At 48.9% G+C, this 57,671-nt stretch carries 57 protein-coding genes (1 of these 57 running past the window's edge); all 57 read left to right on the forward strand.

Annotated elements, in window-relative coordinates; translation table 11 throughout:
- On the forward strand, positions 1-231 hold a 231-nt coding region (locus tag FYJ34_RS12845; RefSeq protein WP_206671414.1), incomplete at its 5' end, for a hypothetical protein.
- Positions 206-961, forward strand: a complete 756-nt coding sequence (locus FYJ34_RS00740) for a glucosaminidase domain-containing protein (protein WP_235899441.1) — start codon at positions 206-208, stop codon at positions 959-961. The genes FYJ34_RS12845 and FYJ34_RS00740, both read left to right, overlap by 26 nt.
- A gap of 117 nt (positions 962-1,078) precedes the next feature.
- Positions 1,079-1,324, forward strand: coding sequence for a hypothetical protein (locus FYJ34_RS00745; RefSeq protein WP_154475353.1), 246 nt, complete (start codon positions 1,079-1,081; stop codon positions 1,322-1,324).
- A 31-nt stretch (positions 1,325-1,355) separates the two neighbouring features.
- The gene (locus FYJ34_RS00750) at positions 1,356-1,916 is read left to right on the forward strand and encodes a hypothetical protein (protein WP_154475355.1); all 561 of its coding nucleotides are present in this window, start codon (positions 1,356-1,358) and stop codon (positions 1,914-1,916) included.
- 38 nt (positions 1,917-1,954) lie between these two features.
- Positions 1,955-2,296, forward strand: a complete 342-nt coding sequence (locus FYJ34_RS12670) for a hypothetical protein (protein WP_173017037.1) — start codon at positions 1,955-1,957, stop codon at positions 2,294-2,296.
- A gap of 134 nt (positions 2,297-2,430) precedes the next feature.
- The gene (locus tag FYJ34_RS00755; RefSeq protein WP_173017038.1) at positions 2,431-2,988 is read left to right on the forward strand and encodes a conjugal transfer protein; all 558 of its coding nucleotides are present in this window, start codon (positions 2,431-2,433) and stop codon (positions 2,986-2,988) included.
- 8 nt (positions 2,989-2,996) lie between these two features.
- Complete coding sequence (locus tag FYJ34_RS00760) at positions 2,997-3,182, forward strand: conjugal transfer protein (RefSeq protein WP_173017039.1); 186 nt, start codon at positions 2,997-2,999, stop codon at positions 3,180-3,182.
- A 285-nt stretch (positions 3,183-3,467) separates the two neighbouring features.
- Positions 3,468-3,965 carry an antirestriction protein ArdA gene (locus tag FYJ34_RS00765; protein WP_154475361.1) on the forward strand — a complete coding sequence of 166 codons (498 nt, stop codon included), beginning with the start codon at positions 3,468-3,470 and terminating at the stop codon, positions 3,963-3,965.
- Positions 3,966-3,971: 6 nt separating this feature from the next.
- Positions 3,972-4,271 carry a DUF4160 domain-containing protein gene (locus tag FYJ34_RS00770; protein WP_235899157.1) on the forward strand — a complete coding sequence of 100 codons (300 nt, stop codon included), beginning with the start codon at positions 3,972-3,974 and terminating at the stop codon, positions 4,269-4,271.
- Positions 4,272-4,286: 15 nt separating this feature from the next.
- A complete protein-coding gene (locus FYJ34_RS00775; RefSeq protein ID WP_154475363.1) occupies positions 4,287-4,538 on the forward strand; it encodes a DUF2442 domain-containing protein in 252 nt (83 codons plus the stop codon).
- A gap of 86 nt (positions 4,539-4,624) precedes the next feature.
- Positions 4,625-5,662: an IS30 family transposase gene (locus FYJ34_RS00780; RefSeq protein ID WP_154475365.1), complete on the forward strand. Its 1,038-nt coding sequence runs from the start codon at positions 4,625-4,627 to the stop codon at positions 5,660-5,662.
- A 235-nt stretch (positions 5,663-5,897) separates the two neighbouring features.
- On the forward strand, positions 5,898-6,542 hold the full coding sequence (locus tag FYJ34_RS00785) for a redox-sensing transcriptional repressor Rex (RefSeq protein WP_276959228.1): 645 nt from the start codon (positions 5,898-5,900) through the stop codon (positions 6,540-6,542).
- A gap of 45 nt (positions 6,543-6,587) precedes the next feature.
- Complete coding sequence (locus FYJ34_RS00790) at positions 6,588-7,043, forward strand: NAD(P)H-hydrate epimerase (RefSeq protein ID WP_154475367.1); 456 nt, start codon at positions 6,588-6,590, stop codon at positions 7,041-7,043.
- Positions 6,944-8,122: an NAD(P)H-hydrate dehydratase gene (locus FYJ34_RS00795; RefSeq protein ID WP_173017040.1), complete on the forward strand. Its 1,179-nt coding sequence runs from the start codon at positions 6,944-6,946 to the stop codon at positions 8,120-8,122. The genes FYJ34_RS00790 and FYJ34_RS00795 overlap by 100 nt, the downstream gene beginning before the upstream one ends.
- Complete coding sequence (gene alr / locus FYJ34_RS00800; protein ID WP_154475371.1) at positions 8,119-9,285, forward strand: alanine racemase; 1,167 nt, start codon at positions 8,119-8,121, stop codon at positions 9,283-9,285. The genes FYJ34_RS00795 and alr overlap by 4 nt, the downstream gene beginning before the upstream one ends.
- Before the next feature lie 43 nt (positions 9,286-9,328).
- On the forward strand, positions 9,329-10,123 hold the full coding sequence (locus FYJ34_RS00805; protein WP_154475373.1) for a hemolysin family protein: 795 nt from the start codon (positions 9,329-9,331) through the stop codon (positions 10,121-10,123).
- A gap of 44 nt (positions 10,124-10,167) precedes the next feature.
- Positions 10,168-10,905, forward strand: coding sequence for a YebC/PmpR family DNA-binding transcriptional regulator (locus tag FYJ34_RS00810; RefSeq protein WP_154475375.1), 738 nt, complete (start codon positions 10,168-10,170; stop codon positions 10,903-10,905).
- A 16-nt stretch (positions 10,906-10,921) separates the two neighbouring features.
- A complete protein-coding gene (locus FYJ34_RS00815; RefSeq protein WP_154475377.1) occupies positions 10,922-11,680 on the forward strand; it encodes a CFI-box-CTERM domain-containing protein in 759 nt (252 codons plus the stop codon).
- A gap of 12 nt (positions 11,681-11,692) precedes the next feature.
- Positions 11,693-14,203: a DNA translocase FtsK gene (locus FYJ34_RS00820; protein WP_154475379.1), complete on the forward strand. Its 2,511-nt coding sequence runs from the start codon at positions 11,693-11,695 to the stop codon at positions 14,201-14,203.
- A gap of 28 nt (positions 14,204-14,231) precedes the next feature.
- A complete protein-coding gene (locus FYJ34_RS00825; protein WP_154475381.1) occupies positions 14,232-15,425 on the forward strand; it encodes a chitobiase/beta-hexosaminidase C-terminal domain-containing protein in 1,194 nt (397 codons plus the stop codon).
- A gap of 128 nt (positions 15,426-15,553) precedes the next feature.
- A complete protein-coding gene (locus FYJ34_RS00830) occupies positions 15,554-16,444 on the forward strand; it encodes a sulfide/dihydroorotate dehydrogenase-like FAD/NAD-binding protein (protein ID WP_154475383.1) in 891 nt (296 codons plus the stop codon).
- Positions 16,444-17,844, forward strand: coding sequence for an NADPH-dependent glutamate synthase (gltA, locus tag FYJ34_RS00835; protein WP_154475385.1), 1,401 nt, complete (start codon positions 16,444-16,446; stop codon positions 17,842-17,844). The genes FYJ34_RS00830 and gltA overlap by 1 nt, the downstream gene beginning before the upstream one ends.
- Positions 17,845-17,939: 95 nt before the next feature.
- Positions 17,940-18,716, forward strand: coding sequence for a ZIP family metal transporter (locus FYJ34_RS00840; RefSeq protein WP_235899158.1), 777 nt, complete (start codon positions 17,940-17,942; stop codon positions 18,714-18,716).
- A 12-nt stretch (positions 18,717-18,728) separates the two neighbouring features.
- Positions 18,729-19,208 (forward strand): 23S rRNA (pseudouridine(1915)-N(3))-methyltransferase RlmH, encoded by a 480-nt coding sequence (gene rlmH, locus FYJ34_RS00845; RefSeq protein ID WP_154475387.1) that lies wholly within the window; start codon positions 18,729-18,731, stop codon positions 19,206-19,208.
- Between the two features lie 81 nt (positions 19,209-19,289).
- Positions 19,290-20,333, forward strand: coding sequence for a PhoH family protein (locus FYJ34_RS00850; protein ID WP_154475389.1), 1,044 nt, complete (start codon positions 19,290-19,292; stop codon positions 20,331-20,333).
- Positions 20,334-20,828, forward strand: coding sequence for an rRNA maturation RNase YbeY (gene ybeY / locus FYJ34_RS00855; RefSeq protein ID WP_154475391.1), 495 nt, complete (start codon positions 20,334-20,336; stop codon positions 20,826-20,828).
- 15 nt (positions 20,829-20,843) lie between these two features.
- A complete protein-coding gene (locus FYJ34_RS00860) occupies positions 20,844-22,502 on the forward strand; it encodes a putative polysaccharide biosynthesis protein (protein ID WP_154475393.1) in 1,659 nt (552 codons plus the stop codon).
- Positions 22,503-22,535: 33 nt separating this feature from the next.
- The gene (locus FYJ34_RS00865) at positions 22,536-22,757 is read left to right on the forward strand and encodes a DUF896 domain-containing protein (protein WP_154475395.1); all 222 of its coding nucleotides are present in this window, start codon (positions 22,536-22,538) and stop codon (positions 22,755-22,757) included.
- Entirely contained in the window at positions 22,735-23,295 is a 561-nt protein-coding gene (locus FYJ34_RS00870) for a 5-formyltetrahydrofolate cyclo-ligase (protein WP_154475397.1), read from the forward strand. The genes FYJ34_RS00865 and FYJ34_RS00870 overlap by 23 nt, the downstream gene beginning before the upstream one ends.
- Positions 23,296-23,308: 13 nt before the next feature.
- Positions 23,309-23,488, forward strand: coding sequence for a DUF4250 domain-containing protein (locus FYJ34_RS00875; RefSeq protein WP_154475399.1), 180 nt, complete (start codon positions 23,309-23,311; stop codon positions 23,486-23,488).
- Between the two features lie 48 nt (positions 23,489-23,536).
- Positions 23,537-24,982, forward strand: a complete 1,446-nt coding sequence (gene miaB / locus FYJ34_RS00880; RefSeq protein ID WP_154475401.1) for a tRNA (N6-isopentenyl adenosine(37)-C2)-methylthiotransferase MiaB — start codon at positions 23,537-23,539, stop codon at positions 24,980-24,982.
- Between the two features lies 1 nt (position 24,983).
- Positions 24,984-27,632 carry a DNA mismatch repair protein MutS gene (gene mutS, locus FYJ34_RS00885; protein WP_330582484.1) on the forward strand — a complete coding sequence of 883 codons (2,649 nt, stop codon included), beginning with the start codon at positions 24,984-24,986 and terminating at the stop codon, positions 27,630-27,632.
- 2 nt (positions 27,633-27,634) lie between these two features.
- Positions 27,635-29,704 carry a DNA mismatch repair endonuclease MutL gene (gene mutL, locus FYJ34_RS00890; RefSeq protein ID WP_154475403.1) on the forward strand — a complete coding sequence of 690 codons (2,070 nt, stop codon included), beginning with the start codon at positions 27,635-27,637 and terminating at the stop codon, positions 29,702-29,704.
- 3 nt (positions 29,705-29,707) lie between these two features.
- Positions 29,708-30,649, forward strand: a complete 942-nt coding sequence (miaA, locus tag FYJ34_RS00895) for a tRNA (adenosine(37)-N6)-dimethylallyltransferase MiaA (RefSeq protein WP_154475405.1) — start codon at positions 29,708-29,710, stop codon at positions 30,647-30,649.
- A 10-nt stretch (positions 30,650-30,659) separates the two neighbouring features.
- A complete protein-coding gene (locus FYJ34_RS00900; RefSeq protein ID WP_154475407.1) occupies positions 30,660-31,943 on the forward strand; it encodes a methionine gamma-lyase family protein in 1,284 nt (427 codons plus the stop codon).
- A 30-nt stretch (positions 31,944-31,973) separates the two neighbouring features.
- Positions 31,974-33,254 carry an aminoacetone oxidase family FAD-binding enzyme gene (locus FYJ34_RS00905; RefSeq protein ID WP_154475409.1) on the forward strand — a complete coding sequence of 427 codons (1,281 nt, stop codon included), beginning with the start codon at positions 31,974-31,976 and terminating at the stop codon, positions 33,252-33,254.
- Positions 33,251-34,903: an NAD(P)/FAD-dependent oxidoreductase gene (locus FYJ34_RS00910; protein ID WP_154475411.1), complete on the forward strand. Its 1,653-nt coding sequence runs from the start codon at positions 33,251-33,253 to the stop codon at positions 34,901-34,903. Before FYJ34_RS00905 ends, FYJ34_RS00910 begins: the two co-directional genes overlap by 4 nt.
- A 140-nt stretch (positions 34,904-35,043) precedes the next feature.
- A complete protein-coding gene (locus tag FYJ34_RS00915) occupies positions 35,044-35,304 on the forward strand; it encodes a DUF4321 domain-containing protein (protein WP_154475413.1) in 261 nt (86 codons plus the stop codon).
- Positions 35,305-35,343: 39 nt separating this feature from the next.
- Positions 35,344-36,018, forward strand: a complete 675-nt coding sequence (gene radC, locus FYJ34_RS00920) for a RadC family protein (RefSeq protein ID WP_235899163.1) — start codon at positions 35,344-35,346, stop codon at positions 36,016-36,018.
- A gap of 90 nt (positions 36,019-36,108) precedes the next feature.
- A complete protein-coding gene (locus tag FYJ34_RS00925; protein ID WP_154475417.1) occupies positions 36,109-37,131 on the forward strand; it encodes a rod shape-determining protein in 1,023 nt (340 codons plus the stop codon).
- Between the two features lies 1 nt (position 37,132).
- Positions 37,133-38,014, forward strand: coding sequence for a rod shape-determining protein MreC (gene mreC, locus FYJ34_RS00930; RefSeq protein ID WP_154475419.1), 882 nt, complete (start codon positions 37,133-37,135; stop codon positions 38,012-38,014).
- Complete coding sequence (mreD, locus tag FYJ34_RS00935) at positions 38,011-38,529, forward strand: rod shape-determining protein MreD (RefSeq protein ID WP_154475421.1); 519 nt, start codon at positions 38,011-38,013, stop codon at positions 38,527-38,529. The genes mreC and mreD overlap by 4 nt, the downstream gene beginning before the upstream one ends.
- Positions 38,522-41,458 carry a penicillin-binding transpeptidase domain-containing protein gene (locus FYJ34_RS00940; RefSeq protein ID WP_235899165.1) on the forward strand — a complete coding sequence of 979 codons (2,937 nt, stop codon included), beginning with the start codon at positions 38,522-38,524 and terminating at the stop codon, positions 41,456-41,458. The genes mreD and FYJ34_RS00940 overlap by 8 nt, the downstream gene beginning before the upstream one ends.
- 10 nt (positions 41,459-41,468) lie before the next feature.
- A complete protein-coding gene (locus tag FYJ34_RS00945) occupies positions 41,469-42,287 on the forward strand; it encodes an AAA family ATPase (RefSeq protein WP_154475423.1) in 819 nt (272 codons plus the stop codon).
- Positions 42,232-43,365, forward strand: a complete 1,134-nt coding sequence (locus tag FYJ34_RS00950; RefSeq protein WP_330582485.1) for an FtsW/RodA/SpoVE family cell cycle protein — start codon at positions 42,232-42,234, stop codon at positions 43,363-43,365. Before FYJ34_RS00945 ends, FYJ34_RS00950 begins: the two co-directional genes overlap by 56 nt.
- Positions 43,366-43,380: 15 nt before the next feature.
- The gene (mgsA, locus tag FYJ34_RS00955) at positions 43,381-43,776 is read left to right on the forward strand and encodes a methylglyoxal synthase (protein WP_154475425.1); all 396 of its coding nucleotides are present in this window, start codon (positions 43,381-43,383) and stop codon (positions 43,774-43,776) included.
- Positions 43,760-44,731, forward strand: a complete 972-nt coding sequence (locus FYJ34_RS00960; RefSeq protein WP_330582486.1) for a D-alanyl-D-alanine carboxypeptidase family protein — start codon at positions 43,760-43,762, stop codon at positions 44,729-44,731. The genes mgsA and FYJ34_RS00960 overlap by 17 nt, the downstream gene beginning before the upstream one ends.
- Before the next feature lie 45 nt (positions 44,732-44,776).
- Positions 44,777-46,144, forward strand: a complete 1,368-nt coding sequence (locus FYJ34_RS00965) for a biotin/lipoyl attachment domain-containing protein (RefSeq protein WP_154475427.1) — start codon at positions 44,777-44,779, stop codon at positions 46,142-46,144.
- 82 nt (positions 46,145-46,226) lie between these two features.
- Positions 46,227-46,937 carry a YggS family pyridoxal phosphate-dependent enzyme gene (locus FYJ34_RS00970; RefSeq protein WP_154475429.1) on the forward strand — a complete coding sequence of 237 codons (711 nt, stop codon included), beginning with the start codon at positions 46,227-46,229 and terminating at the stop codon, positions 46,935-46,937.
- 15 nt (positions 46,938-46,952) lie between these two features.
- Positions 46,953-47,483: a cell division protein SepF gene (locus tag FYJ34_RS00975; RefSeq protein ID WP_154475431.1), complete on the forward strand. Its 531-nt coding sequence runs from the start codon at positions 46,953-46,955 to the stop codon at positions 47,481-47,483.
- Between the two features lie 5 nt (positions 47,484-47,488).
- Positions 47,489-48,244, forward strand: a complete 756-nt coding sequence (locus tag FYJ34_RS00980) for a YlmH/Sll1252 family protein (protein WP_154475433.1) — start codon at positions 47,489-47,491, stop codon at positions 48,242-48,244.
- A gap of 26 nt (positions 48,245-48,270) precedes the next feature.
- Complete coding sequence (locus FYJ34_RS00985; protein WP_154475435.1) at positions 48,271-50,145, forward strand: TIGR03960 family B12-binding radical SAM protein; 1,875 nt, start codon at positions 48,271-48,273, stop codon at positions 50,143-50,145.
- The gene (locus tag FYJ34_RS00990) at positions 50,120-50,857 is read left to right on the forward strand and encodes a TIGR03936 family radical SAM-associated protein (protein WP_154475437.1); all 738 of its coding nucleotides are present in this window, start codon (positions 50,120-50,122) and stop codon (positions 50,855-50,857) included. Before FYJ34_RS00985 ends, FYJ34_RS00990 begins: the two co-directional genes overlap by 26 nt.
- A gap of 117 nt (positions 50,858-50,974) precedes the next feature.
- A complete protein-coding gene (locus tag FYJ34_RS00995; RefSeq protein WP_154478735.1) occupies positions 50,975-52,294 on the forward strand; it encodes an aspartate kinase in 1,320 nt (439 codons plus the stop codon).
- 25 nt (positions 52,295-52,319) lie between these two features.
- Positions 52,320-52,724 (forward strand): CBS domain-containing protein, encoded by a 405-nt coding sequence (locus FYJ34_RS01000; RefSeq protein WP_154475439.1) that lies wholly within the window; start codon positions 52,320-52,322, stop codon positions 52,722-52,724.
- Between the two features lie 263 nt (positions 52,725-52,987).
- Positions 52,988-53,959 (forward strand): sulfurtransferase, encoded by a 972-nt coding sequence (locus tag FYJ34_RS01005; protein ID WP_154475441.1) that lies wholly within the window; start codon positions 52,988-52,990, stop codon positions 53,957-53,959.
- A gap of 52 nt (positions 53,960-54,011) precedes the next feature.
- Positions 54,012-57,671 carry the 5' portion of a leucine-rich repeat protein gene (locus tag FYJ34_RS01010; RefSeq protein ID WP_154475443.1) on the forward strand. 768 nt of this gene lie beyond the right edge of the window, so only the first 3,660 of its 4,428 coding nucleotides appear in the window; its start codon is at positions 54,012-54,014; the stop codon falls past the right edge of the window.

Here is a 57,671-nt window from a genome sequence, read left to right on the forward strand (position 1 = left end):
TTATTTCTGTTGGTTGGACTTCTTGCGGGATCTGTGGAAGAAGAGACGGTAGGAGGAAGTACAGAGTGGGCTGGATATAACCTTCCGGCGTGGATTACGGACGAGATGATGGAAGCTTTTACGGGACGCAAAAAGAATATGGAGTGCCAGTATCCACCGGTTATCTCAGGCGATCGTGGAAAGCACAGGAAGTTACGGCGCCGGAATGTCTGGGTTGGCTTATTATCATAAAAACTTATTTGGAATAAAAGGAAGGAGTGGAAGTCCTTATGTTTCAGGGGTTGCTGTCATGGGAACACAAGAACAAGCGGCAGGAGGTGGAATGTATGCCATTCAGGCTGGTTTTTCAGAATATAAAAGTTATAAAGACTGTATTTATGATAGAGCCTTGATGATTACAACGCTTAGTTACTATGCAGCGTGTGACCAGTATAAAAATTTAAATGATGGGAAGTATACCAAAGAGCAGGCAAACCAATATTGCAAAGCCTTTGCCAGTAGCTGGGCAACCAGTCAGGTATATTATGAACATAATGTGAAAATTATGGAACAGTATAATCTGTATCAGTTTGATAACTTGACGTATGAACAGTTCCTGAAGCTGAAGGAGGGTGGATCTGGTTTTCCAGCCAATGTTGTTTACAATGGAAAAATAACTGAAAAGATGAAACAAGTGGTGGCTATTGCCGGAGGGAATCGTTCTGCTTTTCCTTGTACAGCAAATTATTGTGCAGCCTGGGTATCTGGCGTCTATCAGGCAGCAGGGCTTGGTTCCATCTCTGGTAATGCGATTGATATGTGGAATAACTATAAATATACGGGTTCTACGGATCAAGGAAATATTCCGCCAGGAGCAGTGGTGTGCAGTTCCGGATGGGGTATGATGGTTCGATTTATGGTCATGTTGGAATTTATCTGGGGAATGGGATGGTGGCGAACAATAAAGGATATTTTGCTGTAGAAACCATGTCGGAATTTTTGGCTTGGCAGACCGCTACGTGCCAGGGACACACTGGCTGGATTGGATGGGTTATGCCGATTAATTTAATGGACTGATATTAACCAGGAGGAATGAAAAATGATAGTTTTAACAAGAGGGGTTTCTTATCATTGTGAGAAAGACCATAAGTTTTTTGATTTTGTACAGGAGAGCCTTAGAAGATTTTTAAATGGAGACTGGGGAAATGTAGGTGGAGAAGATAGGGCATTAAATGATGCGGAACCAGCGTTTGCATTAGGGGCTTATGCGGATGAACAGAATCAAGAGGTGTGGATCAAACGTGATGAAGGCACGATAACTATTTTGTTTCCATCAGAATATTAGGAGGAGTACCCATGAATAAGAAAAGAAGAGTATGGATCGGATTTTGGCGTGTGTGATTGCATTACTTGGCTGTGCGTGTTTTTACTATTTTGAAAAAACGGAAGATAGTGGGAAAGCAGTAAAGAAGGAACAGGTGAAGGAGAAGCGAAAAGAGATAACAAAAAAACAAGAGGCAAAGATGACAGAAGCAGCTTTGAAGGAAGAAATTACTTCGAAAAAGTGGAGTAAGGAAAAGGCAGAGGAAATGGTTCCTCTTCCAGATGAGGAAGAATTATTACCGAAGGAAGAAGGTGGAATCGCTGATGATGAAGGAGTCTATGAGCCGGACACATTAAAGATACACGAACGGGTGGAATTGAAGCAACAGTTGACCAAAGAAGAATATAAGATTTATGAATTGACTTTGATGGCGTGGCTGGAAGATCAGAAAGAATATCGTAAAAGTGTTTATGTAACGGGAATAGAGCTGGAAGGGGACATTGTAACTGTTTATTTGACTTTCCAGCATGAGGATATTTCAAAGCCTTATCGGCATATTAAAAGTAAATTTCATAAGGATATACAGGCGGTAGAGTTTGCTTATCAGGAATAGATTGCTGGAAAAGAGATTCGGAAAAAGGAGTGAATGGTATGATGAATGATGTTATGGAAATTTTGATGCTGCGAAGTAAATTGGAAAAAATGGAGCCGGAGGAGATTTTAAAGATGGCGGAGGTATTAGGTTATGCCTCTGTTACACTGGATTTAGAAAAAAACCTGATGATTGAAGTGTTTTTAGAAGAGAAGAGAAAGGCAGAAGAAAAGAAAAAGAGAAGATTTTACAGGAAACAGGAAACGTGCAGTTGGCGCAGGAAATTTCTGATCAGAAGTATGTTTCTGCCAGAGAGCAGAAGAGAAAACAAAAGCAAGAAGAGAGAACACGAAAAAAGGAGGAAAAAAGGAAAAAAAAGAAAGAATCACAAGGGATTGTAAAGAGATCTGATCGTTGGCTTGGTAGAAAAGTATACCGAGCCATTTTTTTATGGGTGTTGTTTGGCTGCGGTTTTGCTTTTGCAGTTTATAAGAATTTTACTGGAATTGATCGTCATACAGTGCATGAAAAGGAAGTGGTTCAGGAAGTCTTGCTGGACACGAATGCATTGGAAAATTTTGCTTCTGATTTTTTGAAGGTGTATTTTTCCTGGACAGAAGAAACAACGGTAGAAGAGCGAGAGAAGCAGTTGGGCAAGTTTTTGCCGGAAACACTTCTGGATTACGGAATGGATATGAACAGACAGACTGAAAAGAAGCTTGCTTCTACAGTAGAAGATGTAAGGGTCTGGAATGTGAAGCGTTTAGGGAGAGATTATGCTATTACGGCAGAACTGGTATATCAGTTGGTACAGCAGCCAGAAGAAGAGGAAACTGCACAGTCTAAAAAGAAAAGAGTGCAAGAATGCTATCAGGTTGTGATTCATGCCGAGAAAAAAGGAATGAAAGTGACCAGGCTTCCTGTCCCGGTGAATATTTCTAAATTTGTCTCATATGTTCCGAAGCAGGCAGTCTCTGATCCGACAGTGGAAGATTCTTTGAAAAAAGAGATTCATTTATTTTTGAAGGATTTCTTCCAGGTTTATCCGTCTTTGAAAGCATCTGAAATGAAATATTATGTGAAGGGGGAGTAATGCCCAGGATGGAAGATCCAAATTTTGAATTAAAGGATCAACCTGTTGTGGCGATCCTTTCCGGAAATAAGAAAGAAGCAGAAGTGGAAGTATTTGTGACGTATGAGAGAAAGGATTCAAAGGTATTGCAGACGTTTCAATATCACTTAAAACTGAAAAAAGGTGATAACTGGAAAATCGTGGATCGCCAGTAAGCGTAAGGGAACCGTGAAACAATGAGAAATTTAGATGAAAAACGGAAAGAGTGGGTGTGGATCAGAGACAGAAGAAAGAAATTGCTCCGCAGAAAAGCGGAAGCAGAGAAACTATTTTGTCAAATGCGGAAGGATTCTATGTTCAGGAAGATCTATTCCGACGTCCCACTTTTTTCTTATTTAGGACACGTGGAAGATGAGTTGGAGACATTAGAAGAGCGTATGTGGTACGCAGAAGGAGAGTACGCTGCCGATAATCCATTTTTAAAATAGGAGGAAGCAGAAATGGAAGGACGAGTATACATTGTTAATTTAAAAGCTTATACCGAAGGAAAGGATTTAGGAAGCTGGTTTTCTATGCCGGTGAATCCGGATGAGGTAGATTCACGGTTAAATCTTCGCAATGGAGAAGCGGAGATCGCTATTCATGATTCAGATTTGCCGTTTCCGGTTGATGAGTATATGTCTTTGGAAGAATTGAATAAAGAGTGGGCATGTTTCGAGGAGCTGCCGGAAGATTTCCAAAAGGATGTGAAAGTGTTAGTGGGACGTTATGGAAATGTGGAGGCAATCATAGAAAATGTGGAGAATATAATTTTCTATGATGGAATACATGAAAGCTGTGATTTAGCTGAGTTTTGTCTTAAGGAAAAGGGAGTTCTGGAAGAAGTGCCTAAGGAAGTAAGGGACTATATTGACTATGAATCTATGGGGCGAGACATGGAGCTTAACGGTCAATTTATATGGGGTAAAAACGGGGTTTTTGAAATCCTCAGGGTGTAAAAGTTTATGAAGACAAATATAGAAGCTTATGGTAAAATGGAGGAAAGAAAAGTGCCAGTAATTAGTATGTTTGCAGGAATGAAGATTTCTATGAATTTTATTGAAAGGGAGCATAATCCGCCGCATATTCATGTGGTAAGCGGAGAACATTCCTGTATGATAGATATAAGGACAGGAGAATTTGTAGAGGGGAATTTGCCTAAAAAGAAAGAAGAAATTATAAAAGAGTGGGTATCGCTTCATCAGGAGGAGCTATTATTTATTTGGAATTCACAGGAGTTTATTAGAATAGAACCATATAAATAAAAAGGAGGGATATGTATGTTGTCTTACAGGGGAAAGGATCTTAGATTGATTGGAGATGGAGTGTTGGAAGTGGATTTTACAGATGGAGAAAAAAGGCGATATGATATGAGGCGATTAATCCCCAGACATCCAATTGTTCAAAGGTTAATCGATAAGCCGGAGTTATTTAAGAAAGGTAAACTCTTTCATAACGGCATGACTGTATATTGGAATGATGACATTGATGTAAGTATTATGACTGTCTATGAATGTGGAGAAGTAATTTAAAGAGTGGGTTAAGGGGGAACTGTTAGGTTCTCCCTTTTTTTGATTTAGAGGAAAAGGATAGTAGATTATCAATATAGGAATGAGATATGAAAAAGAAGAGAACATTTAAACATTTGTCCTCTTTTGAGCGTGGAAGAATTGCAGAAATGTATGAGAGGGGATCATCGTATTATGCAATCGGAAAGAAACTGGGACGTTCAGCGTCTACGATTCGAGCAGAGATTCAGAGAGGAACGGTAAAACAGATAAAAAAGGGATATAAGGAAGTAGAACGATATTTTCCGGAAGCGGGACAGTACAGGTATGAGCAGAATAGAAAAGCGTGCATGCAACCGTACAGATGTGATAGAAAAGAATGTAAGAAGTTTATAGCATATGTTGAACGTGAAATTTTAGAAAAGAAGCAAAGTGTGGATGGAATTATTGGAAGAGCTAAGAAGTTGAAATTGTTTTCTCCGGAGGAAATGGTATGTACGACTACTTTCTATTCTTACATAGAAAAACAGTTGGTACACGTCCGTAATATAGATCTGCCTTTGAGGGTTCGTTACAGGAGAAAGAAGCAAGTGGTGATTCCGACACAGAAACGGATTTTTGGAACCAGTATAGAAAAAAGACCTGAGGAAGTAAATTTGCGTGCAGACTTTGGACATTGGGAAATTGATCTGGTGATTGGAAAGATTGAAAAGGATGAAGCATTGCTTGTACTCACGGAGAGAAAGACACGGAAGGAGTTTATCGAAAAGATTAAAAGAAAAACGAATGAGGAAGTGAGAAAAGGGCTGTCTCGCATATTTAAAAGAGCCGGGCATGTAGAAAGTATTTTTCAGACGATCACAAGTGATAATGGTTCGGAATTTTCGAGGCTGCACGAGTTGGAAAAGTCCAGGAGCATTCAGGTGTACTACGCTCATCCATATGCAGCATATGAAAGGGGAAGTAATGAACGGAACAATGGATTGATCCGTTATAGGATTCCGAAGCATACCAGTATTAAAAGGTACAGTAAAAAACAGATTTCGGAGATAGAAGAATGGATCAACAAAAAGCCTAGGCGGATTTTTGGGTATCTGACGGCGGATGAAATGTTTGAAAAGGAAGTTTCACGCTTTTCTTCCGCTTGATCCGGGAAAGGTGGCTGGGTAGAGAATAGTAGATCAGCAAGTCAAGAGGGGTCTTGGCTTTGTTTTGTTGCCTATATATTGGTATATTTTCCGGAAATCAGGAAGACAAAGGTCTGGAGAAATTATGGTGATAAAAAATTAAAAAAATATTTCTATTTGATATTGACATCTCCAAATGGAATTCTATATAATAATGACAAAATGATAGCGACAAAACCTATGGGAGGACAAAATAGTGGAAGAAAGAGAAATTTCACAGGCTGTGATCCGCAGGCTGCCAAGATATTATCGTTATTTGGGAGAACTTTTGGAAAATGGAATGGAAAGGATCTCCTCAAATGACCTGAGCAAGCGCATGAAAGTGACGGCATCCCAGATCCGTCAGGACCTGAACAATTTCGGCGGATTCGGACAGCAGGGATACGGCTACAATGTCAAATATCTTTACACGGAAATCGGAAAGATCCTGGGTCTGGAGCAGGATCATAACATCATCATCATCGGAGCAGGAAATCTGGGACAGGCGCTGGCCAATTACGCCGCTTTTGAGAGCAGAGGGTTTATCCTGAAAGGGATCTTCGATGTAAATCCCAGACTGGAGGGAGTGACGATCCGAGGAGTTCCCATCCGCATGATGGATGAGATCAATTCTTTCGTGAAGAATAACGAGGTGGAGATCGCCGTTTTGACGATTCCGAAAGATAAGGCGCTTGAAGTTGCAGACCGTCTGGTGGAAAACGGAGTCAGGGCGATCTGGAATTTTGCCCACACAGATCTGAATCTTCCGGATCATATCATTGTGGAAAACGTGCATCTGTCAGAAAGTCTGATGCAGTTGTCTTATAATATCAGCAGATACAAGGAAGAACATCGCAAATAACGATACATACAGACGTGTAACAAAGAGAGTGTGGGGAGGACAGTCTTGCTGTTACACGTCCTTTTTTATGAAGGAGGGGAAGAGCCGGTGAGAATGCTGCTGACAAAAGAGCAGATGAAACAGGCGGACGCATACACCATCTCACAAAAAGGGATCCCGGCGGAGACTTTGATGGAGCGGGCGGCCTTTGCTTTTGTGGAGGCGCTGCTGAAAAGAAAGACGGATCTGCCCAGGGTCTGTGTTTTATGCGGAACAGGCAACAATGGAGGAGACGGCCTTGCTATTGCCAGGATCCTGAAGGAGCGGAATGTGGACGTGACGGTGGTGGTCACAGGCGATCAAAAAAAGGCAGTCCGCTTTTTTTCTGGGAGATGCAGCGCCTATTGGAGAGGGGATGCCGGATGGAGAAAGAATACCGGGAGGAGGACGGCGATCTGCTGGTGGACGCTATGTTTGGCGTGGGTCTTTCCAGGGAACTGTCGCCCCGGGATCAGGAGCTGATCCGGCGTCTAAACGCCATGAAAAAAGAAGTCTGGGCGGTGGATGTGCCTTCCGGCGTTTGCGCCTCCACCGGAAAGATCTACGGAGAAGCATTAAAAGCGCAGGTAACCGTCACCTTTCAGGCGGAAAAGCCAGGTCTCTTTCTCTTTCCCGGGAAGCAGTATGCGGGGGAAATCCTCTGCAGGGATATCGGGATCTCTTTGGACGGGGTTCAGGAAAAGGACGCCTGCTTTCTTCTGGAACAGGAGGAATACCGACAGCTTCTGCCGCTTCGGAAAGAAGATTCCCACAAGGGGACTTATGGAAAAATCCTTCTGATAGCAGGAAGCAGAGGGATGGCGGGAGCAGCCTATTTAAGCGGACAGGCCGCTTATATGAGCGGGGCGGGGATGGTGCGAATCTATACTCCGGCAGAAAACAGGGTCATTTTGCAGACCCTTCTGCCCCAGGCGATGGTCAGTGAATATGAAAGCTTTGACCGAAATCAATTGCTGGAACTGCTGGACTGGGCGGATGCAGTGACCATCGGGCCGGGAATGGGAACAGGAGCCGATGCGGATCAGATCCTGGAAACCGTACTCAAAGAAAGCGGCCTTCCTTGCGTGATCGATGCAGACGGCCTGAATCTTCTGGCACAGAGGAAGCTAAAGAGAAAGCAGTTTTTGGGAAGAGCGGTAATACTGACGCCTCACATCGGGGAAATGAGCCGGCTGCTGCAGTGCCCGGCAGAGCGGTGGAAAGAAGAGAGGATAGAAGTCCTGCGGGAATTTGTGAGAGACTATCAGGTGACCTGTATCCTGAAGGATGCCAGGACCCTGGTGGCAGACGAAAGGAGGATGGCTTTGAACCTGACGGGGAACCAATCGGTGGCCAAAGCAGGATCCGGCGACATCCTGTCCGGTATTTTGACGGCGCTTCTGGCACAGGGAATGGATCCCTGGGAGGCGGGAGCGCTGGGGGTCTGGCTCCACGGGCGGGCGGCAGACCTTGCGAGAGAGCAAAAGGGAAGCTACAGTGTTTTGGAAAAAGATTTTCTGGAAAGTCTGGGAAGGGTATGGAAAGAGGAGGAAGAAAGATGAAAACATATGCAAGAGCTTGTGCGAAGATCAATTTGGATGCCATTGAATCCAATGTGGAACAGATGAAAGCGAACCTGAAGGAAGGCACCAGGATGCTGACCGTTCTGAAAGCAGACGGCTGTGGCCACGGAGCCCTGCCGGTGGCACATCTTTTGGAAGAAAAAGAATATCTCTGGGGATTTGCCGTGGCGACGCTGGACGAGGCGATGGTTCTGAGGAAAGACGGAGTAAAAAAGCCGGTTCTGGTGCTTGGTTGTATTTTTCCGGAACAGAGGGCAGAGGCGATCTCCCATGAGATACGGCAGACGGTATATACTGTGAAAATGGCAGAGGAGATAGCACACCTTGCACAGGAAATGGGGAAGGATGCCTATGTGCATGTGAAACTGGATACAGGAATGTCCAGACTCGGATTTCCGGCCAGAGAAGAAAGTGTAGAACAGATCCGGCAGATCGCAGGTCTGCCCGGTTTGAAGGCAGAGGGGATGTTTACCCACTTCGCAAAGGCGGACGAGACAGACAAAACGTTTACCAACCGGCAGATCGAGGCATACTGCTTTGTCCGCAGAAGGCTGGAGGAAGAAGGCGTGACATTTCCCATCTACCACTGCTCCAACAGCGCCGCTATCATTGATATGCCGGAAGCAAATATGGATATGGTGCGGGCAGGGATCGCCATCTACGGACTGTATCCCTCCGAGGAAGTGAAGAAAGAGGCGGTAAAGCTGACGCCGGCTATGGAGTGGATCAGTCATGTGGCACACGTAAAGTGGGTGGAGGCAGGAACCCCTGTCAGTTACGGAGGAACCTTTGTGACAGAAAGACCTACACGGATCGCCACCGTTCCCATCGGATATGCGGACGGATATCCCAGAAGTCTTTCCAACAAGGGATATGTGTTGATCCGGGGCCAGAAAGCGCCTATTCTGGGAAGAGTATGCATGGATCAGATGATGGTAGATGCGACCGAAATAGAAGGGACGGCATTTGGAGACAGAGTGACACTGGTAGGAAGAGACGGAAAGGAAGAGATCAGCATCCAGATCCTGGCAGAGCTTTCCGAAAGGTTTAATTATGAATTTGCCTGCGATATCAGCAAACGCGTTCCCCGGGAATACTGGAGAGGCGGAAAACGGGTGGCGCAGATCGATTATTTCGCATAGAAATGCGCAGGCAAGCATCAAAAAAGGAGAAATTAAACAGCTTATGGAAGAAGGAAGTTTATTCCATCGCATGAAATATCTGTTTCAGACAGAGGATGAGATGGGAGAAGAAACACAAAAGGAAGCGGCGGGATTGATCCGCAATATCTTAAGGTATCTGGACAAAGAAGCCGGCGACATCATGACCCACAGAAAGCATATCGTGGCCATCGACGGGAATAAATCTTTGGAGGCGGCGCTGAAATTTATGCTGTCCGAAAGCTTTTCCAGATTTCCGATCTACGGGGAGGATATCGATGAGATCATCGGGATCCTCCACCTAAGAGACGCTATGACGGCTTATTTCCGGGAGGAACTAAGACAGGTTCCCATCCGGGAGCTTGCGGAATATATCCGACCGGTAACCTTTATTCCCGAGACAAAGAGCATTGATACGCTGTTTCGGGAAATGCAGGCGGAAAAAAGCCACATGACCATTGTACTGGACGAGTACGGACAGACCTCGGGTCTGGTAGCCATGGAGGACATCCTGGAGGAGATCGTAGGAAATATCCTGGATGAATATGACGAAGAAGAGATCCAGATCCTCCGTCAGGCAGACGGGAGCTACCTGGCAAAGGGACTGATGGAGCTGGAAGAGCTGGAAGAAGTGATACCGGTGGTGTTTGAAAAGGAGGAATACGAGACGCTGAACGGATTTCTCATTGCACAGCTGGATCGGATCCCTGCCGAGGACGAAAAAGAACAGGTAGAATACGAAGGCTGGCTTTTTACGATCCTCCAGGTGGACAACAATATCATTCAGAGAGTTAAGATTGAAAAAAGAAAAGAAGAATGATAGAATAGGCAACGTGTGATAAAAATCAAGTGAAGGAGAAAAAGATGTCCGGACATTCTAAATTTGCAAACATCAAACATAAAAAAGAAAAAAACGATGCCGCCAAAGGAAAGATCTTTACCAAACTGGGGAAGGAGCTGGCAGTGGCAGTCAAGGAAGGCGGAAGTGCGGATCCTGCCAATAACAGCCGCCTGCGGGATGTGATCGCAAAGGCGAAGGCCAACAATATGCCAAACGATACCATCGAACGCAACATCAAAAAAGCGGACGGGGACGCCAACGCGGCAAACTACGAGCATATTACCTACGAAGGATACGGGCCGGGAGGCACAGCTATTATTGTGGAGACCCTGACTGACAACAAGAACAGGACAGCCTCCAACGTAAAAAATGCTTTCACGAAGGGTAGCGGAAGCGTAGGAACGCCGGGATGTGTCTCCTTTATGTTTGATAAAAAGGGACAGATCATTATTGACAAGGAAGAGTACGAGGGAGACGGAGACGAACTGATGATGCTGGCTCTGGATGCCGGAGCAGAAGACTTTGAGGAGCAGGAGGACAGCTACGAGATCGTGACGGCTCCGGAAGAGTTTGGTCAGGTGCGGATCGCGCTGGAAGAGCAGGGGATCCCTATGGCGGCAGCAGAGGTGACCATGATCCCCCAGACGTATGTAAAGCTGACAGATGCAAAGGACATCGCTGGGATCCAAAAGACGATGGATCTGCTGGAGGATGACGACGACGTGCAGGATGTGTACCACAACTGGGAAATGGAAGCATAAGAGTCAGGAGAACAGGATGAAGGATTATACAGAGCTGCTCCCGCAGCTGTTTGAGGAAATGCTGGGACAGATAAAGTATTTTAAAAAGAAGACATATCAGGATCTGTTTGAATCGCTTTTTGAGAAGCACAGACCTCTCATGGAGGCGCTTCAGGAATCTTATGAGTCAGAGGAGGATTTCCTGGATCGGACGGCGGGGATCATCCCGGATTATGCCCAGGAAAAGCTTTCCCATCTGTCCAAAGGAAAACGGGAGGTACAGATGGTGGATTATAATATGAGCATGGCGGTCTACATCGTTCCTCTGTTGAAGTATTCCAGACAGGAGGGTCCTGCCAGACTGGCAAAGGAAATGGTGATCCGATGGAATGAGAAAAAAATGATGCCGCTGATCCTGCAGGAATCTTCCTATGAAGAAATTTCCGGAGGATTTAAGAAAGGCTTCTGCTATATTACGACAGCCATCTGCAAAAGCAGAGGATTGCCGGATGACTGTGAAGAACTGACGATGCTGCGCAGCTACCGGGATACATATCTTTTGGCGACGGAAGAGGGCAGGATGCTGGTGGAGGACTATTACGACACGGCTCCGGTGCTGGTGCAGTGTCTGGATATGCGGAAAGACGCGGCAAGGATTTATGAAAGACTGTATAAAAAAGAACTGACGGAATGTCTTTCTCTGATCAGGGCGGGACAAAACGAGATGTGCAAAGAACGATATGTGGACATGGTGAAACACCTGCAGAGATCTTACGGGGGGACCTGTACACATTAAGGGGGAAAAAACATGGCGGCAAAGTCCACCAAAAAAACACAGACAACAAAAAGAAGTACCGGCACAAAAAAAACCGGGGCAACCGGAAAAAGGAAGACGGCAGCGAGGAAGACCGGAACCGGCAGAAAGAAAGCCGGCACATCCGGAGGAGATCTGGGGTTTCTGAAACTGGAAACGGTTATCTGGACGCTGCTGACACTGTATGTATTGATGTTTATCAGCAATCTGGGGATAGGCGGAGCAGTCGGCCGCTTTATCTCCGGTCTTCTTTTTAGTGGGTTTGGGTGGATGTCCTATCCCCTTCCGATCCTCTTGTTTTTTGGGACTATTTTTGGTGTGGCCAACAGACGCAACAAAAGGGTATACGGAAAACTTCTGGCCTCTGTTTTATGCTTTGTCATGGTCTGCACCCTGCTTCAGCTGATGGATGGAAAAGGAGGCGGCATGGGAGGGAAAATGGAACAGCTTCTGGCTCCCAATCTGGGAGTGGCAGGGGCCTATGTGATCACCTTTGTCCTTCTGATCCTTTCCTTTGTCTATCTGTCGGGCAAGTCTGCGCTGAAGGGGATTCGGGATCATGGTCAAAGACTGTTTGAGAGGATCCGGGAGAGCGCATCAGCCAAAAGAGAGGCTGTCAGACAGAAAAGACAGGAAGAAAGAGCTTTTCGGGAAGCACAAAGAGCGACAGAAGCACAGGAGGAAGAGCTTCCGTGGGAGGAAGCTTTTGTGCCTCTGCCGGGAGCACGGAAAAGAAGAGACAGAAAAGTGGAGGGCGTTTCTTTCGATACTTCCATCGTAGGGGCGTCTCCGGAAGTAAGAGAGCTGTCGTCCTATGATCAAAAGACAGAAGAGGCAGGAGAAAAAACAGAAACAGAACCGGTTCCGGTGATCCAAAGGGGAGACACAAGGCAGGAGGAGGCAGAGCTTCCGGAAGAGGAAGCTCTGACGGCAAAGAGAAAGAAGCATCTGGAGAAAAACGAGGCGAAAAAAGGAATTGAGGAAGTGGAAAAAGAGGCGGTAAGGCAGTCCTCCATGCGTCCTCACACCTATGTACGTCCGCCTCTTACCCTTCTGAAAAAAGGAAAGCGGGGGACGGGAGAATCTGATGCCAGCCTCAGGGAAACGTCCATGAAGCTGCAGCAGACGTTAAAGACTTTCGGCGTCAATGTGACGGTGACCAATATCAGCTGCGGTCCCTCCGTGACCAGATATGAGCTGCAGCCGGAGATGGGAGTGAAGGTGAGTAAGATCGTAGGCCTGTCAGATGACATCAAGTTAAATCTGGCAGCGGCAGATATCCGGATCGAAGCGCCGATTCCCGGAAAAGCGGCGGTGGGGATCGAGGTGCCCAACAAGGAAAATTCAGCGGTAATGCTGCGGGATCTATTGGAATCGGAAGCTTTCCAGCGCAGCGAGTCCCGCCTTGCGTTTGCAGCAGGAAAGGATATCGGCGGCAAGCCGGTGGTGGCAGACCTTGCCAAAATGCCGCATGTGCTGATCGCGGGAGCGACAGGTTCGGGAAAATCTGTCTGCATCAATACGCTGATCATGAGTATTCTGTATAAGGCGTCGCCGGAAGAAGTAAAACTGATCATGATCGACCCGAAGGTGGTGGAGCTTAGCGTTTACAACGATATCCCCCACCTGATGATCCCGGTGGTAACAGATCCTAAAAAAGCAGCCGGAGCCTTGAACTGGGGCGTGGCGGAGATGACAAGACGGTATCAGGAGTTTGCTTCCATGAATGTCCGGGATATCAAAGGATACAACGCGAAAATATCTCATCTTCCCGATACGGAAGAGGGAGAAAAGCCCAAAAAAATGCCGCAGATCGTCATTATTGTGGATGAGCTGGCAGATCTGATGATGGTGGCTCCGGGAGATGTGGAGGAAGCTATCTGCCGTCTGGCTCAGCTGGCCAGGGCGGCGGGAATCCATCTGGTACTCGCTACCCAGAGACCTTCCGTCAATGTCATTACGGGACTGATCAAGGCAAACATGCCGTCCCGTATTGCGTTTTCTGTTTCTTCCGGAGTGGATTCCAGAACCATCATTGATATGAACGGAGCGGAAAAGCTGCTGGGAAAAGGAGACATGCTGTTTTATCCCACCGGCTATCAGAAGCCGGCAAGAGTCCAGGGCGCTTTCGTGACGGACAAGGAGGTACAGGATGTGGTGCATTTCCTGAAGTCCAATCATCAGGAAGCTTCTTACGACGAAGAGGTGATCACCCAGGTCAATGCCGGTAACTTTGGAGAAAAAGCAGAGGGATCTGCGCCAGGCGGGGAAGAAAAAGACGCCTATTTTGCGGAGGCGGGAAGGCTGATCACCGACAAGGAAAAAGCTTCGATCGGAATGATGCAGCGTGCCTTTAAGATAGGATTCAACCGGGCGGCCCGGATCATGGATCAGTTGTGCGAGGCCGGGGTCGTGGGACCGGAAGAAGGGACAAAGCCCAGGAAGGTCCTGATGACGTCAGCCGAATTTGAGGACTTCCTCGGCGAAACGGCAGAGAATAGATAAGGAGAGAGGAAAGAAGGGAGTGTGCGGTATGAAATGCCCAAATTGCGGATCCTTCATGAAAGAGGAAGAAATGCGGTGCAGACGATGCGGATATGCCATACAGATGGTTCCGGACTACAACCCCCTGGAAGACTATCTGGCAGGAGAAATTTCCGGCAGAAATATTTCCGATCCGGTCAGCAGAAATACAACGGCAGAAAGCACGATGCAAAGAAGGCGGCAGAGCACCTGGACCTCTTCCCCAAAGAAGTCTTCCTATGACGAACGGGAAAGGCGCAGAAAACAGCTAGCCAGAAAGCGGCAGGCGCAAAAAAAGAGAAGGCTCAGATTTCTGGGAGTAGCGGTTCTTCTGATCCTGGTACTGATCCTGGGAGGGATCGGGCTTTACCGGACAACCTACAGCGGTCTGGTGGGAAGAGGGAAAAAGGCTCTTCAAAATCAGGAATATGAGAAAGCGAAAAGCCTGTTTCAAAGGGCGCTGAAAAAAAATGAAAAGAAGCCGGGAGCATACGAAGGACTTGCAAAAACTTATGTTGCCGCGGGAGAGAAAGAAAAAGCAGAACCCCTGTTTCAGGAGGCAATAAAAAAGCAGCCGGGAAATGTGGAGATCTACGAAGCGCTGATCCGATATTATATGCGGGAAAAAGAAACGGAGAAGATCCCGTCGCTTTTGGAGGACGCCCGGGAATCGGTAGCGGAAGCGCTGAAGGATTATGTGATAAAGAAACCGGGATTTAGTCTGGATGACGTGCCGGTCTATGACGACGTGCAGGAGCTGACCCTTCGTGCGAAGAAGGGGCAGACGATCCGTTACACAACAGACGGGACAGCGCCTACGCTGAAAAGTCAGGAGTATACGGAGGCGATCCAGTTGGAAGAGGGAGAAACCGTGATCATCGCCATAGCGGTAGATGAAAGAAATATCCCAAGTCTTCCCCAGAAAAAGACCTATATGGTGGAGTTTCCGGTGGAGGATGCCCCGGCTGTTTCTCCTTCGACGGGACAGTATTCGGAGGCAAAGCAAATAGAGATCAAGGTTCCGGAAGGGTATGAGGCTTACTATACCCTGGATAAAACAGAACCCACCACTTCTTCCACCAAGTACACAGGACCAGTGGAGATGCCGCAGGGAGAAACGCTGTTTAAGGCTATCCTGGTCAATAAAAAGGGGAAAACAAGTGCGGTGACTACTCGGAACTATCTGTTGGAACCGGGAAATTAAGGAAACTATATTGAAACAATTTTAACAAAATCCCATGAAAAAACTGAAAAATAAGAAGGATTCTGCCTTGCTATTTTCCCCTAAATATTTTATGATGGAGAAAGTAGAAAAAATTAGGAGGGCACAGGATGTACAGGATTGTAAAGGCTGAAAAATTAGCGGATTTGATTTATTTAATGGACGTGGAGGCTCCGCGTGTTGCCAGACACTGTGAGCCGGGACAGTTTGTCATTGTAAAGATCGACGATAAGGGAGAGCGTGTTCCTCTGACTATCTGTGACTATGACAGAGAGGCGGGGACTGTAACCATCGTATTCCAGACGCTGGGTGCTTCTACCTATCGTATGGCAGAGTTGAAGGAGGGAGATTCCTTCCAGGACTTTACGGGACCTTTGGGAGTTCCTTCAGAGTTTGTAAACGAAAGCCCGGACAGTCTCAAACAGAAAAAGATCCTGTTTGTGGCAGGCGGCGTGGGAGCAGCGCCTGTTTATCCACAGGCAAAATGGATGAAAGAAAGAGGGATCGACGTGGATGTGATCGTCGGATCCAAGACCAAAGATATGCTGATCCTGGAAGAAGAGATGCGGGCGGTATCCGGAAATTACTATCCCTGTACAGACGACGGCTCTTACGGTCATGCCGGTATGGTTACTACCAAGATCGAGCAGCTGGTGACAGAAGAGGGAAAGAAGTACGACCTGTGTGTTGCCATCGGTCCTATGATCATGATGAAGTTTGTCTGTCTCCTTACGAAAAAGCTGGAGATCCCTACGATCGTCAGCATGAATCCCATTATGGTGGACGGAACGGGTATGTGCGGAGCCTGCCGGCTTCATGTGGGCGATGAGATCAAGTTTGCCTGCGTAGACGGACCGGAGTTTGACGGACATCTGGTTAATTTTGACGAGTCCATGAAACGTCAGCAGATGTACAAGACGCAGGAAGGACGCGCAACACTGAAATTACAGGAAGGCGATACCCATCACGGCGGATGCGGAAGATGCGGAGGTGACAACTAATGGGAGATATGTTGAAGAGAGTACCGGTAAGAGAGCAGGATGCAAAAGAAAGAGCGACTAATTTTGAAGAAGTCTGCTATGGATATAATCTGGAAGAAGCAACGGAGGAGGCGGCAAGATGCCTGGACTGTAAAAATGCAAGGTGTATCCAGGGATGTCCGGTGTCTATTAATATTCCGGGATTTATTACCAAGGTAAAAGAAGGAGACATTGAAGGTGCTTACGAGGTGATCGGTCAGTCCTCAGCGCTTCCGGCTATCTGCGGAAGGGTGTGCCCGCAGGAATCACAGTGCGAGTGCCGGTGTATCCGGGGGATCAAGGGAGAACCGGTGTCCATTGGGAAGCTGGAGCGGTTTGTGGCGGATTATGCCCTGGAGCATGATATCAAGCCGAAGAAGGCGGAGGCTTCCAACGGACACAAGGTGGCGGTGATCGGATCCGGACCGGCAGGTCTGACCTGTGCGGGAGACCTGGCAAAGCTGGGATATGAGGTGACCGTGTTTGAAGCCCTTCACGAACTGGGAGGCGTTTTGGTTTACGGAATTCCGGAATTCAGGCTTCCCAAAGAGAAGGTTGTAAAAAAAGAGATTGAAAAGGTAAAAGAACTGGGTGTAAAGTTTGAAACCAACGTGGTCATTGGGAAGTCTACGACCATAGACCAGCTGATGGAGGAAGAGGACTTTGAAGCAGTGTTTATCGGTTCGGGGGCAGGTCTTCCGGTATTTATGGGAATTCCGGGAGAAACGGCCAACGGAGTGTTCTCGGCCAATGAATATCTGACCAGAAGTAATCTGATGAAGGCTTTTGACCCGGAGTATGACACGCCCATCGCAGCCGGAAAGAAGGTAGCCGTGATCGGAGGCGGAAACGTTGCCATGGATGCGGCAAGAACAGCTCTTCGTCTGGGGGCGGAAGTTCATATCGTATATCGAAGAAGCGAGGCGGAGCTTCCTGCCAGAGTGGAGGAGGTGCATCATGCCAAGGAAGAGGGAATTATTTTTGATCTTCTTACCAATCCCAAGGAAATTCTGGTGGATGACAACGGCTGGGTAAAGGGTATGCGGGTGATCCGTATGGAACTGGGCGAGCCGGATGCCTCCGGAAGAAGAAGACCGGTGGAAATCGAAGGGTCTGAATTTGATATGGAACTGGATACGGTGATCATGTCACTGGGAACATCTCCCAACCCCCTGATCGCAGCCACTACAAAAGGGTTGGAGACCAACCGGAGAAAATGTATCGTGGCAGACGAGGAGACGGGAGAAACCTCCAAGGCGGCTGTCTATGCCGGAGGAGATGCAGTGACAGGAGCCGCCACCGTAATACTGGCAATGGGTGCAGGAAAGGCAGGCGCAAAGGGAATCCACGAGTACCTGTCCGGTGAAAGAGAAGAAGCATAGATGTTGCATGAGAAAAGAAGGACGTAGACCATTGGTGTTTGCGTCTTTCTTTCAATGGAGATAAGAATGAGAGCTGTGGGAAGGAGAATTTAAGATTGGTAGCAACTTTCTGGGGATTGATGATCCCTTTTCTTGGAACGACGGCAGGTGCAGCCTGCGTGTTTTTTATCAAAAAAGAACTGAACCACCTGGTGCAGAAATCTCTTTTGGGATTTGCGGCAGGAGTCATGGTGGCGGCGTCGGTGTGGTCGCTTCTGATACCGGCCATGGAAATGTCAGACCAGTTGGAGCGATTGGCATTTTTGCCGGCCGCTGTCGGATTTATCGCAGGGATCTTTTTCCTGCTTCTTTTGGATCGGTGGATTCCCCATCTGCATCCGGCTACTCTGGAAAGCGAAGGACCAAAGTCCTCCCTGAAGCGTTCCACCATGCTGATCCTGGCAGTGACGATCCATAATATTCCGGAGGGAATATCGGGAGGAGCCGTCTTTGCCGGCGTGCTGGCGGGGAACACCAAGGTGACGCTGGCAGGAGCCTTTGCTCTGGCTATCGGGATCGCCATCCAAAATCTTCCGGAAGGGTTCATTGTATCTTTGCCGGTCCGGGACGATCATGGCAGGAAGAAAGCGTTTATCTATGGAATGCTGTCGGGACTGGTAGAGCCGGTGGCGGGAGGGATCACAGTGCTGCTGGCTGCCTACATTACTCCGGCGCTTCCGTTTCTTCTGGCCTTTGCCGCCGGCGCCATGATTTATGTGGTAGTGGAGGAATTGATCCCCGAATCGGCGGAAGGAGCACACAGCAATGTGGGGACGCTGGGATTTGCCTTTGGATTTGTTGTGATGATGATTCTGGATGTGGCGTTGGGATAAGATGGGGGAAACATGAAGATTACGGTCTTAACGGTAGGAAAATTAAAAGAGTCCTATTTAAAGGATGCAGTAAAAGAGTATGCCAAGCGACTGGGAAAGTATTGCAGGCTGGAAATGGAAGAAGTAGCAGATGAAAAAGCGCCGGAGCATTTATCCCCGGCGGGAGAAAAGGGAATCCGAAGCAAAGAGGGGGAACGGCTCCTGAAAAAAATCCCCGAAAATGCCTTTGTCATCACCCTGGAGATCGAGGGGGAAGAGATTTCTTCCGTAAAGCTTGCCCAAAAAATAGAAAGTCTGGGAATTTCCGGGATCAGTCATCTGGCTTTTGTCATCGGCGGATCCATCGGATTGGGAGAAGAGGTGCTTCAAAGGTCGGATTATGCCCTGAGCTTCGGGCGGCTGACCTATCCCCATCAACTGATGCGGGTCATGCTGCTGGAACAGATCTATCGGAGTTTTCGGATCATAAACAAAGAACCGTACCACAAATAACAGGAAAACGGTAAAGCCTGCCGGATCAGAAGAAGGCAGGACAGAATTCTTCTAAAACATGCACGGAGAAGGAGAGAGGGAATGGGACTTACGGAACTTACCATGGAGATCCCTGCCGGACATGAAAGCAATGTGTTCGGACAGTTGGATCGCTACGCAAAAAAAATAGAACGGTCACTGCACGTGACTTTGGTGGCAAGAGGAGAGCAGCTAAAGATCATGGGGGAGGCGGCGGCAGCGGAGCGGGCGAAAACAGTTTTGACGCAGCTGACAAAGCTGTCCCAGACAGGAGCGGCGATTGAGGAACAAAAGGTGGATTACGCCATCTCCCTGGTCATGGAAGAGGGAGAAGACGCCCTTTTGGAGCTGGAGAAAGACCTGATCTGCCATACCCTTCAGGGAAAACCGATCAAGCCGAAAACAAAGGGGCAGAAGGATTATGTAGATGCCATCCGCAAAAACATGATCGTGTTCGGACTGGGACCGGCGGGAACGGGAAAGACTTATCTTGCCATGGCGATGGCCATCACGGCTTTTCAAAGAAATGAAGTCAGCCGCATCATCCTGACCCGGCCTGCCATTGAGGCGGGAGAGAAGCTGGGATTTTTGCCGGGAGATCTTCAGAGTAAGATCGACCCTTATCTAAGACCGTTGTATGACGCCCTGTATCAGATCATGGGAGCGGAAAGCTTTTTAAAGAATTCGGAGAAAGGACTGATTGAGGTGGCTCCTTTGGCCTACATGAGAGGACGGACGCTGGATAATGCCTTCATCATACTGGACGAGGCGCAAAACACTACGCCGGCACAGATGAAGATGTTTCTCACCAGGATCGGATTCGGATCCAAGGTGGTTGTGACAGGAGACGCTACCCAGAAGGATCTTCCGGCGGGACAGATCTCAGGTCTGGACGTGGCATCCCGGGTAGTTGCCGATCTGGAAGGGATCCGGATCTGTCAGCTGACCAGCAGAGACGTGGTGCGCCATCCGCTGGTGCAGAAGATCGTAAAGGCTTACGAGGAATACGAGGAAAAAAAGGCACGGAAAACGAGAGGCTTTCGCGCCGGCCGGGAAAAGAAACAGGATACCTCTTACAAAAAGAAGGAAACGAAAAGGAGAACCTAAATGTATCTGTATATAGAAGAGGAGGGGGACAAGCGTCTGCCTCTGGATGTGAAAAAACTGGCGGAACGTGCAGTGGAGGAGGCTCTTATTTTTGTGGGATGCCCCTATGAAACGGAAGTGAACCTGCTTTTGACAGAAAATCCCCAGATCCGGCAGATCAATTCGGAACAGCGGGGGATTGACAGAGAAACGGACGTCCTGTCGTTTCCCATGGCGGATTATGAGACGCCGGGAGAATTTGAAGGATTTCAGGAAGAAACGTTTTTGTTCCACCCGGAGACAGGAAGGCTTCTTCTGGGAGATATCGTGCTGTCCAAGGAAAAGGTGCTGGAGCAGGCGGAAGAATTTGGACACAGCATAGAAAGAGAATATACTTTTTTAATCGTCCATTCTATGTTACACTTAATGGGTTACGACCATATGGAAGAGCTGCAGCGGCAGGAAATGGAAGAGCTGCAGAGACAGATCATGAAAAAACTGAACCTATTACGTTAGATAAAGAGGTATGGCATGGCAACACAAAAAGGAAAAAAAGAAAAAAACTTTTTAATACAGGGAACCATCCTTGCAGTGGCGGGCGTCATCACGAAGCTGATTGGAGCCGTTTACCGGATCCCCCTGACAAACATTGTGGGGAATGAGGGGATCGGCTATTACGGTGTGGCGTTTTCCATCTATATCGTGGCTCTGACGCTGACGTCCTACAGCCTCCCGCTGGCAGTGTCCAAACTGGTTTCAGCCAGGATGGCGGTGGGAGAAGTAAAAAATGCCTATCGGGTATTTAAGGGAGCCCTGGCGTTTGCCATCCTGTCAGGCGGAGTGATCAGTCTGGTGATTTTTTTAGGAGCAGACTATATCGCCACCGACATTATGATCATGAAAATGAGTGTATATGCGCTGCGGATACTGGCTCCCTGCGTTCTGGTAGTTGCGCTTTTGGGCGTGTTCCGGGGATTTTTTCAGGGGATCGGATCCATGATCCCTACGGCCATTTCCCAGGTGGTGGAGCAGGTGGTAAATGCGGTTGCTTCCATAGCCGGAGCCTATGTGCTGTTTCGCGTAGGGGCTGATATTGCCAAGGCAAAGGGCAACGATTCCTATGGTCCGGCCTATGCGGCAGCCGGAGGAACCATTGGTACGATCTTGGGAGCGGGGATCGCCCTGCTGTTTTTGATCCTGTTGTTTTTAGCCTATAAAAAGATCCTGAGACGGCAGATGGCCAGAGATATCCACAGCCGTAACGAGCACTACAGAGCCATCTACAAGGTACTGCTTTTGACCATTACGCCGGTAGTCCTGGGGGCAACGGTGTACAATATCAGCGACTTTGTGGACAGCGCTATTTTCAATACGGTCATGTCCGCCCAGGGATATAAATATACGGAATATGCCAAGCTTTTGGGGATGTTCAGCGGTCAGTACGGAACCATTACCAGCGTGCCGCTAGCAGTGTCTACGGCGTTGGCTTCTTCTTTGATCCCCAGTCTGGTGACTACAGTACAGACGGGGAACCGCAGGCAGATTCACAGAAAGATCACGACGGCCACCAGATTCAACATGATACTTTCCATCCCCAGCGCTGTGGGGCTGGTCATTCTGGCAAAGCCCATCCTGGATCTTCTATTCTACACGCAGGACAATACAAAACCGGCGCTGATGCTTCAACTGGGAGCTTTTTCCGTCGTCCTCTTTTGTCTGTCTACCGTGACCACTTCTGTGCTCCAGGGACTGGACGACATGATCACCCCGGTAAAAAATGCGGCCATTGCCCTGGTTCTCCATGTGATCGCCCTGCTTTTGATGCTGGTGGCCTTTAAGTGGAATATCTATGCGGTGGTACTAAGTAAAACCGTGTTTGCCGGAGTCATCTGCATTTTGAATGCCCACGCGCTTCGGGAACGGATCGGGTATGTCCAGGAGCAGAAGAAGACCTTTGTGATCCCTATTCTGGCCTCTGCCATCATGGCTGTCTGCACCACTGTAGTCCATCTTCTGGCAGAACTGTTTGTAGGAGACAAATTTGCAACGGTGCTGGCTCTTCTTGTGGCAATGCTTACATACGGAGTGGCGCTGATCCTGCTGCGGGGGATCACGGAAGCGGAAATGCTAGAGATGCCAAAAGGGGCGATGCTTGTAAAAATTTGCCGGAAGCTGCGGCTGTTTCGTTAAAGAACCGCTGCGGAAAAGAAAAGAGGACAGGATATGAAGGAAGAAAAGATCAAAAGAATCAACGAATTGTACCATAAGTCAAAAAAAGAGGGACTAACCAAAGAAGAACAAAAGGAACAGCAGATTCTTCGGAAGGAATACATAGAGGCGTTTAAGCAGAATCTGCGGGGACAGCTAAACCAGATCTCCATCCAGGAAAAAGACGGGAGCATTACAAATCTGGGAGAAAAGTATGGAAACAAAGCAGGCCATTAGGCAGGTGCAGCTACAAAAAAGAAGAGAAATGTCAGAGGCAGACTTTTGGAAAAAGTCTGAGCAGATAGCCAAACATCTGACGAGGCTGGATCAGTTTTGTCAGGCAACGGAAGTCTACCTGTTTGCTTCCTTTGGCAGGGAGCCGGATACCTGGAGGATCATGGAGGACTGCCTGAAACAGGGGAAGCGGATCTGGCTTCCGAAGATCGCGGGAAAAGAAATGGACTTTTTCCCCTATGAGAAAAAGGAGTGTCTGATAAGAAACAGATTTGGAATGCTGGAGCCGGATGGAACGGGAGAGAAGGGAACCGGAAAAACGGGGATGATCATCGTTCCGGCGCTGACTGTGGACAAAGAGGGATACCGTGTCGGCTATGGCGGCGGATACTATGATCGGTACCTAAAGGAGCATAGGACGCTGTATAAAGCCGGGATCGTATTTTCCTGCCAGCTCCTGAAAAAAGTTCCCCGCTGCAAATATGACATCCCCTTAGACTGTGTGATAACGGAAGAGGGGATGTTTCGATTTCACCGATAGAAAGGAGACTGCCATGAAGGAACTGCCCAAGGACCCCCATATGCTGGTCAGTGTGATCAATACAAAGATCAGGGATCAGTACCATGATCTGGATGCATTTTGTGAAGAAATGGGAGTGGAAAGAAAAGAACTGTCGGATTATCTGAAAGTTTATGAGTATGAATATGACGAATCGACCGGCCGATTTTATTAATCGGTAAAGCTGAAATAGATGAAGAAAAGAAGAATTGAGGAAAGAAAAATGGGAAACATTGATTGGGACAAGATGGATCAAAATGCAAAGCCGCCGGTAACAGAGCCGGAAAGACAACGGTTTTTTATCGCAAAGGCCAGGGGTTATGTAAAAGAAATGGAGAAACGTCTGGGGCGTCCGCTGACGGCGGCGGTAACCACCTTTGGATGCCAGATGAACGCCAAGGATTCTGAGAAGCTGAAAGGAATCCTGGGTCAGATGGGATACATAACAGGGAAAACAGAGGAGGAAGCAGACTTTGTGATCTTTAATACCTGTACCGTTCGGGAAAATGCCAATTTAAAGGTATATGGAAGACTGGGTTCTTTAAAATCCTGGAAGAAAGACCATCCGCATCGCATGATCGGCCTGTGTGGCTGCATGATGCAGGAGGAGACGGTAGTAGAAAAGCTGAAAAAAAGTTATCGATACGTAGATCTGATTTTTGGAACCCACAATATCTTCCGATTTGCAGAATTGATGGCGCAGCGGTTTGAATCGGGAGAGATGGTGATCGATATCTGGGAAAAGGCAGATCAGATCGTGGAGGATCTGCCGGCTGAAAGGAAATATTCCTTCAAATCGGGCGTCAATATCATGTTTGGTTGTAACAATTTCTGCAGTTATTGTATCGTACCCTATGTAAGAGGGCGGGAAAGAAGCCGGGAACCGGAGGCTATCCAAAAAGAAATTGAGGAACTGGTAAAAGACGGGGTGGCAGAGGTGATGCTTTTAGGGCAGAATGTAAATTCTTATGGGAAAACTTTGGAGCATCCCATTTCCTTTGCACAGCTTCTGCGCAGGATCCATGAAATCGAAGGATTGAAGAGGATCCGGTTTATGACCTCGCACCCGAAGGATCTGTCGGATGAGCTGATCCAGGTGATGCAGGAATCCCCGAAGATCTGCCGGCATCTGCATCTTCCGGTCCAGTCGGGAAGTACCCGGATCCTGCAGAAAATGAACCGCAGATACACAAAAGAATCCTATCTGGAGCTGGTGGAAAAGATCAGAAAGGCAATTCCGGACATTTCTCTGACGACGGATATCATCGTAGGTTTTCCGGGAGAGACAGAAGAAGATTTCCAGGAAACGCTGGATGTGGTAAGAAAGGCAAGGTATGACAGCGCCTTTACCTTCTTATATTCCAAGCGCACCGGAACGCCGGCGGCAGTTTTGGAAGAACAGGTGGAAGAAACGGTGATGAAAGAGCGGTTCAATCGTCTGCTACAGGAAGTACAGACCATTTCCAGGGAGGTGTGTGCCGTCCATGAGGGAAGTGTTCAGGAAGTTCTGGTAGAATCTGTCAGTGAGCAGGACGCCTCCATGATCACAGGGAGGCTGGGCAACAACCTGCTGGTACATTTCCCAGGGAACCGGGAAAAAATAGGGAGCCTGATCCCTGTAAAATTGACAAAATGCATGGGATTTTATTATTTGGGAGAGGAGAATTAAGGTGGAAGCACTGACACCTATGATGCAGCAGTACATCGAGACAAAAAAAGAATATCCGGACTGCATTTTATTTTACCGACTGGGAGATTTCTATGAAATGTTTTTTGAGGATGCCCTGACAGCTTCCAAAGAACTGGAGATCACCCTGACCGGAAAAAACTGTGGAAGAAAGGAAAGAGCTCCCATGTGCGGGGTACCTTACCATGCGGTGGATGTATACCTGAACCGTCTGGTGTCCAAGGGATACAAGGTGGCGATCTGTGAACAGATGGAAGACCCTGCGGAGACAAAAGGACTGGTACGGCGGGAAGTCGTCCGGATCGTGACGCCGGGAACCAACCTGGATACGGGAGCTTTGGACGAGACGAAAAATCAGTACCTGATGTGCGTGGTCTATGTGGCGCAGAAATACGGGGTGGCCATCACAGACGTAACCACCGGGGACTTTTTTGTGACGGAGATGGAAGAGGGGGAAAAGCTGTACGATGAGATCTACCGGTTTATGCCCTCCGAACTGATCTGCAATGAATCCTTTTATATCAGCGGTATGGACATGGAAATGCTGAAGGAGAAGCTGGGGATCACCATTTATTCTCTGGAGGCGTGGTACTGTGAGGAAGCGTCCTGCAAAAGTGCACTGAAGCGGCAGTTTGGAACAGACAGTCTGAAGGGACTGGGACTGGAAGACTATGACTGCGGAAGCATTGCGGCAGGCTCCCTGCTGACTTATCTGAAGGAAACCCAGAAACGGGATCTTTCCCACATCTCCCATCTGACGGTATACTCCACAGGCGCTTACATGGTGCTGGACAGCTCCACCAGGCGAAATCTGGAGCTTTGTGAAACACTCCGGGAGAAGCAAAAAAGAGGCTCCCTGCTTTGGGTGCTGGACAAGACAAAAACGGCTATGGGAGCCAGAACCCTCAGAAAATACATAGAACAGCCTCTCATCCGCAAGGATATGATCGAAAAGAGACTGGACGCCATTGAAGAACTGACAAAAGGAGAGATTACCAGAGAAGAGATACGGGAGTATCTTTCACCGGTCTACGATCTGGAACGACTTCTGGCAAAGGTTACCTATCAGTCGGCAAATCCCAGGGACCTGCTTGCCTTTTCCGGATCCCTTTCCATGCTTCCTGCCATCCGGTGCCTTCTGCAGGACATGAGGAGCGATCTGCTGCAGGAAATGTTTGAGGAGATAGATCCCATGGAAGATCTGTGTGCCCTGGTTACCGACGCCATCCGGGAGGATCCGCCTATCGCCATGAAAGAGGGCGGCATTATCCGGGACGGCTATCATGCGGAGGTAGACCGGCTGCGAAGCGCCAAATCGGACGGAAAGGACTGGCTGGCAAAGCTGGAGGAAGAGGAACGGGAAAAGACAGGGATCAAGAATCTCAAGATCCGTTACAACAAGGTATTTGGCTATTACATTGAGGTGACCAATTCTTTCCGGCATCTGGTGCCGGACTATTATACGAGAAAACAGACGCTGGTAAATGCGGAACGCTACAGTATCCCACAGTTGAAAGAGATGGAGGACACGATCCTGGGAGCAGAGGACCGGCTGTACGCTCTGGAATATGAGATTTATTCCGGAATACGGGAACGGATCGCAAGAGAGGTGGAGAGGATCCAAAGGACTGCCCGGGCGGTAGCGTGTGTGGACGCGCTGGCTTCTCTTGCCCATGTGGCGCAGAAAAACCGTTATGTCCGCCCCAAGATCAATGAAAAGGGCGTGATCCATATCAAAGACGGACGCCATCCGGTAGTGGAGAAGATGATCCCCCACGATATGTTTATTTCCAATGATACCTATCTGGCAGACAAAAAAGACAGGATCTCCATTATCACAGGCCCCAATATGGCAGGAAAATCCACTTATATGAGACAGACGGCTCTGATCGTGCTGATGGCACAGATCGGTTCTTTTGTGCCGGCTTCCGCCGCAAATATAGGGTTGGTGGATCGGATCTTCACCAGAGTGGGAGCCTCGGATGATCTGGCCAGCGGACAGAGTACGTTTATGGTGGAAATGACGGAAGTGGCCAACATCCTGCGGAATGCCACCAGCAAAAGCCTTCTGATCCTGGATGAGATCGGAAGAGGAACCAGTACCTTTGACGGACTTAGCATTGCCTGGGCAGTGATCGAACATATCAGCAATCCAAAGCTACTGGGAGCCAAGACCCTGTTTGCCACCCACTATCACGAGCTGACAGAACTGGAAGGAAAGATCGATCATGTAAAAAACTATTGCATTGCCGTTCGGGAAAAAGGAGAAGACATTATTTTCCTGAGAAAGATCGTAAGAGGCGGAGCCGATAAAAGCTACGGGATCCAGGTGGCCAGGCTGGCGGGAGTTCCCGACAGTGTGATCCGGCGGGCGAAGGAGATCGTGGAGGAGCTGGTGCAGGCGGATATCACCGTCAGGATCAAAAATATTGCGCTTCCTTCTGCAGAGACAGGCAGATCCAAAGGCGTGCATTATGATGAAGTGGATCTGGCGCAGATGTCGCTGTTTGACACGGTAAAGGATGACGATGTACTGGAAGAATTAAAGACGCTGGACGTCAGCAACCTGACGCCGATTGAAGCGCTGAATACCTTATATCAACTGCAAAACAAATTAAAGAACAGGTGGTAGATATGAATGAAATTAGAGTACTGGATCCGGCAACCATAGATAAGATCGCAGCCGGGGAGGTGGTAGAAAGACCGGCCTCCATCGTGAAGGAACTGGTGGAAAATGCCATTGATGCCGGGGCCGATGAGATTACGGTAGAAATCGAGGAGGGAGGGATTGCTCTGATCCGCGTCACGGACAACGGATGCGGAATGGAGAAGGATCAGATCCCCCGGGCGTTTCTGCGCCACGCCACCAGTAAGATCGACAGTGCAGAGGACCTGTCTCATCTGACCTCCCTGGGATTTCGGGGGGAAGCCCTGTCCAGTATCGCCGCCGTTGCAAAGGTGGAGGTAAGGACGAAGACGCCGGAAGCGCCGGTGGGGATCCGATATGAGATCGCAGGAGGCGTGCCGGGAGAAACAGAAGAGATCGGAGCAAAAGACGGTACCACCTTTTTTATCCGGCATCTGTTTTACAATACGCCGGCAAGGCGCAAATTTCTGAAGACAGCCATGACGGAAGCAGGGCATATCGGGGATCTGATGACCCGGATGGCGCTTTCCCACCCAAAGATCGCCTTTCGTTTTATCAACGGCGGGCAGACCAGACTTCAGACGTCGGGCAACGGAAGTATAAAGGATATCATTTATCACATATATGGCAGAGAGATCGCATCCAATCTCATGGAGGTGTGTCAGGAAGCGGGAGGGATGCGGATAGAAGGATATATTGGGAAACCGCTGATTTCCAGGGGAAACAGGAATTACGAAACCTATTTTATCAATCACAGGTATATTAAAAACGGGATTTTGTCAAAGGCCATTGAAGATGCCTACAAGGATTTCACCATGCAGCACAAATACCCCTTTGTAGTATTGCATCTTGCGGTAGATACCCAAAAGGTAGATGTCAACGTTCATCCCTCCAAGATGGAAGTACGGTTCAGCAGCCATCAGGAGGTCTATGGAACTGTGTTTGAGGCGCTTTCAAAGACACTGCACGAAAAAGAGCTGATCCCACAGGTGGAGTTGGAGACGCCGCCCGTCGGATACCCTTCCCGGAAACAACAGCCAGACAGACAGGAAGAAAGAAATACCGGGTCTGTTGCATTTGCCAGCTTTCCTTCGGAGGCAGAGGCAAACGGAGGTACTGAAAAAAATGATCCAAAACCGTCTGCTTTGACAGGAGGGATGCCAAATGCTTCCCTGCCTGAAAAGAGCGGACAGAAAGACCTGGAGTATTTTCTGGGAAAAATGAGAGAGAGGGTAGAATCCTACCACAGGCAAAATTCCGCCGCTGAGGTGGGGATGCTGGATCAGATTTTTCGCCCGGACGCCCAGGTGGACAGGATCCGGGAGCAGGTGCGCTACGGAAGAGAACCATCGAAGTCGGAAGAAGCAGAAACAGCAGAAATAGCAGAAAAGAGGGAGACTGCCGGGGAAAGTCCGGGAAAGGGAACGGAGGAACAGCTGGACTTCTTCGGAGAAAACCTTCTGAAGCGGGAAACCAAAGCGGGGTACCGGCTGATCGGGCAGGCCTTCGATACCTACTGGATGGTAGAATTTCAGGAGCAGCTATATATCATTGACCAGCATGCAGCCCACGAGAGAGTGCTGTATGAACAGACGATGAAGCAGTTAAAAACCCACGAGACCTGTTCCCAGATGATCGCGCCGCCCATTATCCTTACCCTGGACATGCAGGAGGCGCTGGTTTTGGAGTCTCATCTGGGGCAGTTTGAAAAAGTGGGATTTGAGATCGAATCCTTTGGACAGAATTCCTTTGCAGTACGGGGAGTTCCGGCAAATCTTTCCGGAATCGCAAAAAAAGAGCTCCTTCTTCAGATGCTGGATGGTCTGGCAGATGAAATGGAGCGGAAGATCTCACCGGAGCTTTTGGAGGAAAAGATCGCATCCATGTCCTGCAAGGCGGCTGTAAAGGGACACGACCGCTTATCCTTCCAGGAGGCAGACGCCCTGATGGACCAGCTTCTGACTCTGGAAAACCCCTATCATTGTCCGCACGGACGGCCGACTTTGATCGCAATGTCCAAGCGGGAACTGGAAAAGAAATTTAAAAGGATCGTATAGCGTATGAAAAAACCTTTCGTAGTACTTGCAGGGCCTACGGCGGTAGGAAAGACGGAGCTTTCCATTTCCCTGGCAAAAAAGCTGGATGCGGAGATCATTTCCGCCGATTCCATGCAGGTGTACAGACAGATGAATATCGGATCGGCCAAGATCACGCAGGAGGAGATGCAGGGAATTCCCCACCATCTTATTGACGTGCTGAATCCGGATGAGGAATTCCATGTGGTACGTTTTCAGGAAATGGCGAAAAAGGCCATGGAAGAGATCTATGCCAGAGGCAGGCTCCCTCTTCTGGTGGGGGGGACCGGATTTTATATCCAGGCGCTTTTATATGACATTGATTTCCAAGCGGCGGGAGAGAGTGAAGAGATTCGAAGCAGTCTTCTTAAAGAGGCGAGGGAGAAGGGAAATCAGGTTCTGCACGACAGACTGAGGCAGGTGGATGAAGCAGCGGCTCTGGCGATCCATCCCAACAATGTGAAACGGGTGATCCGGGCGCTGGAGTTTTATCTTACCACAGGCAGACAGATCTCCCGGCACAATGCAGAGCAAAAGAAGCGGCAGTCGCCTTATGATTTCCGGTATATTGTGCTGCATGCCAGGCGGGAAGAGCTTTACCGAAGGATCGATCTGCGGGTGGACCGGATGCTGGAAGCAGGCCTGGTGGAGGAAGTCAGGGCGCTGAGAGATCAGGGCTATACCAAAGAAATGGTGTCGATGCAGGGCCTGGGATACAAGGAGATCCTGGATTACCTGGAAGGAAACAGCAGCCTTTCGGAGGCTGTTTACCGAATCAAGAGGGATACCAGACATTTTGCCAAAAGACAGTTAACCTGGTTTCGGCGAGAACCGGATGTCATCTGGGTGGACAAGACGGAGTTGGGATACAGGGAAGATGCGGTATTGGAACAAGTACTGCAATACATGAACTGGGATAGAAAGTGAGAACGAAAAGATGCAGACAACAAAGCAACTTTATGAAGAGATGGGAATCCGCAGGGAGATCTGGCAGCTGGGACAAAGGATCCAGGGAGAGCTTCAGGAGCGGTTTCAGGAAATTGATGAAAGGGCGGAATATAACCAGCTAAAAGTCCTGAAGGCCATGCAGGAACACAGGGTAGATGCCTCCTGCTTTCAATATACCAGCGGCTATGGGTACAACGACCACGGAAGGGACGTGCTGGAAAAGGTTTATGCTTCTGTTTTCCGTACAGAAAGCGCACTGGTAAGGCCGCAGCTTTCCTGCGGGACACACGCGCTGGCAATCGCCCTGGGAGCTGTTTTAAGACCGCAGGATATCCTTCTGGCGCCGGCAGGCAAACCCTATGATACCCTGGAGGAAGTGATCGGGATCCGTCCGTCTCCGGGATCTCTGGCAGAATACGGGATCGGGTATCGCCAGGTGGATCTGCTTCCTGCGGGAGGGTTTGACTACGAGGCCATCAGACGGGCGATCACGCCAAAGACCCGGATGGCTGCCATCCAGCGTTCCAAGGGATACCAGACGCGCCCTACTTTTTCGGTGGAGCAGATCGGAGAGCTGATCCGGTTTTTAAAAGAACTGAAGCCGGATATCATCTGTATGGTGGATAACTGCTATGGCGAATTTGTAGATGTGAAAGAGCCGGGAGAAGTGGGCGCTGATCTGGTGGTAGGCTCTCTGATCAAGAATCCGGGAGGCGGTCTGGCTCCGGTAGGGGGGTACATCGCAGGAAGAGAAGACCTGGTAGATGCCTGTGCCTATCGTCTTTCCGCTCCCGGACTGGGAAAAGAGGTAGGGCCTTCTCTTGGCGTTATGCAGGCATTTTATCAGGGGCTGTTTCTTGCCCCTACTGTGGCTGCCGGAGCTTTAAAGGGCGCTATATTTGCGGCAAGGATCTATGAGGAACAGGGCTTTTTTGTTCTTCCGGACGGAAAAGAAGAACGGCACGACATCATTCAGGCAGTAACGCTGGGAAGTCCGGAGGGTGTAGTGGCTTTTTGTCAGGGAATCCAGGCAGCGGCGCCGGTAGATTCCTATGTGACCCCGGAACCCTGGGCAATGCCGGGCTATGACAGTGACGTGATCATGGCGGCGGGGGCATTTGTACAGGGCTCTTCTATCGAACTGAGCGCCGATGGACCTATAAAACCACCCTATGCTGTGTATTTCCAGGGAGGCCTGACCTGGGAGCATGCCAAATTCGGTATCCTGATGTCCCTGGAATATCTGGCGCGCAGGCAGCTGGTTGATCTCTAGAGGATGGCGCAGGATTGACAGGAGGCAGACATGAAGAGGATCATTATCGTCGGAGGAGGCGCATCGGGGATGGCGGCTGCCATTTCTGCTCTGCGAAGAGCGCCCCACATGGAAGTGATAGTGTTGGAACAAAAAGAAACCCTTGGGAAAAAGATACCTGCAACGGGAAACGGCAGGTGTAACCTGACCAACCGGAAGCTGGACTGGACGTTCTACCGGGGTGAAAACCCTGCCTTTGTAAAGGCGGGACTGGAGCGGTTTGGCTGTCGGGAAACGGAACGGTTTTTTTCCTTGCTGGGACTTTCTTTGAAAGACAGGGGAGAGTATGTATATCCCCGGAACGACCAGGCGCTGGCTGTGCTTTTACTGCTGCAAAAAGAACTGCAAAGACTGGGCGCTCGGGTATATACCGGGCTTTCTGTCGTCTCTGTAAAAAAGGCAGGGAAAGGCTATCAGATTCTTACCACAGGGGAGGAGTTTTGGGGAGATTGTGTGATCCTGTCTACGGGAGGCTGTGCTTCTCCGGTGCATGGAAGTAACGGAAGCGGATTTCAGCTTTTGAGGAAGCTGGGACACAGAATCGTTCCCCCCGTTCCGGCGTTGGTACCGCTGGAAATCAGGAAATTCCCATTTTTTCGGGCGGCGGGAGTACGGACGGAGGGAAAGGTATCCCTGTACTGTGCAAACGTCCTTCAAGGAGAGGACAGAGGAGAGATACAGATCACCAAGACCGGTATTTCAGGAATTCCGGTATTCCAGATCAGCCGTTATGCCGCCAGAGGGCTGGCAGAAAGGAAACCGGTAACGGTAAAACTGGACCTACTTCCGGAATGGTCAGAAGAAGAATTCCGAAATCTGATCCGGAACAGAAAAAAAGAAGAAACGGCAACGGCAGAGGATCTGCTTCTGGGATTGTTTCATCAGAGGCTTCTTTCCAGTCTGTGCTTTCTGGCAGGCATTACGCCGGCCGAAAGGATAGCAAAATGGAGCGGAGAAAAGACGGAGGCACTGATCCGGGTCTGCAAGTCGTCGACACTGACGGTGGAAAAAACGAAGGGATTTGAAGGGGCGCAGGTGTGCGCAGGAGGAGCGGATACTTCCGAGATCAGGGAGGATACGATGGAATCCAAGAAATATCCCGGACTTTATATTACCGGAGAACTGCAGGATATCGACGGAATGTGCGGAGGATATAATCTGCAGTGGGCATGGACAAGCGGATTCCTTGCGGGAGATGCAGCGGCAAAAGCGCTGGTGAAAAAGGAAAGCAGGGAACATTTTGAAAAAAGCGGAAAAAGGAAAAAGATATGATCCAGATACAACAGTTAAAAATGAAAATTCCCCATTCAGAGGAGGAACTGAAGGAAAAGGTGGTGAAGATCCTGCGGATCCCGCCAAAAGACCTTCTTTCTCTTACCATCAAAAGAAGGTCCCTGGACGCCAGGAAAAAGCCGGAGCTTAGATATGTATACACTGTTGAAGCCGAAGTTCGAAGAGAGGAAGAAGTCACTTTCCGGAAGGAGCAAAAGGCACAGATCTCCTTTTTGGATCCTTCTCCCGGATACCAGCTTCCAAAATCGGGAGACGCCCCGATGAAATCTCGGCCGGTGATCGCAGGAAGCGGACCGGCAGGACTTTTTTGCGGGTATCTGCTGGCACAGCAGGGTTACCGCCCTATTATTTTGGAAAGAGGAGAGGATGTGGATGCCAGAATAAAAACGGTGGACCTGTTCTGGGAAACGGGAAAACTGGACAGGGAGTCCAATGTACAGTTTGGAGAGGGCGGTGCAGGTACTTTTTCCGACGGAAAGCTAAATACTTCTGTGAAGGACAAATCCGGAAGAGGACGGAACGTTCTGGAAATTTTTACCGGACACGGCGCACCAAAGGAGATTCTGTATGACAATAAGCCGCATATCGGAACGGACGTGCTGAGCCATGTGGTCAAACAGATGAGGCAGAAGATTCTGTCCTGGGGAGGAGAAGTCTGGTTTTCTGCCAAGCTGACGGGGATTCGGACGGAAAAAACATGGCAGGAAGGAAGAACCTCTCCTGTGCTGACAGCGGTTGAGATTCAACACACCAAAACCGGGAAACAGGAAATGCTGGAAACGGATACGCTGGTGCTAGCAGTGGGACACAGCGCCCGGGACACCTTTGAAATGTTGCAGGAAGAAGGGATCGTGATGGAAGCAAAATCCTTTGCAGTGGGCGTCAGGGTGGAACATCCTCAGAATCTGATCGATCATGCGCAGTACGGAAGAGAGGCAGGAGATTATCTTCCTGCCGCCGATTATAAACTGACCGCACAGACGGAGAAAGGAAGAGGGGTGTATACCTTTTGTATGTGCCCGGGAGGCTATGTGGTAAATGCTTCCTCGGAGGAAAACAGACTGGCGGTCAATGGAATGAGTTACCACAAAAGAGACGGACAAAATGCCAACAGCGCTGTGATCGTTACCGTTTCCCCGAAAGATTTTGGAGAGGAATCCAATCCTCTGGCAGGAATGGCATTCCAGCGGAAACTGGAGGAAAGGGCGTTTGCTTTGGCAGAGGGAAAGATTCCCGTTCAGCGGTTTGAAGATTTCTGCAACAATCATTCCTCAGAGGAAGGCGGGCATTTTTTGCCGCAGACAAAGGGACAGTACCGGTGGCGAAATGTCAGGGAGATCTTTCCCAAAGAGCTGGCGGAGGCGCTGGAGGAAGGAATCCGCCGGTTTGACAAAAAGCTTCCCGGATTTGCGGAGAAAGACGCCGTGCTTTCAGCCGTAGAAAGCAGGACCTCCTCTCCGGTACGGATCCCGCGGGATGTGGATCTTCAAAGCAGTACCAGGGGGATCTATCCCTGCGGAGAGGGAGCGGGATTTGCCGGAGGCATTATGTCGGCGGCGATGGACGGAATGAAGGTGGCAGAGGCGATCATAAAAAACAAAGCCCCGGCGGGGGAAAGACCGGTCTGAAAAAGCATGCCGGTCTGCCAAACAAGGACACAAAAAATTAAGAAATGCTTATGGAAATACTTCCGGCAATCACCTATACACTTTTTTTAAAGTGTGATAAAATAGAGAAAGTTTTCAGGAAGAAGTGAGGAGGAGAGGGTATGAAAGGAGCAGCCGGAAAGAATGTCTGGGCGCTGTTTTTGCTGATATTGGCAGGGATCGTGCTGGGTGGATTTTTAGGGAGTCTGTCGGAAGGGATCCCGGCTCTTAGCTGGCTGGGATATGGTCAGACCTTTGGGCTGAAAGCGCCTGTATCCCTGGATCTTGGGATCGTGGCGGTTACTTTCGGGATTTCCATAAAGATCACCATTGCCGGTCTTCTGGGCATTGTGGCAGCGGCTGGTATCTACCGTTTCCTGTAGGATAAAACGTGCGGATCTGACAAAGAGATGATCCATACTATGAAACAGATACCCGAAAGGGAAAGACCCTACGAAAAGTGTGAGAGAGAAGGAGCGGCAGCCTTAAGCGATACGGAACTTCTGGCCGTCCTTTTGCGAAGCGGCACCAAAGGAGAAAATGCGCTGACTCTGTCCCAGAGGATCCTGAGCGGCAGTGAAGGAATAGGGATTTTGGGACTCCACCAGTTCCGGCTGAACAGGCTGAGAAAGATCAGAGGAATCGGAAGAGTCAAGTCCATCCAGCTGTCCTGTATTGCAGAACTGGCAAAAAGGCTGTCCAAGGCTTCCTACAGTGAAGGGGTCAGCTTTGACAAACCGGCGTCCATCGCCGGATATTACATGGAAGAAATGCGCCACAAAAGACAGGAGGTTATGAAGCTTCTGATGCTGAATTCAAAGTCCCGTCTGGTGGGAGAAACGGACATTTCCAAAGGCACCGTCAACGCCTCCGTGGTCACGCCCCGGGAACTGTTTATCGAGGCACTGGAAAAGAATGCCGTGTTCATCATTTTGCTGCATAATCATCCCAGCGGAGAGGTGACTCCAAGCAGAGAGGACCTTCTGGTAACCGAACGGATCAAAAAAGCGGGGGCTTTGATCGGAATAGACCTTCTGGATCACATCATTATCGGGAATAACCGCTACCTCAGCTTTTGTGAGCAGAAGCTACTGTAAAGGCTGTCTGAAACAGAGGGAAATGGCGGTGAAAACGGTTGGAAAAAGAGAAAGAAAACTTCTGGAAAAGGAAGATGAGGATAGAACGTAATGGCCAGAAACACCTATGGACTGGATTTAGGATCCTATGAAATAAAAGTATATGACAAACAGAAAGATACCATCTGGAAAGAAAAAAATGTTCTTGCAAGAAGAAACGGGCAGGAGATCTTTGCGGTGGGAGAAGAAGCCTATCATATGCAGGGAAAGGTTCCCGGAGATATCGAGATCACTTTTCCCATGAAAGGAGGCGTGATTTCCCGGTTCAACGATATGCAGAACCTTCTGAAGCATCTTCTGAAAAAAGACCGGCAGCTGGTAAGAGGATCCCAGTATGTGATCGCCGTTCCCACTGACGTGACAGAGGTGGAAAAAAAGGCTTTTTTTGATCTGGTCATCCATTCAACGGCAAGGGCAAGGGAAGTTAATATCGTGGAGCGCGCCATTGCGGATGCAGTGGGACTGAATCTGGATGTGGCCAATACCAAAGGCGTTATGATCGTAAATTTCGGGGCGGAGACGACGGAGATATCCGTTCTGGCAGGCGGCGGGATGGTTCTGAACCGCCTCCTGAAGATCGGGGGAGCCACCTACGACCATGCGGTCATCAGCCTGATCCGGCACAGCCATGACTTTCTGGTGGGGCGGCTGACGGCGGAAAAACTCCGGAAAAGCTTTGGGATTTTTACCGATGAGGCGGACAGAGTGATCCCGGTAGCCGGAAGAGATCTGATCACGGGAGTTCCCACGCAGAAATCCATCTCCATCCAGATTGTCCGTGCAGCCATGAAGGATGCTCTGTTCCAGTGTGTCAAAGAGATCACTTCTTTGATCGACCGGACCCCTCCGGAAGTAAGAAAGGCCATCAGGGACAATGGTATTTTCCTGACAGGCGGACTGTCCCATGTGCAGGGGTTTGAGACCTATATAGAAGAGATGGTAGGGATCAAGACCCGCACGGCGCTGGATCCGGATATCTGTGCCGTCAACGGACTGAAAAAGATCATTGTATCGAAGGAACTGAGAGAACTTGCATATTCTATGTTAGATGAAAATTATAGGTGGATGAGATAAGATGAAGACCAGAAGACATTCTTCCCTTCCAAGTAAATACTGGATGATCCTGGTGGCGTTTTGCTGTGTGATCCTGCTTGTGATAGAAGCCTTCACAGGCGGGAAAGGCCCCCTTCGCTTCGTGGCCAACTATACGGTGATCCCCATGCAGAAGGGGATCAGCTTTGTGGGCGGCTTTATGAGCGACGTATCGGACAATTTCCAGACACTGAAGGAAATGAAAAAGGAAAATGAGGCGCTGCAGTCCAAGGTGGACAAGCTGACAATAGACAACACCTATCTGCGGCAGGAGCAATACGAACTGGAACGGCTCAGGCAGTTATACCAGCTGGATGAAAATTATTCCGATTATAAAAAAACGGGAGCCCATGTGATCGCCAACAACGGAAGCAACTGGTTTAACGACTTCACCATTGATAAAGGGACCAACGACGGAGTGCAGGTAAATTCCAATGTTTTGGCAGGAAGCGGACTGGCGGGTATCGTGACGGAGGTAGGACCGGATTATGCCAGAGTACGCTCTGTGATCGATGACGCCAGCAATATCAGCGCCATGATCTTGTCTACGTCAGATCTTTGTGTGGTAAGAGGAGATCTGAAGCTGATGGCGGACGGCAGGATCCGGTTTGAAAAGCTTCCCAACAATGACCATCCGGTCGAGGTGGGAGAGCAGGTGGTGACCTCTCATGTGAGCAATCGCTTTCTGCAGGGACTGTTCATCGGATATATCAGTGAGATCAAAGTGGACGCCAACAATCTGACCAGATCCGGGTACATTACGCCCGCCGTGGATTTCAGCCGTCTGCAGGAGGTTCTGGTGATCACTTCCACCAAACAGGATCTGCTGAAGGACAGTGAGAAAGAAAAGGAGGCGGGAAATTGAAACGGAAAGGGATTATCTTGGGTCTGATCGTTCTTGCCTTCCTTCTGGAAAGCACACTGTTTTCCCATCTTTCCTTTGCAGGGATCAAGCCAAATCTTCTGATTATCCTGACGTCTTCTTTCGGGTTTATGCGGGGAAAGAAAGAAGGCCTTTGGGTGGGGCTGGTCTGCGGAGTGTTTGTAGATGTGCTGTGGGGCGGCATGCTGGGGTTACAGATGCTGATCTTTTCTGTGATCGGGTATGGCAACGGAATGTTCCGCCGCCTTTTTTACGACGACGATATCAAATTACCCCTTGTTTTGATAGGAGCCAGCGAGCTGCTTTATGGGTTCGCAAATTATGTCGGCTTTCATCTGCTCAAGGGTGATTTTGCATTTTATAACTATTTCAGCCACATTATCCTGCCGGAGCTGATCTATACCGTTTTGGTCACACTGGCAGTCTACCAGGTGGTCCTGAAGATCAACAAAAAGCTGGAAGCAGAAGAGCAAAGGAGTGCAAGCAGATTTGTATAATTTATGGGAACGGATCAAGTCCGGCATATTTGAATTGGTACAGTCAAGGGTCTTTGTGGTAGTCCTTTTATTTTGCGTCATGTCAGGGATCCTGGTGCAGCGGGTGTTTTATCTGCAGATCGTAAAAGGGCAGGAGTATTTTGACGATTACAAACTTCAGATCCAGAAGACGAGAAGCGTAGAAGGAACCAGAGGAAATATTTACGACAGGAACGGAAAGCTTCTGGCCTACAATGAGCTAGCCTACGCCGTCATGATAGAGGACAACGGAGATTATGAGAGTCTGACCCAGAAAAACAAGGAGATCAACAAGGTGGTTACCAAAGTGATCCGGATGGTGGAGGGTAACGGCGACTCTGTGATCAACAATTTCGGGATCATCCTGGATTCCAATCAGGAATATCGGTTCATGGAAAAAAATGAAACGGCACGGATGCGTTTTATTGCGGATGTTTATGGAAAAAGGACGATCGATCAGCTGTCCGAAAAGCAGCAAAATGCCTCGGCGAAGGATGTAATCGACTATCTTTGCACGGATAAGATCAGCGGCTATGGCATCGACCAAAAGAAGCTGTCTCCTGCAGAGGTATTGAAGCTGGTCAACATTCGGTATGCCATTTCTCTGAACAGCTACCAGAAATATATCGCCACCACCATCGCCGATGATGTCAGTGATGAGACGGTAGCAGACATTATGGAAAATCTGGACAGCCTGCAGGGGGTCAGCATAGAGGAAGAGTCTCTGCGGCGTTATACAGACAGTGTCTGCTTTGCCAACGTGATCGGCTACACCGGACAGATTTCTACCGAAGAGTATGATGCGTTAAGCAAGGAAGAGCAGGAGGCCTACGACAAGACGGATACCATCGGGAAAGCGGGGATCGAAAAGACGATGGACAGTGTGCTTCAGGGTGAAAAGGGAGAAGAGAAGCTTTATGTCAACAGTGTGGGAAAGGTGATCGAAACGGCAAAAGGCAAGAATCCGAAGGCCGGAAACAACCTTTACCTTACGATAGATGCAGACCTGCAAAAAGTCGCCTATCACGTGATAGAGCAGGAACTGGCGGGGATCCTTATTTCCAAGATCAAAAACATAGCGGATTATGACAGGGAAACGGTGCAGGAAGGAAATGACGTGATCATTCCCATCACAGATGTATACCATACGCTGGTCAACAACGACATCCTGGATATGAAGCATTTTTCGGCGGAAGATGCCAGGGAAGGCGAAAAAGAAATAGAGGCAGTCTTTCTGGAAAGAAAAGAGGCGGTGAAAGAAAGCCTGAAAAAGTCTCTGCAGGATCCGCAGGCCCCGGCGCTGACCAATCTGGGGAAGGAAGAGCAGGCATATATGAATTATCTGGTGAACCATGTGCTGAGCTCTTCTCTGATGAAAAACCGGATAGATAAGGGAGATGCGGGATACAAAAACTGGAAAAAGGACGGAAGCATCAATGCGTACACCTTTCTCCAGCACGCCCTGTCACAGAACTGGATCGATACCTCTCTTTTGCGGGAGTATGTAAAAGGAGGGCACACCTATTCCAGCTCGGAAGAGCTGTACAACGCCATGATCGAATACGGACTGGATCAGCTGTCTTCCGATTCTGAGTTTGACAAGATCCTGTACAAGTATCTGATCGTTGGCGGTTCTGTTACAGGCAGGCAGCTTTGTATGGCTCTGTTTGAACAGGGGATCCTGCAGGAGGATGCGGGATCTTACGAAGGACTGAAGGCCGGAAGCGTGGATGCGTACAGCTTTATCATGAGCAAGATCGAGAACCTGGAACTGACGCCGGGACAGCTGGCGCTGGAGCCCTGCACCGGTTCCATGGTGGTAACGGACCCCGGATCCGGACAGGTGCTGGCCAGTGTATCCTATCCGGGATACGACAACAACCGGCTGGTCAATACGATGGATTCCAACTATTACAACAAGCTGGTAATGGACAAATCCCGTCCGTTCTACAACAACGCCACGCAGGAGCGCACGGCGCCGGGATCGGTATATAAGCCGCTGACTGCTGTGGCGGGACTGACGGAAGGGATCATTGATCTGAATACCTACGTAAACTGTACCGGAAGCTTTGACCGGGTGGAGCCAAGTCCCAAGTGCTGGATCTATCCAGGAGCCCACGGACCACTGAATGTGGAAGGCGCCATCGCCCATTCCTGCAACATTTTTTTCTATGAACTGGGCTATCAGATGAGCCTGCAGAAAGCAGACGGGACTGCATCCGGTCAGACAGGAGGAAACCGGACGACAGACGGAGCCAGTTCTTTTTCCAGTCGGAAAGGGACAGACATCCTGAAAAAATATGCGGAAGAATTTGGCCTGGGAAGTACCAGCGGAATAGAGATACCGGAATCAGAACCTCAGATTTCAGACGAATACTCCATTCTTTCTGCCATCGGCCAAGGAACCAACAATTACACCACCAGCCAGCTGGCCAGATATATGGCGACGATGGCAAATAAAGGGAACCTGTACGACCTGACTCTGCTGCAGAAGGAGACGTCCTCTAAAGGAGAGCTGATCAAAGAATATCAGCCGAAGGTGAAGAAACAGGCGACCAACGTGGCAGATACTACATGGAATGCAGTGCAAAGCGGAATGCGTCAGGTAGTGACCAGTACTTATGCCACGACCTTCTCTAAAATCAATGGCAGCGGAGTGTCTGTATCAGGAAAAACGGGAACGGCACAGCAGAGCAGAACACATGCAGACCATTCTCTGTTTGCAGGCTACGCCCCCAGCGACGATCCCAAGATCGCCTTTTCCATCCGGATCGCCAACGGATATGGCTCTACCCATGCGGTGGAAATTGGGAAATATGTGCTGGAGTATTACTACCAGCTGACGGATCCTTCGGAGATCCTGACGGGAAAGGCTTTCAATGTAAGCAGCGACATTATCGTAACAGATTAAGGAGAAGGATATGGGAAAGACAGTGGCAGTGTTGTCCGGAAAAGGCGGAACAGGGAAGACGTTTGTAACCGCAATGCTTTCCCGGGCTCTGGCGGAAGAGGGAAAAACAGTCCTGTGTATCGATATGGATTTTGGCCTCCGGGGACTGGAGATGGCGCTGGGAATTACGACGCCCATCCTGCATCACGTGCTGGATGTATGCGAAGGAAAAACAGACATTCGGGAGGCGGCGCTGCCCCACCCGAACTGTCCAAAGCTGAAGCTTTTGGCAGCTCCTCAGACAAAAACATGGAAGGATCTGGAGGAAAAGAAGCTGGAAGTACTGCTAAAAGACATGGAAGAAGCATATGACTGGATTTTTCTGGACGGCCCTGCCGGAATTGGAAAGGGCGCTGAACTCTGTGCCAGATCCTGCAGAGAAGTACTGCTGGTCAGCCTGTTGGAACCGCTCTCCTTGAGGGCGGCGGATAAAATGAGTGCAGCCTGTGCCGGATGGGGGCGAAGAGAGCAGAGCATGATCCTGAATCAGATTCCTTCGAGAATGCCGAAAGGATATGAAGAGGGAGAATGGAAGGACCTGGTTTCCCCTGAGATTGTAGGGTTTCTTCCGCAGGAGGACAAGATCCGGGAGCAGTTCCAAAAAGGAGACGGTCTGTGGGAGATAGAAACAAAATCCCTTGCCCTTTGTAAAACTATCGGAGAATATCTGGCGGAGCCCTATGGAGAAAGAAAGCTGGGCAGGATCCCAAGGCCGGATGTAAAGGAGAAAAAACGTGAGAATTCATTTATCCAGAAGATTTACGAAGCCTTATCAAATAAAAAATTATAGATTCAGTCTGGTGATCCTGGTGATCCTCCTTTCTGTGATCGGCGTTTTGGTGGTGGGAAGTGCAAGAGCTTCCTTCCAGAACAAGCAGCTGGTAGGTATGATCCTGGGGATCCTTGTCATGCTGGTGGTCTCCCTGGTGGACTATGAGTGGGTACTGAATTTTTACTGGCTTCTCTACGGGACTGTGATCGTGATGCTGGGAGCCGTTCTGGTCATCGGTGAAAATGTAAATGGAGCAACCCGGTGGATCAACCTGGGATTTACCACCTTTCAGCCGTCGGAACTTTCCAAGATCCTTTTGATCCTGTTTTTTGCCAAATTTATCATGGAACACGAGGAAGATATCAGTGGTAGATTTACTCTGATCAAATACGCTCTGTTATGCGGAGTGCCCTTGGCTTTGATCGTGGTGGAGCCGAATCTGTCCACTACCATCTGTACAGCTCTTACGCTGTGTCTGATGATCTATGTGGGAGGACTTCATTACAGATTCATCGGAACTGTCCTGCTGATACTGATCCCGCTGACCATTATTTTTCTGAGCATTGTGGTGCAGCCCAACCAGAAGATCCTGAAGCCTTATCAACAGAAGCGGATTTTAGCCTTTATTGAACCGGAGAAATACGCCAGTGACGAGGCCTATCAGCAAAAAAATTCTGTTATGGCCATCGGATCCGGACAGCTTTCCGGCAAGGGACTGGACAACAATACGACGACTTCGGTAAAAAACGGAAATTTCATATCGGAACCTCAGACGGACTTTATTTTTGCGATCGTGGGGGAGGAACTGGGATTTATAGGCAGCTGTATAGTTATTGCGTTACTCTTATTAATTGTGATACAATGCATGTTAGTGGGAATGCGTGCAAAAGACATGGCGGGCAGGATCATCTGCTGCGGGGTAGGAGGCCTGATTGGGATACAAAGCTTCATCAACATTGGCGTTGCCACGAAGCTTTTGCCCAATACGGGCGTACCGCTTCCTTTTGTAAGCTACGGGCTTACTTCTCTTGTAAGTTTATATATCGGCATCGGGTTTGTTCTGAATGTCGGATTACAGCCCCAAAAATATCAGTAAGAGGAGATAAAAGAGATGAACATCGGTTTAATTGCTCACGATTCCAAGAAAACGTTGATGCAGAATTTTTGCATTGCGTACAGAGGGATCCTAAATAAACATAGTCTTTATGCAACAGGAACTACAGGACGACTGATCGAGGAAGTGACCAATCTCAGCATCCACAAGTATCTGGCAGGTCCTTTGGGCGGAAAGCAGCAGCTGGGCGCCCAGATTGCGCAGAATGACATCGACGCACTGATCTTCCTGCGGGAGCCGGCCAACCCAAAGCCACATGATCCGGATGTGAATGATGTGATCCGGCTTTGTGACACCTACAATATTCCCATGGCGACAAACCTGGCTACAGCAGAACTGATTATTTTAGCGATTGACAGAGGAGATTTGGACTGGCGTGAAATGTACAAATAAAACGGGAGTGTTCCTTGTGCTGGCATTTGTTGTCCTGCTGGGAAGCGGATGCAGATTTTCAGGATTTCAGAGTGTAGTAGAGCATTATGAGACAAAGGAATACGAAAAGCGTGCATATGTAAATAGTCTGTACAGCGACGATTTGTGCGTGGTGCCCAAGGAAGAGAAAAAGCAGCAGGACTGGGGGCTGAGTGGGGCGGATTCTTCCGCTCTTTTCAATGAAGGGACGAAAGAGACCCTCTACGCTTTCCAGGTTTACAAACAACTCTATCCGGCCAGTGTTACCAAGATACTGACGGCTCTTGTAGCGTTGGAGCATGGTAATCTTCAGGATACGGTTACCGTATCCCGAAACGGGGCGGCGTCCAGCTTTCCTTCCTATGCGCAGGTCTGTGGACTGCAGGAGGGAGACAGATTGTCACTGGAAGCCCTCCTTTGCGGGCTTTTGCTTCATTCCGGGAATGACAGTGCAGTAGCCGTTGCAGAGCATATCGGCGGTACGGAAGAGAAATTCGTGGATATGATGAACCAGAAAGCGGCAGAGCTTCTGGCAACGGATACGCATTTTACAAATCCCAGCGGACTGCATGACGATGAGCACTACACAACAGCGTATGACCTGTATCTGATCTTTCACGCATGCATCCGGCAGGAGGCGTTTGTGAACATCATCCAGATGCCTATGTATACTGCATCCATTACCGGGAGAGATGGGAGTGTTCGTCAGGTATCCTGGGAACCGACCAATTACTATGCCAGAGGTCTGGTCGCATCCCCACAGACGGCTGTCATTGCAGGAGGAAAGACCGGCACTACGGACGAGGCGGGCAACTGCCTGATCCTGTTGGAGTATGCAAACGACGGGACACCTTACGTTTCTGTTGTTATGGGGGCAAAGACAAAGGAGCTTTTGTATCAGGATATGTCGGCTCTGATAGAACAGATTTCCCCTTAAATGTTTTGAAAGACTTTTCCTGAGTAAAAGGCGGGAGGCATCTACTTGGCAAAAAATAATATGACCAATATCCAGGTCTATAAACGAAAATGGAATTTAAATATCGGCGTTCTGATTTTTGGGATCGTCTTTGTATATCTTATCATCATCATACTGGGTTCTCTTACCAACCGGTCGGTTTCCACCTATGAGGTCCGAATGGGATCGATCTTGAAGGAAGTGTCCTACACGGGACTTGTGTTACGACAGGAAGAGGTAGTCCAGACAGGCGAGGACGGGTACGTTAACTATCTGATCCCGGAGGGGAGCAAGGTGGGCGTGAAGACAAAGGTGTATGCTCTGTCAGAACATAAGCTTCAGTTTGAACAGCCTCAAAGTGAGTCACAAAGCCTCAGCAGGGAAGAACAATATTCTGTCTTTATGAAAGTGCAGGAATTTGGGAATAGTTTCAAACCGGAGAAATTTTCGGACGTCTACACCCTAAAGGACCAGCTGACCACATTGCTGACAGATCAATCAAGTTTGAGCCGTCAGGCGCAGCTGGATGCAATGGCGGAGACGGAGGCACTTAAGACTTATACGGCGACCTCCGATGGGATCATTCTTTATTCTACAGACGGATATGAAGACATATCAGAAGATAACCTGTCAAAAGAAATGTTGTCCAAAGAAAAATATCAGGCAGAGATTTTAAAGGACAATACTTCCGTGAAAGCGGGCAACGCCGTTTACAAGCTGGTAAAGGATGACGACTGGAAGGTCTGCATTCCTCTGGATAAAAAGATGGCGAAGGAGTTAAAAGAACGTTCCTATGTGAAGGTACGGTTTTCGGCAGACGGGCAGACCATGTGGGCCAAAGTCAAAGTACAGGAAAAGAAGGACGGCGTGACAGGAATCTTAAACTTTGACACATCCATGGTAGCTTATGCAAAAGAACGGTATCTGAACGTAGACCTGATCCTGGAAGATGAAACAGGGCTGAAGGTTCCCAAGTCTGCCGTTACCAAAAAGACCTATTACGCCATACCAAGAGATTATCTGACGCAGGGAGGTAACAGCCAGTTAAGCGGGGTGTTAAAGGATATTGGAAAAGATTCTGTAAAATTTATCCCCACCGGCAGTTATTATGCAGATGAAGAGGCGGGAAAAATCTATATCGACTCCGATCTGTTTGACAAGGGAGATGTTTTGAAAAAACCAGACTCCTCTGATACGTTTACTTTGAAAGAAACAGAGCTTCTTACCGGCGTATATAATGTAAACAGAGGGTATGCGTCTTTTCGTCAGGTGAAGATCCTGTGCGAGAGTGAGGACTATTATATCGTTGAGCCGACTACTCTCCATGGACTTTCCAACTATGACCATATTGCACTGCACGGGAAAGATATGAAAGAAAACAAGGTGATCTTTTAGATGGCAGAATGATTTTCAGACAGAAAAGATCGGTTGAAAACGCCGAAAAGAAAGATCGGACGGGAAAGAGAAGAGGAGAAAGATGCTGGAAGAACGTTTAAGGCGCACCATACAGGAAATAGAAGACAGCTGCAAAAAGGCGGGAAGAAAGAGGGAAGAGGTGACGCTGATCGCCGTCAGCAAGACCTGGCCCGCAGAAACTCTCCGGGAGGCCTATGACCTGGGATGCCGGGAATTCGGCGAGAACAAGGTGCAGGAACTGGTTCAAAAGTACGATTCCCTTCCCAAAGATATCCGTTGGCATATGATCGGGCATTTACAGAGGAACAAAGTAAAGGATGTGATAGATAAGGTGGATTTGATCCACTCTGTGGACTCCATCCGGCTGGCCAGGACCATCGAGCAGGAGGCTGCAAAAAAAGATCGGATCATCGATATCCTGGTAGAAGTCAATGTTGCCCAGGAGGAAAGCAAATTTGGGATTTCTCCCCGGGAAGCCCTGAAATTTGTAGAGGAGATTGCAGCTTTTCCCCATATACGTGTACGGGGATTGATGACGATCGCCCCTTTTGTGGAAAATTCCGAAGAAAACAGGCAGGTTTTTGCGGATTTACGCAAATTATCTGTTGACATTGCCGAAAAAAGCATTGATAATGTGAGTATGGATGTCCTGTCCATGGGGATGACGAATGATTATCCGGTGGCAGTGGAAGAAGGGGCTACTCTTGTCAGAGTGGGCACCGGGATATTCGGCGGTCGTGATTACGCCAAAAACAGGATGACCGAGAAATAAGATGGGAGAATTGTAATGGGAGTATTGGATAAGCTTTTAAACATTATGAAACTGGACGATGGGGATGACTATGAAGATCCCTTTAACGAAGTAGATGATGACGAAGGATATGAGGAGAAGCCAAAGACGAATCTTTTCAGCAAGCTGAGAGGACGGGAAGAGGCGGAAGAGGAGATAGAAGACGTGCCTGCCAGAACTTCCAGGACAACGGGAAGCAAGGTGACGGCGATGCGTCCGTCCTCCAGAAGACCGGCGGCTATGGAGGTCTGTGTAATGAAGCCCAATTCTGTGGACGATGCCAGAGAGATTACAGAGACACTGCTTTCCGGACGGACAGTGATCCTGAATCTGGAAGGACTGGATCTGGAAGTGGCTCAGAGAATCATTGATTTTACTTCCGGCGCTACTTTTGCCATCAGCGGGAATCTTCAGAAGGTGTCCAGCTACATCTTCCTGGTGACGCCTACCAATGTGGACATCTCCGGGGACCTGCAGGATCTTCTGAATACTTCTTTTGATGCGTCTTCCATGCGTTCCAGGTTTTAGCAGGAATGGACCGGGAGGAAGCGCTGCTGAGAAAACGGTTGATCGAACTTTCTCAGATGGCTTTTCACAAGGGGATTGTGATTTTTTCGGATTTTTTGAATCTGAATGAACTTCATATATTGCATACAACACCGAAGGATCTTTTTTACACAGAGTATGAGACCTTTGGCGGATATGAGATGTCAGAGCGTCAGATAGCAGCTTTTCTTCCTGATGCTCTTTGTTGTGCGTCCGGATATCCCATTACGCCATTGGAGATTCTTCCCAACGCCTCCAAGTTTGCGGTAGGAATGTCGCATCGGGATTATCTGGGGGCTCTGGTTCACCTGGGGATCGAACGCGGCAAGATCGGAGATATTCTGGTCTACGAAAAAAGCGCGGTGGTCTTTGTAAAACGGGAGATGGCAGCATTCATTACAGAACAGCTGACCAGGATCGGACGGCAGTCTGTACGGGTAAAAGAACAGGAGAAGCCGGAGGAAACCTATCTTCCTTCCTGCCAGCTTCTTACAGGAACGGTGGCATCGGTTCGGCTGGATACGGTGCTGGCAGTGGCTTATCCTCTTTCCAGAAGTAAGATCGTGCCCCTGATCGAAGGCGGAAGAACATTTGTCAACGGAAAGCTGATTCTCAGTAATGGATTCCACTTAAAAGAAGGCGATGTGATCTCTGTCCGCCAGCTGGGACGGATCGTTTACGAAGGGGAACTGTCCGTTACCAAAAAAGGAAGGCACCTGATCCGGATAAAGAAATTTGGATAGAAAGAGTTTAAGAAAAGAGGAAAATTATGCGCAGACTGGCACTTTCTGACGATATTTTGATGAAAATAGAAAAACCGGCACGCTACATCGGGGGCGAGGTAAATTCGGTGATGAAAGACAAAGAGCAGGTGGAGATTCGCTTTGCCATGTGTTTTCCCGATGTATACGAGATTGGGATGTCCCATCTGGGGATCCAGATCCTGTATGGGATGTTTAACCGGCGGGAGGATGTGTGGTGTGAGAGAGTGTATTCGCCCTGGCTGGATCTGGACGCCTGTATGCGTCAGGAAAAGATTCCCCTGTTTGCCCTGGAATCCCAGGATCCCATCAAAGAATTTGATTTCCTTGGAATTACCATCCAGTATGAAATGTGTTACACCAATATTTTACAGATCCTGGATCTTAGCGGGATCGCTTTGCTGGCAAAGGAACGGGAAGAATCAGATCCTATCGTGATCGGCGGAGGTCCCTGCACCTATAATCCCGAACCCCTGGCGGATTTTTTTGATCTGTTTTATATCGGGGAAGGAGAAACCGTCTATGATGAACTGCTGGATCTGTATAAGGCAAACAGACAGGCCGGCGGTTCCCGGATGGAATATCTGGAAAAGGCGGCGCAGATCGAAGGGATCTATGTACCTGCTTTTTACGATGCGGCATATACAAAGGAAGGATTGCTGTCATCTTTTACACCAAATCGCCCCTGTGCAAAGCCTGTCATTCAAAAACAGGTGGTAATGGATCTTGACGGGGCGTATTACCCGGTAAAGCCGGTGGTTCCTTTCATTAAGGTGACGCAGGACAGGGTGGTGCTGGAGATACAAAGAGGTTGTATCCGCGGTTGCCGGTTCTGTCAGGCAGGTATGCTGTATCGGCCTACCAGAGGAAGGAGCCTTGAGACACTGAAAGAATATGCCAGAAAGATGCTTGCTTCTACCGGGCACGAAGAGATCTCCCTGAGTTCTCTAAGCTCCAGCGATTACCCGGATATGAGGGGACTGGTGACCTTTCTGATCGAGGAGTTTCAGGAAAAGAAGATCAACATTTCCCTGCCTTCTCTCAGGATCGATGCGTTTTCTCTGGAGGTGATGGAAAAGGTGCAGGATGTCCGGAAAAGCAGCCTGACTTTTGCGCCGGAAGCGGGCTCTCAGAGGATGCGGGACGTTATCAACAAAGGGCTGACGGAGGAGATCATTCTGGAAGGGGCACAGCAGGCCTTTGACGGAGGATGGAACAAAGTAAAGCTGTATTTCATGCTGGGACTTCCCAATGAAACCCTGGAGGATCGGAAGGAAATTCCGCGGCTGGCAGACAAGATCGCCAGAAAGTACTACGAGATCCCGAAAGATAAGAGAAACGGAAAATGCCAGATCACTTCCAGCACGTCCTTCTTTATCCCCAAGCCTTTCACGCCTTTCCAGTGGGCGCCCATGTACGATTACGAGGAGTATGTGCAGCGAGCCGCTGATGTGAAGCGGGAGTTTCAGGAGCAGCTGAACCGGAAAAGCCTGAAATATCACTGGCACGATGCCGAAACCACTGTGCTGGAGGGCGTGTTTGCCAGAGGAGACAGAAGGATCGGAGCCGTGATCTGCAGAGCCTATAAAAAAGGCTGTCTTTATGATGCCTGGAATGAATGTTTTTCCTATGAAAAATGGGTGGAGGCTTTTGAAGAAGAAGGGCTGGATATCCGGTTCTACAACAATCGGGAACGAAAGATGGAGGAGCTTTTTCCCTGGGACTTTATTGATATTGGGGTGACAAAAAGGTTCCTGCAAAAAGAGTGGCAGCGGGCGCAGGGAGCCGAAGTAACGCCCAACTGTAAAGAAAGATGCATGGGCTGTGGAGCGGGAAAATATAAAGGGGGTGTCTGTCTTGAAAGCAAGGATGAAGTTTCGTAAATGGGGGAGTATGAAATATGTGGGACATCTGGACATGATGCGTTTCTTCCAAAAAGCATTGAGGCGGGCCGAGATCCCCGTTGCCTTTTCAGGAGGGTACAGCCCTCATATGATCCTGTCTTTTGCCCAGCCTTTGGGGCTTGGCATTACCAGTGACGGAGAATATATGGATCTGGAATTTTGCGAAGGAATCGTTCTGGAAGAAGCAGATTTGAAAGAGACTGTCCAAAAGCTCAATCAGGTTATGGTAGACGGAGTGGAAGTAGTCAGTTTGGTGGTGATCGATCCGGATAAAAAACGAGGAGGGATGACGATCGTAGCCGCTGCCTCCTACCAGGTAAGGCTTCTGGCCTCGTTAAGATCCCTGGAAGAAGCGCTGCCCTTTCCGGAAAGATGGCAAAAAGCATTGCCTGATTTTTTAGGGCAAAAAGAACTCCCTGTGTGGAAAAAGACGAAAAGCAAAGAGACCCTTGTGGATATCCGCCCGATGATCTACCAGATGGAAATGGAGGAGGAAAAGCTCTGTCTGTTTTTGGCAGCCGGAAGCAACGAGAACCTGAAACCGGAACTGGTTATGAAAACCTTTCTGGAGTATCTGGGAGAAGGCGGGGAATATTTCTTTTCGTATCACCGAACGGATCTGTATGCCAGGACAGAAAACGGATTTTGTCCGTTGGATTCCCTGGAATATCGGGAGGAAACAGCACAGTAAAAGCTTCTTTGATGTCTTTTGCCATCCCTTTGACGTCTCTTACGCGAATTCTTGCAAATCATAAAAAAATCGTGTAAGATAGGAAAGTCTAAGGAAGGCAGTTTGGAGGAAGCAAATATGGTAAAAGTGGTAAAATTTGGAGGAACTTCCCTGGCCAGTGCCGAGCAGTTTAAAAAGGCGGGAAAGCTGATCAGGAAAGACAGCGACAGACGTTATGTGATTCCCTCTGCACCGGGAAAGAGGACTTCTGATGATACAAAGGTGACGGATATGCTGTACAGCTGTTATGGGCTGGCAATCTCGGAAGAGGAGTTTGAAGAGGCGCTTCTGGCCATCAAAGACCGATATGATTCCATCATCCAGGGACTGGGACTGCATCTGGATCTGACCCCGGAATTTCAAAAGATCCGTGTAGATTTCACGAAAAAAGTAGGAAGAGACTATGCGGCCTCCCGGGGAGAATATCTGAACGGCCTGATCATGGCGGCCTATCTGGAGATTCCGTTCATAGATGCGGCGGAAGTCATCGTATTTGATGAGACCGGGGAATTTTTGCCTAAGGAGACAGACCGGAGGCTGAGAGAACGCCTTGCAGAAACGGAGCGGGCGGTGATCCCCGGATTTTACGGTGCAAGTCCGTCCGGAAAGATTTTTACTTTTTCCAGAGGAGGATCGGATCTGACCGGATCTATCGTGGCCAGGGCAGTACACGCAGGCTTGTATGAAAACTGGACGGACGTGTCAGGCTTTCTGGTGGCAGATCCAAGGATCATTCCACATCCCAAGGGAATTGACGTGATCACATACCAGGAGCTTCGGGAACTGGCATATATGGGAGCATCCGTGCTGCATGAGGATGCGATTTTCCCGGTACAAAAAGAGGGGATCCCTATTAATATCCGCAATATGAACGTGCCGGAGGATGAGGGAACGCTGATCGTATCCGACACCTGCCGAAAACCCAGATTTATCATTACGGGGATCGCAGGGAAGAAGGATTTTGCTTCTATTACCATTGAAAAAGCAATGATGAACCGTTCTGTGGGATTTTGCAGAAAGGTACTGACAATTTTTGAAGAAAACGGAATTTCCATCGAACACATGCCTACCGGGATCGACACCATGACGGTGTTTGTCCATCAGGATGAGTTTGAGGAAAAAGAACAAAAAGTATTGGCAGGGATCCACCGGGCAGTGGAGCCGGATTGCCTGGAGCTGGAGTCTGATCTGGCGCTGATCGCAGTAGTAGGACGGGGGATGAGAGCCACAAGGGGAACCTCCGGCCGAATTTTTTCCGCTCTGGCTCACGCCAGCGTAAACGTAAAAATGATCGACCAGGGATCCAGTGAGCGCAATATCATTATCGGAGTCAGAAATCATGATTTTGAGGTGGCGATCCATGCAATCTACAATATCTTTGTCAATACGGTGATCTAATGATTGTATTTGGAGGAAACCGGAAATGAACATTCTCTTTTTTCTAAAGCCTAAAAGCGAGCTGGCATATATCTATGATTACCACACGCTGCGTCAGGCATTAGAAATCATGGAGTACCACAAGTATTCGTCCATTCCTATTCTGAACCGGGACGGAAAGTATATCGGTACGATTACGGAAGGAGACCTGCTTTGGACTCTGAAGAAACTGAATCTTCTGAACCTGAAAGAAGCGGAAGATATCAGCATTATGAAAATCGAAAGAAGGCTGGATTATCTGAGCGTTTCCGCAGAGTCCGCCATGGAGGACCTGATCGGAAGGGCCATGGAACAGAATTTTGTTCCGGTGGTGGACGATAGAGAACATTTTATCGGGATCGTGACCCGAAGAGACATTATAGGGTACTGTTATCAGAAAATGGAAAAATAAGATAAAACAGCGTAAGAAGAGAAAGAACGAGCCGTTCCAGAAGGAAATGATGGAAAGAACGGGCCGTTCTTTTTTTTATTTATCAGAAAAGAATACGGGTGGGCTTTATTGTCCTCGTAAATAGCGTCACATATATAGAAAAATACTATATATCACATGTTCTTATAGAGTTTTTCACTTAGACGGGAAAGAACAAACAAGGTATAATTTAAACAGCGAATTGGGCAAATTGTCTAAAAATATATCAACAAAGGAGAACACACATGAAAAAAAACAGGAAAATTTTACTGATGACCCTGCTGCTTTTTGGCAGCCTTTTGCTTTTTGGATGCCATAAGAAGCAGGAGCCTACGGCGGAAAGAAAGACGGTAGAGGAAAAGGAAGAGGCTGAAGGGACAGAAGAAAGAAAAGATGACGGACATTTCCATGGGAAATGGATCGTGGACGCAGAATATGCCGCCGGTCGGGTAGGCGCAGAAGATACTATTTTTGTGGACAGCCGTGGAGAAAAAGCCGCCATGATGGGAACCATCAGCGGCGCCATCGCCACCACCTGGCAGGACTGGTCGGAAATGTCCGTGGGTCAGGGAAATGCAGGCTATGCCACCTACCTTCCGGCAGACAAGATGTCGGAAATCCTGGGGAACCTGGGCCTGACAAAGGACAAAGAGATCATTATTATCGGAGAGGCAAAGGAAGGCTGGGGAGATGATGCCCGACTTTTGACCCAGCTTCTGGCCTGCGGGTATACAGACGTAAAGATCGTAGACGGAGGCTACGCTGCCATGAAGGAAAAAGGGGCGGCTACCCAGTTGTTCGCCAGCAAGCCGGAACCGGCAGAGGTGACGGTTGATCAGGTAGATACCTCCAAGATCGTGACGACAGAGGAGCTTCAGGAGCATTATGCGGATTATAAGATCCTGGATGTGCGAAGCAAAGAAGAATATGACGGAGCGGTCCTGTATGGAGAGGCAAAAGGAGGGCACTTAAAGGGAGCCATTCATTTTCCTTATACCTCTCTGTTTCAGGAGGACGGGACGTTAAAATCCAACACAGAGATTCAGAAGATGCTGAAGGATGCAGGCGTAGAACCAGGCGACAAGGTGGCTGCCTACTGCACCGGAGGGATCCGGTCCGCATATATGCAGGTGGTTTTGGAAATGTGCGGATATGAAACCTCCTATAACTACATAGAATCCTTCTGGAGATGGTCTGTAGCAGGCGAAGTAGAGTAGGAAGGATCCGACGGCAGGAGAAAAGGGCGACAGAAGGAAAAGGAGAGTATTTATGAAAAAGAGCAGGATAATGGCGTGGCTTTTAATAGCAATGTTGTGCATATCTGCCCCCATGACAGCGCTGGCAGAAGGAGAGGATTCGAAAGCTTCCGGGGCATCATCGGCAGTCGTGCCAGAGGCGGATACTTTGGAAGCAGCGGCAGCAACGGAAGGAGAAGCTGCAAACGCCGGAAATTCCGGGCAGGAAGAAGCAGTGGCGCCGGATAGTGGAACACAGATACTGCCGGAAACACAGTCGGTTTCTGAAACGGCAGAGGCTGCAGATGCGGAAGGCACCGACGGGGAAGCAGACGCTTCTTCTCCCTGGCAGGCGGAAGACTTTACCTACGGGATGATCGAGCATACCTTAAGCGGATGCAACTATACGCGTGAGATCCAGGTTCAGGGGACCGGGATCCTGGGATTGTCCGATTCGGGAAAGGAAAAGATCCAGGTCAACAAGCATCTGGTACTTCCGGGGAAAGCGCCGTCAGGAGAGACGATAGTAGGAGTAGGTCCCAATGCATTTGCCAAAATGGGGATCGAGACCATCACGTTTCCCGAAGATATGATGATCCCTTATGATGACACAGTCACCCACACCATCACACGAAGAGGAAATTTCATTATCAAAAGCGGGGCTTTTTCTGATAACAATCTTACAGCGATGGATTTTCCCGAGGGAATTCTGTTTATTGACGCTGCGGCATTTAAAAACAACCGTATGACGGAGGTGCGGTTTCCGCATACGCTTTGGATGATCGGAAACCAGGCGTTTGCCTCCAACAGTCTGCGTCAGGTACAGCTTCCCGTTACCTGCGATTTTCAGTTCCAGATCGACAATATGGCGTTTGCTGACAACCAGATCCGTTCCGTCACGTTGCCGGATTATACGGAAAAGGTCTTTATGTACAGCTTTTTCAAGAATCCCGGAATGGAGGAGATCCCGGCCGAGGCGCCGGACAAAGTCAAAGCGGAAGGAGCCGGAGTCGTTTATATGTATACCAACAACGACGCTTTGTTCCAGCTGGATCGGATTCACCATCTGGGAAGGACGGCCGCCAACCAGAAATCCTGGGTACAGAAGCTGATAAAGGGAGAAGATACCCAGACAGTATGGGGAATCCGGGATTTTACCTATGAGGGGAATACGGTCACAGGACTTTCCGAGAGCGGGATCCAGAAACGGGCGAAGAATAAAAACCTGATCCTTCCTTCCCGCACAGATACCGGAGAAGTGGTAAAGGCTGTCGGAAAAGGCGGGACGATAGGAGCTTTCGTGACGGCAGAGGAAGGATTTGATTCCGTAGAGATCCCCGATACGGTAGAGACTATAGGAGACAAGGCGTTTCATTCCAGCGGTCTGAAAAGCGTCGTGATCCCTAATTCCGTTACATCTATCGGGATACAGGCATTTAGCAATAATCAGTTAAAAAAGGTGACGCTTCCGGATTCTGTTACTACATTGGGCGGAGCGGCATTTTCTGACAACCGGATGTTGGCGGAAGTGCAGATTTCTGCCGGCCTGACGGAACTGATGCCTACTGTGTTTGGACTGACAGGAAACAATGTGTCCAATGAAAATTTAAAGACGGTGATCATCCCGAAGGGAATCCGGAAAATCGGAAGGGGTGCTTTTGGAGGACAGGCAATAGAAACCCTCAGTCTTCCGGAAGGACTGCAGGAGATTGATGCGTCTGCTTTTAAAGGAAACCATCTGTCTTCCCTGGCTCTTCCCGGAACCGTGACCAAGGTGGGAAACAGCGCTTTTGAGCAGGGAGGCGCGGGAGGCTTTCTTACGTCCCTCTTTCTGTCGGATGGCTTAAAAGAGATCGGAAGCAAGGCTTTTGCCAGAGGGGCTTTGAGCCGGGTGGATCTGCCCTATGGACTGCAAAAGATGAACAAGCTGGCGTTTGACGAAAATCAGACGGTGCCTGTGCCGGCTTATACCCCGAATGAAGAGGCGCACAAGCCGCTGGAAGTGGCGGGAGCCACCTTTACCATCAAAAAAGCGGAGGATGTTTGGACGGTCAATGACTTTACCTACGATGAGGCAGGCACTACCATAACCGGATTCTCGGAAAGCGGTCATGCGAAGAAAACCTCCATGGACACTTTGATCTTCCCGAATCAGAACACGAAAGGAGAAGATATTATCGCCATCGGAGACGGAGCAGCGGGAGGAGGCGGCCTGTTTGCCGGAGAGGGAGTCGCATTTAAAAAAGTGATACTTCCGGTTCACCTGATCAGGATCGGGAAGTTTGCCTTCGTAGACGCAGGAATCGAATCGGTAGCCTTTCCCAGCACGCTGACCTCTATCGATATGCGTGCCTTTGCCCAGAACAAGATCAGGGAAGTGGTGCTTCCGGATTCCGTTACCACGCTGGGAGCGGCGGCCTTCGGATCAAATGATACGCTGGAAAAGGTTGTGATTTCCAGGGGAATGAAAGAGATCCCTGCCAGTGCATTTGTAAATAACACACCGGTAAAAACCTTTACCTCCGTTACCATCCCGGAGGGGATCGAGAGCATTGGAAATCTGGCTTTTTCCGGAAACGGATTTACTACGCTGACGCTTCCTTCCACCGTAAAAAAGATCGGAGACAACGCCTTTGCCCAGGGAGATTGCTGCTCCAGTCTGAAAGAAGTTTTTCTGCCGGAAGGATTGACAGAGATCGGGAAAAAGGCTTTTAAGGACACGCTGCTGACGCAGATCGATATTCCTGCGGGACTGCAGAAGCTGGCAAAAGATACGTTTTCCAATCAGAAAGGAACGGTGGTAAAGGTCCGCACAACAAATGAGGCGCATCTGAAGGATAATGGCAGGATTTTCTATGCCAGCTCCCAGTATCATAAAGTAGTATACGACAAGCTGACAGGAACCGGCTGGAGCAATGAAGATTTTACCTATGAGGGTGGCACTGTCACCGGCTGGTCCCAGCAGGGACACAAGACGCGGAAACGCTGTCTGGACCTGGTACTGCCGGAAGTGAATCCGGAAACCCAAGAACCGATCACCCGGATAGGAGCCGGTGCATTCCAGATCCCGGAGGGAGAATGGGAACAGGGAAAGAGCGGGATCTATTCGCCAAACGGTATGAAGACCGTGAAGCTTCCGGATACACTACAAGCGATAGAAGAGTCTGCTTTCCAGTACAACAGTCTGGAAAAAGTGGAATTCCCGGCTTCTTTGACAGAGATTGGAAAACAGGCATTCCATTCCAATAAGCTGAAGGCGGTAGTACTTCCGGATACGGTGAAGACGATCAAGGAAGGCGCTTTTTCAGTCAATGAGATCGTGGATCTTACCTTGTCCCGGGGACTGACAAAGATCCCCCAGGCAGCCTTTTCCATGAATATCAACCTGACCCATGTCACACTTCCGGACACCATTACGGAAATTGATGATTTTGCATTTGCGGGAGCCAGACTGGAGACACTTGAGATCCCGGCGTCCGTCGTGCGGATCGGAAGAAAAGCCTTTCATCTCCACCATCTGACACAGCTTCGCATCCCCGGAACAGTCAAGGAAATCGGGGAGTCTGCTTTTGAGGGAACCTTTAAATTCCTTTCTCTGCGGGAACTGATCCTGGAAGAGGGGATCGAAACGATCGGAACCAATGCTTTTAAGGAAGGATATCTGGAAACTGTCCAGCTTCCCAGCAGTCTGAAA

The sequence above is a fragment of the Suipraeoptans intestinalis genome (assembly GCF_009696485.1).
GTDB lineage: Bacteria > Bacillota > Clostridia > Lachnospirales > Lachnospiraceae > Suipraeoptans > Suipraeoptans intestinalis.

What these genes read in the sequence shown, in the direction of transcription:
- FYJ34_RS00795 (WP_173017040.1), top strand. Translation starts at nt 6,944, where the DNA reads ATGGAGAAAGAATACCGGGAGGAGGACGGCGATCTGCTGGTGGACGCT.
- FYJ34_RS00825 (WP_154475381.1), top strand. Translation starts at nt 14,232, where the DNA reads ATGAAATGCCCAAATTGCGGATCCTTCATGAAAGAGGAAGAAATGCGG.
- ybeY (WP_154475391.1), top strand. Translation starts at nt 20,334, where the DNA reads ATGTATCTGTATATAGAAGAGGAGGGGGACAAGCGTCTGCCTCTGGAT.
- FYJ34_RS00750 (WP_154475355.1), top strand. Translation starts at nt 1,356, where the DNA reads ATGGATCGGATTTTGGCGTGTGTGATTGCATTACTTGGCTGTGCGTGT.
- rlmH (WP_154475387.1), top strand. Translation starts at nt 18,729, where the DNA reads ATGAAGATTACGGTCTTAACGGTAGGAAAATTAAAAGAGTCCTATTTA.
- FYJ34_RS00970 (WP_154475429.1), top strand. Translation starts at nt 46,227, where the DNA reads ATGCTGGAAGAACGTTTAAGGCGCACCATACAGGAAATAGAAGACAGC.
- mutL (WP_154475403.1), top strand. Translation starts at nt 27,635, where the DNA reads ATGAATGAAATTAGAGTACTGGATCCGGCAACCATAGATAAGATCGCA.
- FYJ34_RS00810 (WP_154475375.1), top strand. Translation starts at nt 10,168, where the DNA reads ATGTCCGGACATTCTAAATTTGCAAACATCAAACATAAAAAAGAAAAA.
- FYJ34_RS00860 (WP_154475393.1), top strand. Translation starts at nt 20,844, where the DNA reads ATGGCAACACAAAAAGGAAAAAAAGAAAAAAACTTTTTAATACAGGGA.
- FYJ34_RS00995 (WP_154478735.1), top strand. Translation starts at nt 50,975, where the DNA reads ATGGTAAAAGTGGTAAAATTTGGAGGAACTTCCCTGGCCAGTGCCGAG.
- FYJ34_RS00820 (WP_154475379.1), top strand. Translation starts at nt 11,693, where the DNA reads ATGGCGGCAAAGTCCACCAAAAAAACACAGACAACAAAAAGAAGTACC.
- FYJ34_RS00910 (WP_154475411.1), top strand. Translation starts at nt 33,251, where the DNA reads ATGATCCAGATACAACAGTTAAAAATGAAAATTCCCCATTCAGAGGAG.
- FYJ34_RS01005 (WP_154475441.1), top strand. Translation starts at nt 52,988, where the DNA reads ATGAAAAAAAACAGGAAAATTTTACTGATGACCCTGCTGCTTTTTGGC.
- miaA (WP_154475405.1), top strand. Translation starts at nt 29,708, where the DNA reads ATGAAAAAACCTTTCGTAGTACTTGCAGGGCCTACGGCGGTAGGAAAG.
- FYJ34_RS00865 (WP_154475395.1), top strand. Translation starts at nt 22,536, where the DNA reads ATGAAGGAAGAAAAGATCAAAAGAATCAACGAATTGTACCATAAGTCA.
- FYJ34_RS00850 (WP_154475389.1), top strand. Translation starts at nt 19,290, where the DNA reads ATGGGACTTACGGAACTTACCATGGAGATCCCTGCCGGACATGAAAGC.
- FYJ34_RS00925 (WP_154475417.1), top strand. Translation starts at nt 36,109, where the DNA reads ATGGCCAGAAACACCTATGGACTGGATTTAGGATCCTATGAAATAAAA.
- gltA (WP_154475385.1), top strand. Translation starts at nt 16,444, where the DNA reads ATGGGAGATATGTTGAAGAGAGTACCGGTAAGAGAGCAGGATGCAAAA.
- FYJ34_RS12670 (WP_173017037.1), top strand. Translation starts at nt 1,955, where the DNA reads ATGATGAATGATGTTATGGAAATTTTGATGCTGCGAAGTAAATTGGAA.
- FYJ34_RS00780 (WP_154475365.1), top strand. Translation starts at nt 4,625, where the DNA reads ATGAAAAAGAAGAGAACATTTAAACATTTGTCCTCTTTTGAGCGTGGA.
- FYJ34_RS00915 (WP_154475413.1), top strand. Translation starts at nt 35,044, where the DNA reads ATGAAAGGAGCAGCCGGAAAGAATGTCTGGGCGCTGTTTTTGCTGATA.
- FYJ34_RS00905 (WP_154475409.1), top strand. Translation starts at nt 31,974, where the DNA reads ATGAAGAGGATCATTATCGTCGGAGGAGGCGCATCGGGGATGGCGGCT.
- FYJ34_RS00745 (WP_154475353.1), top strand. Translation starts at nt 1,079, where the DNA reads ATGATAGTTTTAACAAGAGGGGTTTCTTATCATTGTGAGAAAGACCAT.
- FYJ34_RS00975 (WP_154475431.1), top strand. Translation starts at nt 46,953, where the DNA reads ATGGGAGTATTGGATAAGCTTTTAAACATTATGAAACTGGACGATGGG.
- FYJ34_RS00805 (WP_154475373.1), top strand. Translation starts at nt 9,329, where the DNA reads ATGGAAGAAGGAAGTTTATTCCATCGCATGAAATATCTGTTTCAGACA.
- miaB (WP_154475401.1), top strand. Translation starts at nt 23,537, where the DNA reads ATGGGAAACATTGATTGGGACAAGATGGATCAAAATGCAAAGCCGCCG.
- FYJ34_RS00875 (WP_154475399.1), top strand. Translation starts at nt 23,309, where the DNA reads ATGAAGGAACTGCCCAAGGACCCCCATATGCTGGTCAGTGTGATCAAT.
- FYJ34_RS00765 (WP_154475361.1), top strand. Translation starts at nt 3,468, where the DNA reads ATGGAAGGACGAGTATACATTGTTAATTTAAAAGCTTATACCGAAGGA.
- FYJ34_RS01000 (WP_154475439.1), top strand. Translation starts at nt 52,320, where the DNA reads ATGAACATTCTCTTTTTTCTAAAGCCTAAAAGCGAGCTGGCATATATC.
- FYJ34_RS00760 (WP_173017039.1), top strand. Translation starts at nt 2,997, where the DNA reads ATGGAAGATCCAAATTTTGAATTAAAGGATCAACCTGTTGTGGCGATC.
- FYJ34_RS00775 (WP_154475363.1), top strand. Translation starts at nt 4,287, where the DNA reads ATGTTGTCTTACAGGGGAAAGGATCTTAGATTGATTGGAGATGGAGTG.
- FYJ34_RS00985 (WP_154475435.1), top strand. Translation starts at nt 48,271, where the DNA reads ATGCGCAGACTGGCACTTTCTGACGATATTTTGATGAAAATAGAAAAA.
- mreC (WP_154475419.1), top strand. Translation starts at nt 37,133, where the DNA reads ATGAAGACCAGAAGACATTCTTCCCTTCCAAGTAAATACTGGATGATC.
- FYJ34_RS00945 (WP_154475423.1), top strand. Translation starts at nt 41,469, where the DNA reads ATGGGAAAGACAGTGGCAGTGTTGTCCGGAAAAGGCGGAACAGGGAAG.
- FYJ34_RS00770 (WP_235899157.1), top strand. Translation starts at nt 3,972, where the DNA reads ATGAAGACAAATATAGAAGCTTATGGTAAAATGGAGGAAAGAAAAGTG.
- alr (WP_154475371.1), top strand. Translation starts at nt 8,119, where the DNA reads ATGAAAACATATGCAAGAGCTTGTGCGAAGATCAATTTGGATGCCATT.
- radC (WP_235899163.1), top strand. Translation starts at nt 35,344, where the DNA reads ATGAAACAGATACCCGAAAGGGAAAGACCCTACGAAAAGTGTGAGAGA.
- mgsA (WP_154475425.1), top strand. Translation starts at nt 43,381, where the DNA reads ATGAACATCGGTTTAATTGCTCACGATTCCAAGAAAACGTTGATGCAG.
- FYJ34_RS00815 (WP_154475377.1), top strand. Translation starts at nt 10,922, where the DNA reads ATGAAGGATTATACAGAGCTGCTCCCGCAGCTGTTTGAGGAAATGCTG.
- FYJ34_RS00870 (WP_154475397.1), top strand. Translation starts at nt 22,735, where the DNA reads ATGGAAACAAAGCAGGCCATTAGGCAGGTGCAGCTACAAAAAAGAAGA.
- FYJ34_RS00900 (WP_154475407.1), top strand. Translation starts at nt 30,660, where the DNA reads ATGCAGACAACAAAGCAACTTTATGAAGAGATGGGAATCCGCAGGGAG.
- FYJ34_RS00740 (WP_235899441.1), top strand. Translation starts at nt 206, where the DNA reads ATGTCTGGGTTGGCTTATTATCATAAAAACTTATTTGGAATAAAAGGA.
- FYJ34_RS00830 (WP_154475383.1), top strand. Translation starts at nt 15,554, where the DNA reads ATGTACAGGATTGTAAAGGCTGAAAAATTAGCGGATTTGATTTATTTA.
- FYJ34_RS00980 (WP_154475433.1), top strand. Translation starts at nt 47,489, where the DNA reads ATGGACCGGGAGGAAGCGCTGCTGAGAAAACGGTTGATCGAACTTTCT.